Here is a 56323-nt window from a genome sequence, read left to right as displayed (position 1 = left end):
TGCAGATGCGTAGGGGCATGAAATTGTCCTGAAGCTTGGGTAAGGCACCTTGTGTGCGATTTATTTAACACAAGCCTCCGAGCTTTGAAATAGCGCCGCTTCGCAAGACCTGCTCGTGTTGCCGAAGCGCCTGAAATTCGGGAAGGAAATTGCAACCTGCCACGACGGAGCTGGCATGACACTGCGCCAGCATCGTCAATAAAATTTGACGCTCGTGGCGATGATATCGTCCATGTCGATAGTTGAAATGCTCAGGGAGCGTTTTTCCATCGAATCCGTATTGGCGATTCTGGGTCACCCCAACCCGATGACGGATCGCAGCCATGACCCCCTCCCCGCTCACTTACGCACGCAACGGCGCGCTGGCCAGCCTGGGCCTCTACACCATCGTGGTGACTATCGTTCTGGTGCTGAGCGGCAGCTTCAGCCAGGCGCGACCGGTGCTGCCGCAGGTCGGCTGGGGAGAACGCCTGGCACAGGCCGTTCCGACTCTGTTGCTGAGCGATCCTCATCCCCTGTCGCCCCCGGCAAGGCGAAGCTGAGGTGGCCATGGAACAGCAGCTCTCAAGGCGCCGCCTGCTCACACTGGCGGCACTGGCATTGATGACCAACGGCTTTACGCTGCTGAGCCATGCGCACGGCTCGGCAGGCGCGGTGGCCCAGAACCTGGAGGCACGCCAGGAGATCGCCCGACAGGGCAGTAACGAGCGAGACACCCGCCAGGGACTCGAGAGCCCGCCCCTGAAACGCACCAGCTGGTTGCCAGAGCGCTTCGAGCGCACCTCACTGCGAGGTTGTGAAGGCAAGCTCTGAAGCCCCCGGAAACGAAAAGACCGCCCGGTGGGCGGTCTCTTTTGGCTACGAACCTCAGGCGACTTGTGGTGCCTTGGCCCCCAGCAGTCGGTCCAGCACAGCGGCGACCAGAAGGACTGCCAGTACCGGCAGCAACCAGCCGAGGCTCTGATCTGCCAGCGGCAGTTGCGCGACGAAACCAGGTATCCAACTCTTGAAGCCGGCTGCACCGATGCCGTCCAGCACACCGAATACCAAGGCGACGCCCATGGTGGGGATGAAAACCCGACGGGCGTCGACCCACAGGCTCGATGCCAGGCTCAAGGCAACCAGCACAATGGCCAGGGGGTAGAGCCCTACCAGTACCGGCACCGACAGGCTGATCAGCTGTGTCAGGCCCTGGTTGGCAACGACCAGGCTGAAGACGCCGAGGATGATGACCACCGTGCGGTAAGAGAACGGCAGGAAGCCGCTGAAGAACTCGCCACAGGCCGTAAGCAGGCCAACGGCCGTGGTGAGGCACGCCAGGGTGATGACCAGGGCCAGCAGCAGGCTACCGGCGGTCCCGAAGGTGTGCTGCACATAGGCCGTGAGGATCTGCACACCGTTCTGTGCCTCGCCGGCAATGCCCTGGCTGGTGGCGCCGAGGTAGAACAGCGTGAGGTAGACCAGGGAAAGGCCGATTGCAGCAATGCTGCCGGCGATCACCGAGTAACGGGTGACCAGGCGCGGCTCGGAGATGCCACGGTCGTGGATCGCCGTGGCGATCACGATGCCGAATACCAGCGCGCCCAGGGTGTCCATGGTCAGGTAGCCCTGCAGGAAGCCCTCGACGAAGGGGGCCTTGGCGTAGGCGTCGTTGCTGGCACCGATGTCGCCCGCCGGTGCGAACAGCGCCGCACCGCCCAGGACCAGAAGTGCCGACAACAGCACCGGGGTGATGAACTTGCCAATGCTGTCCACCAGCCGCCCGGGGTTGAGCGCGAGGAACAGCGCGAAGGCGAAATAGACCAAGGAATAGAGGGCCAGCGCCGTGGGGTTGTCACCGGTGAAGGGGGCAACGCCCATTTCGAAGGAGACGACAGCGGTACGCGGCGTCGCGAACAGAGGCCCTATGGCCAGGTACACGGCAATGGCCAGCAGAAGCCCTGCCACCTTGCCCAGGGGCGAGGTCAGGCGATCCATGCCGCCACCTACCCGCGCCAGGGCAATGACGGTCAGCAAAGGCAGGCCGACGCCGGTCAGCAGAAAGCCCATCGCAGCGAACCAGACGTTCTCGCCTGCCGCCATGCCGGCGCTGGGGGGGAAGATGATGTTGCCGGCGCCCAGGAAGAGCGCAAAGGTCATGAAGCCGAGGGCCAGGAGGTCCGAGCCTTTCAAACGAGTCATAGAGAGGGATACCACGAGTCGAAATTCATTGTTCCGAGGGGGCTTCCCTTTGGGTGAGGGGAACCGTCATCCGCCCGTTTGGGGCAAACCACTACTAGTGCGCGCCCTCCCCCTTTTGGGGTTCATGCGCAGGAAGGTCGCAAGCCTAGCGAATCCGACGGTTTTGCGGCACTGATGCAGGTCAGGCTGTCGGCTTGCTGTAATCGGTTGTCGCCATGGCTACATTGCGACAGAAAAAACGAAGGCCACCCGAGGGTGGCCTTCGCCATCAGTCAATCACGCTCAGGCGTTCTTGACTTCCCAGCCGGTCAGCTCGGCCAGGGCCTTGCCGATGTCGGCCAGGGAACGCACGGTCTTCACACCAGCGTCCTGCAGGGCGGCGAACTTTTCGTCCGCAGTGCCCTTGCCGCCGGAGATGATGGCGCCGGCGTGGCCCATGCGCTTGCCGGGCGGTGCGGTGACACCGGCGATGTAGGACACCACCGGCTTGGTCACGTTGGCCTTGATGTAGGCAGCAGCTTCTTCTTCAGCGGAACCGCCGATCTCACCGATCATGACGATCGCTTCGGTTTTCGGGTCTTCCTGGAACAGCTTCAGGATGTCGATGAAGTTGGAGCCCGGGATCGGGTCGCCACCGATGCCCACGCAGGTGGACTGGCCGAAACCGGCGTCGGTGGTCTGCTTCACGGCTTCATAGGTCAGGGTGCCCGAACGGGACACGATGCCGACCTTGCCCGGCAGGTGGATGTGACCGGGCATGATGCCGATCTTGCACTCGCCGGGGGTGATGACGCCGGGGCAGTTCGGGCCGATCAGGCGTACGCCCAGTTCGTCGCACTTGACCTTGGCTTCCAGCATGTCGATGGTCGGGATGCCTTCGGTGATGCAGACGATCAGCTTGATGCCGCCGAAGGCTGCTTCAAGGATGGAGTCCTTGCAGAACGGGGCCGGAACGTAGATCACCGAAGCATCGGCGCCGGTGGCTTCCACGGCTTCCTTGACGGTGTTGAACACCGGCAGGCCGAGGTGGGTGGTGCCGCCCTTGCCGGGGGTCACGCCGCCAACCATCTTGGTGCCGTAGGCGATGGCTTGTTCGGAGTGGAAGGTACCCTGCGAGCCGGTGAAGCCCTGGCAGATTACTTTGGTGTCTTTATTGATCAGGACGCTCATTACTTACCCTCCGCGGCCTTGACGACCTGCTGGGCAGCGTCGGTCAGGCTGGTCGCCGCGATGATGTTCAGACCGCTCTCGGCCAGTACCTTGGCGCCGAGCTCGGCGTTGTTGCCTTCCAGACGGACGACCACCGGGATCTTCACGCCGACTTCCTTCACTGCACCGATGATGCCTTCGGCAATCATGTCGCAACGAACGATACCGCCGAAGATGTTCACCAGTACGGCAGCGACGTTGCTGTCGGACAGGATGATCTTGAAGGCCTCGGTGACGCGCTCTTTGGTTGCGCCGCCACCGACGTCGAGGAAGTTGGCAGGCTTGCCACCGTGCAGGTTGACGATGTCCATGGTGCCCATGGCCAGGCCAGCGCCGTTGACCATGCAGCCGATGTTGCCTTCCAGCGCGACGTAGTTCAGTTCCCACTTCTGCGCATGGGCTTCACGAGCGTCGTCCTGGGACGGGTCGTGCATGGCGCGCAGCTTGGGCTGACGGTACATGGCGTTGCTGTCGATGTTGATCTTGGCGTCCAGGCAGTGCAGGTTGCCGTCGGCCTTGATGACCAGCGGGTTCACTTCCAGCAGGGCCAGGTCGTAGTCCTGGAACAGCTTGGCCAGGTTCACGAAGATGTGGGTGAACTGCTTGATCTGGTCGCCTTGCAGGCCCAGTTGGAAGGCCAGCTCGCGACCCTGGTAGGGCTGAGCGCCAACCAGCGGATCGATGGTGGCCTTGAGGATCTTCTCGGGAGTCTCGTGGGCTACTTTCTCGATGTCCACGCCACCTTCGGTGGAGGCCATGAACACGATGCGGCGGCTGGAACGGTCTACCACGGCGCCCAGGTACAGTTCCTTGGCGATATCGGTGCAGGACTCGACCAGGATCTTGCTGACCGGCTGACCATTGGCGTCAGTCTGGTAGGTCACCAGGCGCTTGCCCAGCCAGTTGGCGGCGAAGGCCTTGGCGTCTTCCTTGCTCTTGACCAGCTTCACGCCGCCCGCTTTACCGCGGCCACCGGCGTGGACCTGGGCCTTCACGACCCATTCGCTGCCACCGATCTTGTCGCAGGCTTCAGCGGCTTCTTCCGGGGTGTCTACGGCAAAGCCCTTGGATACGGGCAGGCCGTATTCAGCGAACAGCTGCTTACCCTGATATTCGTGGAGATTCATGCTTGTCTACCGTCTTCGTTTGGGTATTGCGCATTCGGCGCTGCATTCGTGGTGCCGCGCCACCTGTGACTGCCCTGGGGCAGTCCGGCGAGCGTTCCGCGGTGAACACCCGAAGGCTTCACGACGGGCTGCCCACCGTGGTTCTGCTGCCCCGGGAAGGTCGCGCGCGCCCTCCCCGGGGATAGTGCTCAGCGCTTCTTGCGGTTGGCGATGTGGATCGCGTGACCGTTGACGGCCAGGGCCGCTTCGTGGAGCGCTTCGGACAGGGTCGGGTGCGAGAAGACCATCATGCCCAGGTCTTCGGCACTGGTGCCGAACTCCATGCCGATGGCGCCCTGCTGGACCAGCTCGGCAGCGCTCGGGCCGATCACATGGACGCCCAGGACGCGGTCGGTCTTGGCATCGGCGATGACCTTGACCAGGCCGGCCGTGTCATTGGCAGCCATGGCACGGCCACTGGCGGCGAAGGGGAAGGTACCGACGTTGATTTCGACGCCTTCGGCCTTCAGGGACTGCTCGGTCTTGCCGACCCATGCAATTTCCGGGTGGGTGTAGATCACGGACGGGATCAGGTCGTAGTTCATCTGGGCCTTGTGGCCTGCGATGCGCTCGGCAACCATGATGCCCTCTTCCGAGGCCTTGTGAGCCAGCATGGCGCCACGTACCACGTCACCGATGGCGTAGACGCCGGGGACGCTGGTCTTGCAGTGGTCGTCGACGTAGATGTAGCCACGCTCATCGAGGGTGACGCCGCTGTCAGCGGCCAGCAGGTCGGTGGTCACCGGGCGACGGCCGACCGCGACGATCAGCTTGTCGAAGACTTCCTTCTGCTCGCCGTTGGCGTCGGTGAAGCTGACAGTGACCTGCTTCTTCTTCACGTCGGTGCCGGTCACGCGGGCGCCCAGGCGAATCTTCAGGCCCTGCTTGGTCAGGATCTTCAGGGCTTCCTTGGCGATCTGCTCGTCGGCGGCCGGCAGGAACTTGTCCAGAGCTTCGATGACGGTCACTTCAGCGCCCAGGCGGGCCCAGACGGAGCCCAGCTCCAGACCGATGACGCCAGCGCCGATCACGCCCAGCTTCTTCGGTACGGACTGGAAGTCCAGCGCGCCGGTGGAGTCGACGATGACGTCCTGGTCAACCGGGGCCGGGGGAATCTCGACCGGCTTGGAGCCGGAGGCGAGGATCACGTTCTCGGCCTCGACGACCTGGACCTTGCCATCCAGACCGGTGACTTCGACCTGCTTGTTGGCCAGCAGCTTGCCGTGGCCTTCCAGCAGGGTGACGCCGTTGGCCTTGAACAGGGTGCTGACGCCGCCGGTCAGGTTCTTGACGATGGTGTCCTTGCGGCCAACCATGGTCGGCACGTCGATGGAGACGCCCTTGGCTTCGATACCGTGCACTTTGAAGGCCTCATGGGCCTCGTGGTACTTGTACGAGCTGTCCAGCAGCGCCTTCGACGGGATGCAGCCGACGTTCAGGCAGGTACCGCCCAGCGCGGTCTTGCCGTCCTTACCCTGGTACTTCTCGATGCAGGCGGTCTTCAGGCCGAGTTGGGCCGCCTTGATGGCTGCCACGTAACCGCCAGGGCCCGCACCAATCACTACCACGTCGAATTTCTGGGTCATAACTCATTCCTTCTCGTATGAAACCGGACGGCCCCTTGCGGGGCCGCCGTTTGGAGAGATCGCCGATCAGATGTCCAGCAGCAGACGAGCCGGGTCTTCCAGCAGGTTCTTGATGGTCACCAGGAAGCTGACTGCTTCCTTGCCATCGATCAGACGGTGATCGTAGGACAGAGCCAGGTACATCATCGGCCGGATCACAACCTGGCCGTTGATCGCCATGGGGCGCTGGATGATGTTGTGCATGCCGAGGATGGCAGCCTGAGGCGGGTTGACGATCGGGGTCGACATCATCGAACCGAAGGTACCGCCGTTGGTGATGGTGAAGGTGCCACCGGTCATCTCGTCGATGGACAGCTTGCCCTCACGGGCCTTCTTGCCGAAGGTGGCGATGCCGTTCTCGACTTCGGCCAGGCTCATCAGCTCGGCGTTGCGCAGGACCGGAACCACCAGGCCACGGTCGCTGGAAACGGCAACGCCGATGTCCTGGTAGCCGTGGTAGACGATGTCGTTGCCGTCGATGGAGGCGTTGACAGCCGGGAAGCGCTTCAGCGCTTCGACGGACGCCTTGACGAAGAAGGACATGAAGCCCAGGCGAACGCCGTTGTGGGTCTTCTCGAACAGGTCCTTGTACTTCGAACGCAGGGCCATGACTTCGGTCATGTCGACTTCGTTGAAGGTGGTCAGCATGGCCATGGTGGACTGGGCTTCGACCAGACGCTCGGCAACCTTGGCGCGCAGGCGGGTCATCGGGACGCGCTTCTCGACGCGGTCACCCGCAGCGAATACCGGCGCCTCGGCGGCCGGAGCAGCCGGTTTGGCAGCCGGCGCGGCCGGGGCGTTCTTCTTCGCCTCGACAGCGGCAACCACGTCTTCCTTGGTTACGCGGCCACCTTTGCCGGTGCCGGCGATGCTGTTCGGGTCGATGCCGTTTTCCTCGGCCAGCTTGCGAGCGGCCGGGGACAGGATGGCGTCGTCACCAGCAGCAGCGGGGGCAGCAGCCTGAGCGGCCGGAGCCGGGGCAGCAGCGGCCGCCGGGGCGGCAGCAGCAGCGCCGCCTTCGTTCAGTTTGCCCAGCAGTTCGCCACTGAGAACGGTGTCGCCCTCGTTCTTGACGATTTCTGCCAGTACGCCGTCGGCCTCGGCCAGCACTTCCATTACAACTTTGTCGGTCTCGATGTCGACGATCAGCTCGTCACGCTTGACGGCGTCGCCCGGCTTCTTGTGCCAGGTGGCCACGGTGCCGTCGGCGACCGATTCCGGGAAGGTTGGGGCTTTGATCTCGATAGCCATTGTGTGTTTTTCCTGTCTGATTCGGTTTTCTGCGCGAAGGCGTTAAACAGTAAAGGCGTCCTGCAGCAGTTTTTCCTGCTGCTCGGCGTGCATGGAGGCGTAGCCACAGGCCGGAGAGGCCGAGGCATCACGCCCGGCGTACTCGAGGAACAGGCCTTTCTTGTGGGCGCTGGCCACACGACGCATATGGTGCTGGCTGCAGTACCAGGCGCCCTGGTTCATGGGCTCTTCCTGGCACCAGACGATGTGCTTGAGGTTCTTGTAGGCAGCCAGAACCTCAGCCAGGTCGTCTTCCGGGAACGGATACAGCTGCTCGATACGCACGATCGCGATGTCCTCGCGGCCTTCGGTGCGACGCTTCTCCAGCAGGTCGTAGTAGACCTTGCCGCTGCAGAGCACGAGGCGCTCGACCTTCTTCGGATCGATCGGATCGATCTCGCCGATGACGGTCTGGAAGGAGCCTTCGGCCAGATCTTCCAGGGTGGAGATGGCCAGCTTGTGACGCAGCAGCGACTTGGGCGTAAGGGCAACCAGCGGCTTGCGCAGCGGGCGAATCACCTGGCGGCGCAGCATGTGGTAGACCTGAGCCGGCGTGGTCGGCACGCAAACCTGGATGTTGTGCTCGGCGCACAGCTGCAGGTAGCGCTCCAGACGCGCAGAGGAGTGCTCCGGACCCTGGCCTTCGTAGCCGTGCGGCAGCAGCATGGTCAGGCCGCACAGACGGCCCCACTTGTGCTCGCCGCTGGTGATGAACTGGTCGATCACCACCTGGGCGCCGTTGGCGAAGTCACCGAACTGGGCTTCCCAGATCACCAGCGCGTTGGGCGTGGTGGTGGAGTAGCCGTATTCGAACGCCAGTACGGCTTCCTCGGAGAGGTAGGAGTCGTAAAGCTCGAAGCTCGGCTGGCCGTCGAACAGGTTCTGCAGCGGCAGGTAGGTGCTGGCATCCTTCTGGTTGTGCAGCGCCGCGTGGCGGTGCGAGAAGGTACCGCGGCCCACGTCCTGGCCGGTGATGCGAACCGGGTGGCCTTCGAACAGCAGGGTGGCGTATGCCATGGTCTCGGCGTAGCCCCAGTTGATCGGCAGGCCGCCGGCGCCCATCTTCTGGCGGTCTTCGAGGATCTTCGAGACCTGACGCTGGACGACGAAACCTTCCGGGATCTCCAGCAGCTTGGCGGAGAGTTCCTGCAGGGTCTTCAGGTCGAAACGGGTGTCGTGACGAGCGGTCCAGGCATGGCCCAGGTACGGACGCCAGTCGACGAACAGCTCCTTGTTGGGCTCCTTCACCAGGCTCTTGACCACGTGCTGGCCGTTGTCCAGCGCAGTGCGGTACTCGTCCATCTTGGCCTGGATGCGCTCGGCATCGAGCACGCCACCCTGGATCAGGGCATCGGCATACAGCTCACGGGTGGTGCGCTGCTTGGCGATCTGCTGGTACATCAGCGGCTGGGTACCGGACGGCTCATCGGCCTCGTTGTGGCCACGGCGACGGTAGCAGACCAGGTCGATCACCACGTCGCGCTTGAACTGCATGCGGTAGTCGACGGCCAGCTGGGTCACGAACAGTACGGCTTCGGGGTCATCACCGTTCACGTGGAAGATCGGCGCCTGGATCATCTTGGCGACGTCGGTGGCGTACTCGGTGGAGCGCGCATCTTCCTGGCGGCTGGTGGTGAAACCGACCTGGTTGTTGATGACGATGTGAACCGTGCCGCCGGTGCGGTAGCCACGGGTCTGCGACATCTGGAAGGTTTCCATGACCACGCCCTGGCCTGCGAAGGCGGCGTCGCCGTGGATGGAGATCGGCAGTACCTTGTCGCCAGTCTTGTCCCTGCGGCGATCCTGACGGGCACGAACGGAACCTTCCACCACCGGGGAAACGATTTCCAGGTGGGAGGGGTTGAACGCCAGGGCCAGGTGAACTTCGCCACCAGCGGTCATGACGTTGGAGGAGAACCCCTGGTGGTACTTCACGTCACCGGAGGACAGGCCCTCGACCTTCTTGCCTTCGAACTCGTCGAAGAGGTCGCGCGGGTTCTTGCCGAAGGTGTTGACCAGTACGTTCAGGCGGCCCCGGTGGGCCATGCCGATGACGATCTCCTGGGTACCGTATGCACCGGAACGCTGGATGATCTCGTCCAGCATCGGAATGAGGCTTTCACCACCTTCCAGGCCGAAACGCTTGGTGCCCGGGTACTTGGTACCCAGGTACTTCTCCAGGCCTTCGGCCGCAGTCAGGCGCTCGAGCAGGTGGCTCTTGACCTCAGGGGAGAAGGACGGACGGCCACGCACGCTTTCCAGACGCTGCTGGAACCACTTGCGCTGCTCGGAATCGACGATGTGGGTGAACTCGGCGCCGAAGGTGCTGCAATAGGTTTGCTGCAGGGCCTGGTGGATCTCGCGCAGGGTTGCCTCTTCCTTGCCGATGTAAAGCTCACCGGTACGGAAGGTGGTGTCGAGATCGGCATCGGTCAGGCCGTAGTGATTGATCGCCAGATCGGCCGGGGCCTTGCGCTGCCAGAGGCCAAGGGGGTCGAGCTGGGCCGCCTGATGGCCGCGCATGCGGAAGGCCTGGATCAGGCGCAGGACTTCAACCTGCTTCTTCTCGTGCTCGGTGCTGACGCTGCCAGCGGAAACCGGCTGAGCGCGGCGCTGATTCTTGGCGAGCAGGACGAAATGGTCGCGAACGGTAGAATGCGATACGTCGGTGGCTGCATTGCCGTCGGACGGCAACTTCTGGAAGTAGGTGCGCCACTCTTCTGGCACAGCGTTGGGATCGTGCAGGTAAAGCTCATAGAGCTCTTCCACATATGCAGCGTTGCCACCGGATAGGTGGGCGCTGTTCCACATGCGCTGCATTTCGCTTTCTTGCATGCTTGGTCACCCTCGGTAAGGGGACACCACCGGCGTGGAATCGGCATCGCAGCCTCAACTCCGGGTACGGCGACCAGGATGAAAGCCACTCAGGATCCCGCAGATAGTCCGGGCACCAGCCCGGTTGCCCCTGCTGGTCATCTATATCATTTCAAATAAGGACTTCGGCTTTGTGAGCGTCGGTCCTGGTTGTACTGCGGCGCCCCGAAAGGCGCCGCAGGTGTTACGGGTACAGCATGTAACGCATCAGGTACCGCTTTGCAGCAACATGTTGCGTACGTGACCGATAGCCTTAGTGGGGTTCAGACCCTTGGGGCAGACGTTCACGCAGTTCATGATGCCGCGGCAGCGGAATACGCTGAACGGGTCATCCAGGGCAGCCAGACGCTCTTCGGTCTTGGTGTCGCGGCTGTCGGCCAGGAAACGGTAGGCCTGCAGCAGCGCAGCGGGACCGAGGAACTTGTCGGGGTTCCACCAGAACGACGGGCAGGAGGTCGAGCAGCAAGCACACAGGATGCACTCGTACAGACCGTCCAGCTTCTCGCGCTGTTCCGGGGACTGCAGACGCTCGATCGCCGGAGCGGGCGTGTCGTTCTGCAGGAAGGGTTTCACCTTCTCGTACTGCTTGTAGAAGATGCTCATGTCGACGACGAGGTCACGGATGACCGGCAGGCCCGGCAGCGGACGGATCACCAGCTTGCCGCCCTTCAGCCCGGCAGCGGACAGCGGGGTGATGCAGGCCAGGCCGTTCTTGCCGTTGATGTTCATGCCATCGGAGCCGCAGACGCCTTCACGGCAGGAACGACGGTAGGAGAAACCCTCGTCCTTTTCCTTGATCAGGGCCAGGACATCGAGAACCATGATGTCCTTGCCGCCGGTATCAACCTGGAAGTCCTGCATGGTCGGAGCGCTGTCGCTCTCCGGGTTGTAGCGATAGACGCTAACAGTGAGAGTGTTGGACATGTCGGCCACCCTTAATAGGTACGTACTTTGGGTTCGAAGGCCGGAACGGTCTTCGGCGCGAAGTTGACGGCGCGCTTGGATACGCGCTTCTCACCCGGGAAGTACAGGGTATGGCACAGCCAGTTCTCGTCGTCCCGATCCTCGAAGTCTTCGCGGGCATGGGCACCACGGGACTCCTTGCGGACCTCGGCGGCGATGGCAGTGGCTTCCGCGACTTCCAGCAGGTTCTGCAACTCCAGCGCTTCGATGCGCGCAGTGTTGAAAGCCTGGGACTTATCGTTGATCTTGACGCCGGCGATGCGCTCGCGCAGGTCGGCGAGTTGGGCGATGCCCTTCTGCATGTATTCGCCAGTGCGGAACACACCGAAGTAGTTCTGCATGCACTGTTGCAGTTCGCGCTTCAGCGGGGCGACTTCTTCACCACTGGAACGCTCGTTGACACCAGCCAGACGCTTGAGGGATTGCTCGATGTCGGTGTCGCTCGCGCCACGGGTCTCGATGCCTTCCTTGAGGGCCTTCTCGAGGTGCAGGCCAGCCGCACGACCGAAGACCACGAGGTCCAGCAGGGAGTTGCCGCCCAGGCGGTTGGCACCATGCACGGATACGCACGCGACTTCGCCGACCGCGAACAGGCCTTCGATGATCGTGTCGTTGCCGTTGGCATCCTGAGTAATGGCCTGGCCATGGATGTTGGTGGCAACGCCGCCCATCATGTAGTGGCAGGTCGGGATGACCGGGATCGGCGCAACAACGGGGTCGACATGCGCGAAGGTCTTAGACAGTTCGCAGATGCCGGGCAGGCGGCTGTGCAGGACTTCCTCACCGAGGTGGTCCAGCTTCAGCAGCACGTGATCCTTGTTCGGGCCGACGCCGTTGCCGGCGATCACTTCCTTGACCATGGAGCGGGCAACCACATCGCGGCCTGCCAGGTCCTTGGCGTTCGGAGCGTAACGCTCCATGAAGCGCTCGCCATGGGCGTTGATCAGGTAACCACCTTCACCACGGCAACCTTCGGTCACCAGTACGCCAGCGCCGGCAATACCGGTCGGGTGGAACTGCCACATCTCGATGTCCTGGACCGGCACGCCAGCGCGCAGGGCCATGCCGACACCGTCACCGGTGTTGATCAGGGCATTGGTGGTGGAAGCGTAGATACGGCCTGCACCACCGGTGGCCAGCACGACGGCCTTGGAGCGGATGTAGACGGTCTCGCCGGTCTCGATGCAGATGGCGATGATGCCGACGATGGCGCCGTCCTGGTTCTTCACCAGGTCAACGGCATACCACTCGTTGAGGAACGAGGTACCGTTCTTCAGGTTGGCCTGGTACAGGGTGTGCAGCAGCGCGTGACCGGTACGATCGGCTGCGGCGCAGGTACGAGCAGCCTGACCGCCCTTGCCGAAGTCCTTGGACTGGCCGCCGAACGGACGCTGGTAGATGCGGCCTTGTTCGGTACGGGAGAACGGCAGCCCCATGTGCTCGAGCTCGAACACGGCCTCCGGCCCCACGGAGCACATGTATTCGATAGCGTCCTGGTCACCGATGTAGTCGGAGCCCTTGACGGTGTCGTACATGTGCCAGCGCCAATCGTCGTTCGGGTCGGCCGAAGCGATGGCGCAGGTGATGCCACCTTGAGCGGAAACGGTATGGGAGCGGGTCGGGAAGACCTTGGTCACCACGGCAGTCTTGTGACCACCCTGAGCCAGCTGCAGAGCAGCGCGCATGCCAGCACCACCACCGCCGACGATGATGGCATCGAAGGAAAGAGTACGAATGTTAGCCATGAATCAGATACCCCACAGAATCTGAACGCCCCAGACGAAGTAGGCGAACATCGCCATACCGCAAACGGCCTGGAACAGGAAACGCACGACCACCGCCCAACGACCCAGCGCCATCGGCGTCAGGTAGTCAGTGGAAATGGTCCACATGCCGACCCAGGCATGAACACCCAGGGCGACCAGTCCGAGCAGACTGAAAATGCGCATCCAGCTCTGTGAGAACAGACCATGCCAATCGGCAAAGGTCAGTCCGGGGTGAGCAACGAGGTACCCCAGCAGGAAAAGGAAATAAGCCGCGAGAACGACTGCAGAAACGCGCTGAGCCATCCAGTCATAGAGACCCGAACGCGAGAAGTTCGTGACGTTGGTTACCATACCCATACCCCCGCGAGAATGATCAGCACAGCCGAAACTGCGATGACGATTTTCGAGCCCCGCTTGCCGCCCTCGAGCGTCTCACCGACACCCGCGTCCATTACCAGGTGGCGCACGCCGGCTACCAGGTGATAGAGCAGTGCGGACAGCAGGCCCCAAATCACAAGCTTGGCCAGCGGACTGGTCAGACACGCCTTCACGCTCTCGAAGCCAGCCTCGGATTCAAGCGACTTGCCGAGCGCATAAAGCAGCACAGCGATGCCGATGAAGAGGATGACGCCGGAGATGCGGTGAAGAATGGACGTATAAGCTGTGATCGGGAGTTTGATGGTCCTGAGATCTAGGTTTACAGGTCGTTGGCTATTCACGGCTTTTTTTCACACTGAGGCCCCTAACAATCAGGGCAAGTTGTCGGGAAGTGCACTGGTCAGGTACCCCTCACCAAGGGAGTGCCAACCTCCGGATTACAGGCCTTCAAAGCCCCCTGAGGTCGGGCCGTGAGTATAGACAGTTAGCTGACTAATGACAACGCAATCCCCCCCACCCAATAGCGGATTGCACGCCCTAAATAAAAGGCGTAAATAGGCCGCCTTTTTACTTGAAAAATGCCCGCAAACCCGCCTGCCACATGGGTTTCTCCAAATTGACATTCGGATTTATACCTCTATAGTGGTGCGGGCCCTGCGTGGGGGGCTGTCTGATGATTTCAAGCATAAATAGGAGGCCGTTATGGCTGACAAAAAAGCGCAGTTGATCATCGAGGGCGTAGCCCCCGTCGAGCTGCCCGTTCTGTCCGGAACCGTAGGTCCCGATGTAATCGATGTGCGGGGCCTGACCTCCACGGGGCGCTTCACGTTTGATCCTGGCTTTATGTCTACCGCCTCTTGCGAGTCGAAGATCACCTACATCGACGGCGACAAGGGCATTCTGCTTCACCGCGGCTACCCCATCGAGCAACTGGCCGAGAACTCCGATTACCTGGAGACCTGTTACCTCCTGCTGAACGGTGAACTCCCCAGCGCAGAGGAAAAGGCCAAGTTCGTCAGCACCGTGAAGAATCACACCATGGTGCACGAGCAGCTCAAGAGCTTCTTCAACGGCTTCCGCCGTGATGCCCACCCGATGGCCATCATGTGCGGCGTAGTCGGCGCCCTCTCCGCCTTCTACCACGACTCCCTGGACATCAACGACCCGCACCACCGCGAGATCTCCGCGATCCGCCTGGTCGCCAAGATGCCGACCATCGCCGCCATGGTCTACAAGTACTCCATGGGCCAGCCCATGATGTACCCGCGTAACGACCTGAACTACGCGGAAAACTTCCTGCACATGATGTTCAACACCCCGTGCGAGATCAAACCGATCAGCCCGGTACTGGCCAAGGCCATGGATCGCATCTTCATCCTGCATGCGGACCACGAGCAGAACGCCTCCACCTCCACTGTTCGCCTGGCCGGCTCCTCCGGCGCCAACCCGTTCGCCTGCATCGCTGCCGGCATCGCCGCCCTCTGGGGCCCGGCACACGGCGGCGCCAACGAAGCAGTACTGACCATGCTGGACGAGATCGGTGATGTCTCCAACATCGAGAAGTACGTCGCCAAGGCCAAGGACAAGAACGATCCGTTCAAGCTGATGGGCTTCGGTCACCGCGTCTACAAGAACTTCGACCCCCGCGCCAAGGTCATGAAGCAGACCTGCGATGAAGTACTGGCCGAACTGGGCATCAACGACCCGCAACTCGAACTGGCCATGAAGCTGGAAGAGATCGCGCGCAACGATCCTTACTTCAAGGAGCGCAACCTCTACCCGAACGTGGACTTCTACTCCGGCATCATCCTGAAGGCCATCGGCATTCCCACCAGCATGTTCACCGTGATCTTCGCCCTGGCGCGCACCGTCGGCTGGATCTCCCACTGGAAGGAAATGCTTTCCGGCCCGTACAAGATTGGCCGCCCGCGCCAGCTGTACACCGGCCCGGAGCAGCGCGACTACGTCGAGCTCAACGCTCGCAAGTAAGCGCGAACTCCACGAAAAAGGCTGCCAATTGGCAGCCTTTTTTCATTTCAGCGATAGATCATTTCTTCTCGGCCAGCTTGCGCAGGTGGTCCAGGGTATTGAACGGCGCATCGACCACGAAGCTGTTGGCCAGCCAGGACGGCACGCTGCCACCCGGCTCGGTGTGGACCTGGTAGGTCACCTCCACCGCATCGGCCCCTTTCGGCACGAACTTCCACTCCCCTTCAACCGACGCCACGCGAACGTAGCCCTTCTCCTCCGGCAGGTAGGTCGGCTCGCCCTTGAGGACACGGGTCAGGCTGCCATCAGCGCCTTCGCTGGTCACCGCATGAATGATCGAATCACGAGGGGTGACCGGCCAGGGCGTATTGAAGCGCGTGTAGGTCCAGCTATCCGCACCTTCTCGCTTCAGCAGCTTCTGCTGCTCGCACTCGTGGATCCACTTGCAGGAGCCGGACACATCCTCCTGCAGCTTGCGCAGGGTGGCGACGTCCGACTTGATGGTGACGACCCCGCGATAGGCCTTGTACTTGGACCCGGACACCTCGCTGAGGTAGACCTTGATGCCATCCTCGTCCTTGGCCAGCTTCCAGTCCTCGGCGTGGGCAGCCGACGCCAGCAGGACACCCAGCCCGCAGGCCACGGCGATACGTTGCAGCGAAACCATCCTTCTTCTCCTTGTTATTCGATGACCAGTCCTCGTCCCTCTTGGACGCCTACCGGACAGAGTGACTGACCGCGACAGCGGTCTCTTGTTCCAGCCAGCCCAGCAAACGTATAGCGTCCTCACGGGTTTCGCCACAGACAAAAGGATCGGCATCGAAGGCCGAACAGACCTGCGGACGCTCGGGCCTGCCAAACAAACGGCATAGATGTTCGGGGGACAGGTGCAGACAACGCTCTCCCGCGGCCTTGCCATCGGGCATGCCGGGGATGGGGGAAGAAATGGACGGTGCTATGCAGCAGGCACCGCAACCTGCTCGGCAGATCATGATCGCTGAGTAATGACAGGGCTGATGGGAGCGCGGATTCTACTCGCGGCGCAGCTCGCTGTGGAGAGGCCTGAACGCACCCGCCGCGCATCGGAGCCAGTGGAAGGTCATGGCGATAGCGCAGGCCTGGCAACCCGCAACTCAAGGCTGCCCGCTTCCACGGAAAGGGAAACGACTTCGGCGGATTCCGCATCGAATGCCCGCGTCACACCCGGTCCGCTGTAGAACGTACGGCTCGACGATTGCAGCAGCAACGACTCGGAAGGCCCCACCGTCCAGCGCCCCTTCACTTCGGGTATCGGCCCCCTCCCCTCACCCGCGCTGGCCGCACTGCCATTTCCGGCATCGGCAACGCCCTGGAATCGCTCGTCGGGCTCGCGCTGCCAACGCAGCACAACCCGGTCGAGCGCCGGATCCCCCAGGGTCACGGACAGAAGCACGCCGCGCGCGCCCTCGTCCTGCATCTCCAGGCGATAGGCGCTGATACGGCCATCCGTGCAGCGCAGGTGACCAAAGACCTGCAGCCAACGACCGGCACTCTGGAACCCCTCCAGGCTCTGTTCTTCGCAGCCCACCACAGGATCAGCCCTGCCGGCCGAGAGGAATCCCCCCTTCGTGCGCCACAACGAACGCCCCGCACCATCGAGCAGGTCCAGGTCACGCCCGCTCCAGGCCAGGCGATAGGCGCCGAAGCCGAACTCCCTGGCCAGGGCAAAGGCCGGTGGAACCACCAGGCTCGGCGCCGAGGACACAGGGGCGCGAAGCATCCAGCCCCACCACGCCAGACCAGCCACCAGAAGCGCCAGCGCCGCAGCTGCCGACCAACCCCACCCCCCTCGCATCCCGCCCCCTTCTCATCCCACCATCACGCCCATTAGGCTGGCATCCCGCCCAACGCCCGGAGCCCTGCCATGCCCATCTGGATGCAGACTGCCATCCTCCTGACCTTCTCCAACGTCTTCATGACCTTCGCCTGGTACGGCCACCTGAAGACCCTGAACACCAAGCCGTGGATCATTGCCGCACTGATCAGTTGGGGCATCGCCCTGTTCGAATACCTGCTGCAGGTGCCTGCCAACCGCATCGGCTACACCGCGCTGTCGGTCGCCCAGCTGAAGATCATGCAGGAGGTCATCACCCTCGCCGTATTCGTCCCCTTCAGCGTCTACTTCATGCAACAGCCGCTGAAGCTGGACTACCTCTGGGCAGGGCTGTGCCTGCTCGGCGCGGTGTACTTCATCTTCCGCGCCTGAAGCGTCAGCGGGTTAACCGTGTGATCAGGCTGGAGGTATCCCAACGACCGCCGCCCTGCTGCTGGATTTCCGCATAGAAGCGATCCACCAGCTCGGTCACCGGCAACGCAATGCCGTTGCGCTGCGCCTCCTCGAAGACGATCGCGTAGTCCTTGCGCATCAGATCGACCGCGAAGCCGAAGTCGAACTTGCCTTCCAGCATGCTCTGGTGACGGTGGTCGAGCTGCCAGGACTGCGCCGCCCCCTTGCCGATCACCTCCATCGCCGCCGCCGCATCCAGCCCGGCGCAGCGGGCGAAGTGCAGCCCCTCGGACAGCGCCTGCAGCAGACCGCCCACGCAGATCTGGTTCACCATCTTGGTCAATTGTCCACTTCCGGTGGGGCCCATCAGGCGGCTCATCCGCGCGTAAGCCTCGATCACCGGAGCCGCCCGCTCGTACAGCTCACGCTCGCCACCCACCATGATGGTCAGCATGCCGCTCTCGGCGCCGGACTGGCCGCCGGACACCGGCGCATCGAGGAAGCCCAGCTCCCGCTCCGCCGCCAGTACCGCCAGCTCACGGGCCACGGATGCCGATGCCGTGGTGTGATCGACCAGCAGGCTGCCCGGCGTCATGCCGGCAAAGGCACCCTGATCGCCGAGCAGTACCGCACGCAGGTCATCGTCATTGCCCACACAGGTCATGACGAACTCGGAACCCTCAGCCGCCTCGCGTGGCGTGGCGAAGCACTCGCCGGCGAACTCGTCGCACCAGAGCCGGGCCTTCTCCGGCGTACGGTTGTAGACCCGCACCTCGTGCCCTTCGCAGGCCAGGTGGCCGGCCATGTGGAACCCCATCACGCCCAACCCGATAAAGCTCACCTTCGCCATCTCACACCTCCGCATTCGACTGTCCAAAGAAGCCTATCACGCGGTTTGCGGTGCGGCGAAAGCGCCCCCATACTCGCTCGCAGCCCATTGCAGACACCCTGCAGGCGCCAAGGAGAGCCCCATGCCGCACTGGCTGGTGATAGACCTGGAAGCCACCACCGACGAAGGCGGCTGGCCCATGGAAGAAATGGAAATCATCGAGATCGGCGCCACCCTGGTCAGCACCGAAGGGCGAGAACTGGACCACTTCCAGCGCTTCGTGCGCCCGCAACGCCGCCCCTGCCTGACGACCTTCTGCCGCGAACTGACCCACATCACCCAGGCCAATGTCGACGCCGCGCAGCCCCTGCCCAGCGTCTGGACGGGCTTCGAACGCTGGCTCGACAGCCATCGCCCCCGCCTGGTGGGCTGGGGCAGCTGGGGCGACTACGACCGCCGCCAGCTGGAGCAGGAGTGGCGGCAGAACCAGCTCACCAGCCTGCTGGCCAGCCTCCCCCACCTGAACCTCAAGCAGCACTTCGCGAAAGCCCGCCAGCTCAAGCGCCCGGTCGGCCTCAATGCCGCCCTGCAACTGGCTGGGCTCAGCTTCCAGGGGCAACAGCACCGCGCCCTGGAAGACGCCCGCAATACCGCCCGGCTGCTGCCCCTCCTCCTGCCCGCAGCGCCGGGCCAAAGGGACTAGTGACGCTGTCAGACGCCTTCGGCATACTGGCGAGCCTTTTTAGACCCCTTTCCAAGGAGCCCGCCCCATGTTCAAGGTCAACGAGTACTTCGACGGCACCGTAAAATCCATCGCCTTCGGCATGAGCGAAGGCCCCGCCACCATCGGCGTCATGGCCGCTGGTGACTACGAATTCGGCACCAACCAGCTGGAAGTGATGCACGTCATCGCCGGCGCCCTGACCGTCAAGCTGCCGGGCAGCGAGCAATGGGAAACCTTCGCCGCCGGCACCCAGTTCACCGTACCGGCCAACAGCAAGTTCCAGCTCAAGGTCGCCCAGGACACCGCCTACCTCTGCGAATACCGCTGAGTGACGGCCCCCTGAAAAAACCGGCCCTGGTGGCCGGTTCTTTCATGCCTGGCGATCACCCCTCGCGCACCTGGGTCTCGATCCGCATGCCCTCCAGCTCCGCCAGGTACTCCTGGGTACTGAACAGGCCGATGCAGGGCATTGCCCCACGCGCCACAAGGCTGCCATTCGCCAACTTGCGCACCAGCGCCACGGCCGCCATGCAGGGAATGTTGGGGCCGTCGTTGTCATGGGCGAGCAACTCCCAGGTGAGCGTCAGCGGCAGCCCGCTCGGGTCCTGGCCGGACAGCTGCACGAACATGCCACTCAGCCCGTCCCCCAGCGGCTCCAGCATCACCGCCCCGCGCCGCAGCAGCGGCGCAAGCCGAACGGCGTCACGCACCAGGCCGGCACGCACCAGCCAGGACAGCGCCCAGGTACCGAACTGGGTCAGACGCAGGCCGACCCCGGCGCGGAAGCTCACTTCCCGCACCCCGGGGTAACGCGCGGGGAAAAGCTCCAGGTCCGGTACATCGCAGGCGCCGATCCAGCGGGCCCCCATGGGCGCGCGGAAGCGCTGCAGCCGCAGGTCCTGCCAACCGTATACCGAGCGCCACTGCCCATCCCGCCAGCAACGAATCGGCCGCCCGCAATAGTTGAGTACCGCCGCCAGGGTGGAGACGCCCGGCGTCTTTTCCGAAGAGCTGATGCCGTGCTCGATCCGCTCCAGGCGACCGAAACGGGGGAGCAGCTCATCCACCACCGCCGCACTCAGGCCGGGCACGGAGCTCGCCCCCGCGCAAAGCAATACGCCGCGCTGGCGGGCCACCTCGTCCAGCCGGGTGATGCCGCACACGAAGCCCCGCGCATCCGCCAGGTCGATGTAATGCGAGCCCGCCGCCAGGGCGGCCTCGGCGACGCGGTAGTCCTGCCCCTGGAACGGCCCCACGGTGGAGATCACCACCTGCACGTCGAGCCGCGAGAACGCCTCCGCCAGCCCCGGCTCATCGATGTCCAGCCGCACCGCCCGGGCACCTTGCGCCTCGGCCAGCGCCAGGGCCTTCTCCAGGTTGCGCCCCGCCACCAGCACCCGCACACCGGGCACACTGGCCAGGCGCCGGACGATCAGGCGGCCGAAATTGCCATAGCCACCCAGCACCAGCACGTTCAGTTCCGTTGACACCAACAGCTCCTCAGGCGCGGTCACCCGCCGCGTCCCCATGGGTTGAAAACTGCAGCTCGGCCAGGCGCGCATACAGCGGGCTGCTGCGCACCAGCTCGGCGTGGGTACCGATCGCCACCAGGCGGCCCTGGTCGATCACGGCGATGCGGTCCGCCCGCTGCACCGTCGCCAGGCGGTGAGCGATCACCAGGGTCGTGCGCCCCTGCATCAACGCCGGCAGCGCCTGCTGGATCTGGTATTCGCTCTCGGCGTCCAACGCGCTGGTCGCCTCGTCCAGCAGCAGGATGGGCGCATCCACCAGCAGCGCGCGGGCAATGGCCAGGCGCTGGCGCTGACCGCCGGACAGCCCGACCCCGGCATCGCCGAGGTGGGTGCGATAGCCATCGGGCATGCGCGCAATGAACTCGTGGGCGTGGGCGGCACGTGCCGCCGCCTCCACCTGCTCGGCGGTGGCAGCCGGGCAACCATAACGAATGTTCTCCTCCACGCTGCCGAAGAACAGCGCCGGCGACTGCGACACCAGGGCAAAGCAACGGCGCAGGTCGGCCGGGTCCAGCGACCGGAGCGGCACCCCATCGACCCGGACCTCACCGGAATCCGGATCGGAGAAGCGCAGCAGCAGGTCGAACAGAGTCGACTTGCCCGCACCGGATGGCCCTACCAACGCCAGCGTCTCGCCAGGTCGAATCTCCAGGTCGATGCCATCGATGGCAGGCACACCCGGGCGCGAGGGGTAGGCGAAGCGCACCGCCTCAAGGCGGAGCGCGCCGACCGGCCGGGGCGGCAGGTGCTGAAGCTGGTCAGCGGGCGGGGCCTGGATCAGGCTGTGCGTCGCCAAGAGTTCGGCGATGCGCTCGGCGGCACCGGCTGCGCTCTGCAATTCGCCGATCACCTCGCTGATGGCCCCGAAAGCCGAGCCGACGATCAGGCTGTAGAAGACGAACGCCGCCAGGTCACCGCCGGAGATACGCCCGGCGATCACGTCCATCCCGCCCACCCAGAGCATCACCCCCACCGCCCCCAACACCAGCACGATCACCACGGTGATCAGCCAGGCGCGCTGGGCGATGCGCTTGCGTGCCGTATCGAAGGCGCCTTCCACGGTGTGGCCGAAGCGGAGCCGGTCCTGGGCCTGGTGGTTGTAGGCCTGCACGGTCTTGATCTGGCCCAGGGTCTCGCCGACGTAGCTGCCCACGTCGGCGATGCGGTCCTGGCTCTGCCGCGACAGGCTGCGCACCCGCCGACCAAACAGGAGGATCGGCGCTACCACCAGCGGCAACGCCACCACCACGATGCCGGTCAGCTTGGGGTTGGTGATGAAGGGCAGCACGATGCCGCCCACCAGCATGATGCCGTTGCGCAGCGCCAGGGACAGCGAGGAGCCGATCACCGACTGCAGCAGGGTCGTGTCGGCCGTCAGCCGTGACTGGATTTCCGAGGCCCGGTTGCTCTCGAAGAAGCCGGGGTGCAGCTCGATGAGGTGGTTGAACACCCGCATGCGGATGTCCGCCACGAAGCGCTCGCCCACCCACGACACCAGGTAGAAGCGGGTGAAGGTGCCCACAGCCAGGGCCACCACCAGCGCGAAGAAGAACAGGATCGAATGGTTCAGCGCCTCTGGCGACTGGGTCGCCAGGCCACGGTCCACCAACAGGCGAATACCCTGCCCCATGGACAGGGTGATGCCGGCGGTGAACAGCAGCGCCAGCAGGGCACCGATCACCCGGCCGCGGTAGGGCGCGACGAATTGCGCCGCCATGCGCAGGGCACCGCGCCGGCGAGAGGAAAGCAGACCCATGCTAGGACTCGATCAACGGGAAGAGGCGACACTCTGCGGGTTTTCCGGGCGCTCCGCCAGCCAGCCGATGGCACAGAGGAACAACGCCGTCAGGTTGGTGGACACCGGGTTGAAGGCCTGCACCAGGAAGCCCGGCGCCACCACCGCCACGTCCACCAGCAAGCCGACCAAGGCCAGCGCACTCAGGGCCAGCGGCCAGCGACGCCTGCGCACCACCAGCAATGCCAGGGCCAGCACCACCTCGGCCACACCGGCCAGGGCCGCTAGGAGCCGCGCCTGCTCGAAACCGTGGGCGCGGATCATCTCCAGTTCACCCGGGCTCAGCCAGAGCAGCTTGGGCACGATGCCGTGGTAGAGGAACAACAGCGCAAGCCCCCAGCGGGCCAGGCTGGCGTACAGCCTGGGATCAGCGCTCGCCATGCAGGAAGCGCCGCTCATGATCGGGATGGGGCAGCATGCACACCGGATGCCGACCAAAGAGCCGGTAGCGGTTCAGGGCAACGCGGTCGTAGAGCCAGTCCCGCACGGGCGCGGGCACCACGCGGAAGAGCCTCAGCCAGTGCCAGGGCGCCGGCAATTGCCCGAGCACCCGCAACACCGCATCGGTGCGCACATGCAGGCGCTGGCCCTCGATGTAGGCCAGGGTCTCGAAGTGGTCGGTGGGCAGGCCGTACCAGGCGAGCAACGCCTGCCCCTCGGGAGACTGCACCGACGCCAGCTTGAGGCGCTCGCGACGGTCATGCCGGATCAGGAAGCGTGCCCAGCCATTGCAGAGCTTGCAGACGCCGTCGAACAGCACCACGCGGTCGTCCGGACCGATGAAGGGCGGTTGGGTCTCACTGGGCATGATCCAGCTCCGGGGAAAATGTGGGGAGATGATAGGCGCGCTTCAGTGCGCTGCGAAACGGTAATGACCCAGGATCGGCCAGCGGAACAGGATGTCCTCCTCCCGCGTCCCCTGGCCGATGTTGTGCAGCGCCAACGGCGTGCCCTCGCGGCTGCGCCGGTCAGAAATGATGCCGATGTGCTGCAGGCCACGCCCCAGGTCCCAGGTGACGATGTCGCCGGGTTGGTAGTCGGCAGCAGCCTGCCCGACCTTGAGGGACAGACCCTGGCGGTCGAACCAAGTCATCAGGTTGGGCACCCGGCGATGATCGATGTCGGGGTCGGGGCGTTTCAGCCCCCAATGCCGGGGATAGGCAGAGAAGTGCCGGCGCATGTCCTCGTGGACGCGCTGCTGGAGGTCCAGGCCCTGGGCGCGGAGCGCGCGGATGACCACGTCGGTGCAGACACCGGTCGCAAGTGGCACATCCCCGCCGGGGTAGGCAATGCGCCGGTAGGCGGGGTCATAGCCAAGGGTCACCCCCACCTGGGTACGGGCCGCCTCCACCAGGCGCCCGCCGTCGACGGCCGCCCACCCGGCCAGGCAGAACCACCACAGGCCAATGCCCAGTACGAACCTGAATGCCTTGCTGCACATGCCGGCCTCCCTTGCTGGCGCCCTGGCGAACGGGCACGAATCCAGGCGCCACCCTAGCTGGAAACATCCAGGACGTCATGGCGCTGGCGCACAGTGTGGGAAGGAGGCGAGAGAAGAGGGAGAACGAAAGGGGAGATGAAGCCGGAAAAGGAACCTGCCGCCCCGGTCCCCATGCTCGACGCCCCAACCATAAGCCCTGAGGAGATTGCGCCGGGCATGGGAGCCGGGACAGCAGGCCTGCACACCCTACCCACCGCCCGGCCACCAAGCCAGGGCGGGGAGTCGACTCAAGGCCGTCGGCCTGGCCGATCAGGCTGTAGCCATCGGCCTACTCGCCCTCTTCCGCTGCCCAACCTACGGGATACAGCAGCTCCTCGCGATAGCCCGACCAGACCCGTATCGCATCCGGGAATGCGGCATCCAGCGCCGGATCACCGCTGTCCACCAGCAAGGGCCGCCCCTCCAGGGTCGCGAGCTTGCGCTTGGTCGCCACCACCCTCAAGCGGTCGAGCCCGACGGCGCGCAGCACGCGGGGGCTGATCTGCTGGTTGCCGCGCCCGATGATGTGGCCCTGGCCGCCAATGGCGGTCACCAGGATGAACGCCGGGTGGTCCGATACCAGCGCCAGCAACTCGGCCTCCGTCACGTCGCGGGCGATCAACTGCCCGTTCTCCACCACGTCCACGCCCAGCAGCGTGCCATCCAGCCCCAGGTTGGCGGCCAGCCCGTGCAGGGTCGACCCCGGGCCGAAGACGTAGCGCACGCCGGGCTGCCATTCCTCCGCCAGCCAGTCGCCCAGCTCCAGCAGCACCAGCTCCTCCGATTCCACACCACCCTGCTTCACCTGCTGCATGAAGTGGCCCTCCACCGGTACCGTCAGCTCCCCGTACCAGCGCGAGGCCACACGCCCGTCACGCAGCGCCGCTTCGTCCAGGTCACGCACTTCGCCACTGGCCAGGCGCACCAGGCCGCCCTCCACCAGGCGCCGGGCCAGCTCCCCAGCGGCGTGGGGGCTGATGGCGTAGACGCCGGACTGGATCTTCACCCCGGCAGGGATGCCCAGCACCGGCTGGCCTTCCCGCGCCACGTCCCCCACATCCCGGGCCGTACCGTCGCCACCGGCGAAGAGGATCAGCGAGACACCCGCCTCCTGCGTCGCCTGCACCGCACGGCGGGTATCGTCGGCACCGCTCGGCCCGTCCAGCGTGCCCAGCAGGCGATGACGAAAGCCCATCTGCGCCAGTAACTCACCGCCCATGGCGCCAGGCAGGCAAAGGAACTCGATGCGCTCCGCCAGCCCCAACAGAGGCTCCAGGGCCAGGCGCGTACGTTGCAGGGCCTGGGGCACGGCGCCGCGCTCCAGTGCGAGCCCGGCCACACCATCGCTGCCCCGCAATGCCGCAGGGCCACCGACGCCGGCCAGGGGATTGATGATCAGACCCATTCGGAATATCGACATGCACACCTCGTCTGAACGTTTCCTGCCGCGCCCGGGTCAACCGCTGCGGCTGCGCTGGCACGGCACCTGCTTCGGGCTTCCGATCCCGAAGATGTGACGTTTTCCCGGCGCTATCGCCTTCATCTTGCCTTCATCTGAGGGACCTAGACTGCGCACACCACCTGATGAGGAGACCTCCCCATGAGCCTGCAGACCCGCACCGAAAACCGTCGCGTCGTTCCGCTCAAACCCGAGCAACCGGTGGGCGGCGCCATCATCGATGCCCAGGGACGCGAGATCCCCATTACCGAGGGCATGATCCAGCGCGCCTGCCGTGAGCTGGACCGGCAATCGCACTCCGGCTCCGCTCGCCAGGGCTAGGATGGCCAGACATGAAAAAGCCCCGGAAACGGGGCTTTTTCATGTCCACGTGAATCAGGCGCCGCGGGACGCGCGGGTGCCCTTCTTCTTGTTCTGCAGGATGTGCGAGAACACCGCGTGCAGATCGTCGGAAGCCGTCTCGCCATCGAGATTCAGCTTGGCGTCGACGCTGTCCATGTGGCGCATCATCAGCTCCACGGCGGTGTCCTCGTCACCCGCCTCTATCGCGTCGATCACCCGGTCATGCTCCTCGTCGGAACAATGGGTGCGACTGCTGCTTTCGTAGAGCGCGATGATCAGCGATGTCTGCGAGATCAGGCTGCGCAGGAAGCCGAGCAGCGTGTAGTTGCCAGCAGCCTCGGCCAGCTTGAGGTGGAACTCACCGGACAGGCGGATACCCATCCCGCGATCGCCCCGGGCGAAGCAGGCGCGCTCCTCCAGCACCATCTGGCGCAACCCGGCGATCTGCTCGGGGGTGGCGTTCTTGCAGGCCAGTTCGGTAATGGCCCGCTCGATCATCCGGCGCGCGTAAAAGATCTGCCGCGCTTCCTCGGCACCCGGGCTGGCCACCACGGCCCCACGGTTCGGCCGCAGCAGCACCACGCCCTCGTGGGCGAGGCGGGACAGGGCGCGACGAATGATGGTGCGGCTCACGCCGAAGATCTCGCCGAGGGCCTCCTCGCTGAGCTTGGTGGCCGGTGCCAGGCGCTGCTCGAGGATGGCTTCGAAGATGTGCGCGTAGACCACCTCGTCCTGGGTGCCACTGCGCGTGCCTTTGGTGGCGCGCGGCGGTTTCTTCAGACTTTGCTCGACGTCGTTCATGAGGACCACACAGTGAAGTTCAAAAGCGGGAATGGGCTGACACTATGCCGGCGGGATGCCGTTACGCCAGCACCCGAGCCATCAGCCGCATGAAAGTGTGGCGCATTGTACACAAACCGCTCGTAGCTCACAGAACATCACGCTTTGGAGGCACTCATCGGCGACTCCGGCAACTGCAGCGGCAGGTCGAGCCGGCGAGCCTCATTGGCCAGGTGCTGGCGCATCAGGTCAGCGGCCAGGACGCTGTCACGGCGGCGAATGGCCTGGACCAGCGCCTCGTGCTCGCGCACCCGGGCCTCAAGCTGGTCGGCGCCCTGGCGCAGCAACACATCGCTGCGGGCCAGCGCGTCACCCGCCTGGCCGACCAGGTGCTGGAAGATGGGGTTGCTGGTGAGGCTGCCCAGTAGGCGGTGAAACCCCAGGTAGGCCTCGACGAAGGCATCCAGCGCGCCGTCCTCGGCAGCATCGCGCAGGTCCAGCAGGCGCAGGCGCAGGCGATCGAGGTCGGCACTGGCGATGGACTGCGCCACCAACCCCACGATGAAGGGCTCCAGCGCATAGCGCAGCTCGAGGATATCGGCCATGCGATGCCCGGCCGCCACGCGCGGCTCCGCCACGTCGACGGCCTCCCGCGCCAGCACCTGCACCCCCTTGCCGGGCAGCGAGCGCACCATGCCGAGGGTCTCCAGCACGGTGACGGCTTCCCGCAGGCAGGGCCGGCTGACCCCGAGCTGGTCGGCCAGCTCCCGCTGCCCCGGGAGCATCTCCCCGGCAGGCCAGCGGCCCTGCTCGATAGCTTCACGCAACGACTGCACAACCGACCCCACCAGGGTGGTAGACATGGATTCGCTTCCTCCTCGATCCATTCAGGCCCGACGCCGGGCAGCATCATGCCTGCCCGGTCGGTCCGCACTCAATCGGCAGAGGCCCGCGCCTTGAAGGCCAGCCCCTGTTCGCCGGCCAGCACGCCACGGGCCCGCTGCAGGTCGATGTCCTGCTCCCAGCGGGCGATGGCGACGGTGGCCACGCAGTTGCCGATGAGGTTGGTCAGCGCCCGGCCGATGCCCATGAACCAGTCCACCGAAAGCACCAGCACCAGCCCGACCACCGGGATCGCCGGCACCGCCGCCAGGGTTGCCGCGAGGATCACCAGCGCCGATCCCGGGATGCCGTGGGCGCCCTTGGAGGTCACCAGGGAGACCAGCAGGATGGTGAGCAGGTCATTCATCGCCAGGGGCGTGCCGGTGGCATGGGCAATGAAGACGATGGCCAGGGTCAGGTAGATGGAGAAACCATCCAGGTTGAACGAGTAGCCGGTAGGGATCACCAGCCCCACGGTGGAACTGCGGATGCCCAGATGCTCCAGCTTGCGCATGACCTGGGGCAGCACCGCATCGGACGAGGCGGTACCCAGCACGATCAGCAACTCCTCCCGCAGGTAGCCGAGGAACGGCAACAGGCGCAGCCCCGACACCCGCAGCACCGTCCCCAGCACCAGCAGCACGAAGGCCGTGCAGGTCAGGTAGAACACCAGCACCAGTCCGCCGAGGTGGCGCAGGGAGTCGACGCCGTACTTGCTGGTGGTGAAGGCGATGGCACCGAACACCCCGATCGGCGCCAGGCGCACGATCATCCCCATGATCCGGAAGATCACGTGGCTCAGCTCACCGATCAGCCGGGCAATGCCGGCCGCCGACTCACCGGCCATGTTCAGTGCGCACCCGAACAGCACCGAGAACACCAGCACCTGGAGGATGTCGTTATCGGCGAAGGCACCCAGTACCGAGTTGGGGATCAACCCCATCAGGAACGCCACCGGCCCATGCAGGTCGCCGGTGCGCGAGGTGTAGGCCGCCGCATCGCCGGCCGGCAGCTCGCTGAGGTTGATGTTGGCACCCTCCCCCAGCCCGGAGCCGTAGGCCACCAGCAGGCCAATCAGCAACGCCAGGGTCGTCAGCACCTCGAAGTACACCACCGACTTGAAGCCGATGCGGCCCACCTTCTTCAGGTCGCCGGCACCGGAGATGCCACTGACCACCACGCAGAACACGATCAGCGCGATGAGCATCTTGATCAGCTTGATGAAGCCATCCCCCAGGGGCTTGAGCTGCGCCGAGAACTCGGGGAAGCCGACGCCACAGAGGATGCCGATGACCAGGCCGATGACGACCTGAAGGAAAATCGAGCGCGAACACCACTTGAGCATTGGAGTGATCTCCTGGGTTGCCTTCGCGGCGCGCAGCAGGGAGCCACGGATACCGGAGGCTTTGTTGTTGTGGTCTTACCGGTCAGTCCAGCTGTCGCAGTCTAGGGCCGTGAAAATCCGTACACAAGGCCCCGCAAACTCCAATTGACTTTTTTGTACACAAACACATAATCCGACTGCATACTTTCTGACCCAAAAGTCAGAAAAATGCGACAGCCCGCCGGGCAAACACCTCAAGGCTTCTCCCTCAGTGCAAGGGACCCAGGTAACCAGCCGGGAAGAAGCTCACAACAACGAATGAGAGGTACCTGCTGTGGAACGCACCAGACAACAAGAACAAAACCTGTACGCCGAAAGCCCTCCTGCCCAGGGCCTGCTCGACCGCCTCTTCAAGCTCACCCAGCACCGCACCACCGTGAAGACCGAACTGGCCGCCGGTCTCACCACCTTCATCACCATGGCCTACATCATCTTCGTCAACCCGAACATCATGGCGGACGCCGGCATCGACCACGGCGCCGCCTTCGTCGCCACCTGCCTGGCTGCCGCGTTCGGTTGCTTCCTCATGGGGCTCTACGCCAACTGGCCGGTCGGCCTGGCACCGGGGATGGGCCTCAACGCCTTCTTCACCTATACCGTGGTCAACACCATGGGCTACAGCTGGCAGATCGCCCTCGGTGCGGTCTTCCTCTCCGGCGTGCTGTTCATGGTGCTGACTTTCTCGCGCATCCGCGAATGGCTGCTCAACAGCATCCCCAGCAGCCTGCGCTTCGCCATGGGTGCCGGGGTGGGCCTGTTCCTCGGGCTGATCGGCCTGAAGACGGCCGGCATCGTCGTCGCCCACCCCTCGACCCTGGTGCACATCGGCGACCTGACCTCCCCCGGTCCACTGCTCGCCGCCATCTGCTTCCTGATGATCGCGGTGCTGGAATACCGCCGCGTATTCGGCGGCATCCTCATCAGCATCCTCACCGTCACCCTGGTCGGCGTCGGCCTCGGCATCGTCAAGTTCGGCGGCGTGTTCTCCATGCCCCCGAGCCTGGCGCCCACCTTCATGGCGATGGACATTGCTGGCGCGTTCAACGTGACCATGGTCAGCGTCATCCTCGCCTTCCTCTTCGTGCACATGTTCGACACCGCCGGGACGCTGATGGGCGTGGCCCAACGCGCCAACCTGGTGAAGGAGGACGGCCGCATCGAGAACCTGTCCAGGGCCATGAAGGCCGACAGCGCCTCCAGCGTGTTCGGCGGCGTGCTCGGCGTACCGCCGGTGACCAGCTACGTGGAAAGCGCAGCCGGTGTGGCTGCGGGCGGAAGGACCGGCCTGACCGCAGTCACCGTGGGCGTGCTGTTCGTCGCGGCGATGTTCTTCGCCCCACTGGCCGGGATGATCCCCGCCTACGCCACCGCTGGCGCCCTCATCTATGTCGCCATGCTGATGATGGGCGGCATGGCCCACATCGACTGGGACGAACACACCGAGACCATCCCCGCCATCGTCACCGTGATCATGATGCCGCTGACCTTCTCGGTCGCCGACGGCATCGCCCTGGGCTTCGTCAGCTACGTCGCCATGAAGGCCTTCACCGGCCGCTACCGCGAGGTGTCCCTCAGCCTCTACGTGCTCTGCGCCATCTTCATCGCCAAGTTCATCTTCCTCTGACCGCCCCGGAGCCTCGCGCGCCGACCGCGAGGCTCTCCTCCGCCTCGGCACTCAGTGACACAACGCCAGCAGGTGCGGCCGATAAGAGCCACCCGGCTCCTCACTGATCGAACACCTGAAGCTCAGCCGCGTCGGGCCGGACAACCACCCCACCTCCTCGAACACCCGTACTTCGGCGGTCACCTGCTGCACCAGGTAGCCCCGGTTGCAGCGGCGCTCCTCCCGGGTCGCAGGTTCGCGCGCGATGGAAGCGAAGCACCACACGCGTCCACCCGCCTCGACACGGTGGATGCCCAGGCACAGAACCGTCAGCTCAAATTGCACGTCGCGTCTCCTTTCGCGAAACACCGGGGCAGCCAGTCCCCGCAGTAAGAAAGCCCTCCAGCCGTCGCTGCACCGCCCTGGCCGGGGGCCACGCGACCGCCCGAGTGGGACAGGGCACCTTCCTGGCACCCCATCCAACCCAGGAGCGCGCGGGATACCAGGAGCGGGCAACCACGCGACGGTTGGAGGGCGAAACCTCCGCAACCGACGTCATCACCCTTCCTCCCAACCGCCAGCACCAGAAGGCGGATTGACCGGGAGGAGGATCACAACGCCCGCCTGCGGAAACATCCCAAAGATAGAATACGTATCGTATTCGATGACACAACCCTGTAATACACAAGGTCACTGGCGAATGGCAATACGGCGCGTAATGTCGCCCTCCATGAAAAAATGGAACCTGCTGGCCAAAGCCAGGATGAAAGAACTGGGCGTCACCCAGGAGCAGTTGGCCGAACGGATCGGCGTGACCCAGGGCGCGGTCGCGCACTGGCTGAACGGTCGCCGCGAGCCCGGGCTGACGAGAATCAACCGGATACTCGCCTGCCTGCAGATGCCGACCCTCAGCATTGGGGGACAGCTCGTGCAATCGGCCCATGACCCCGATGGCAATGAAGAGGCGCGCGAGATCCCGGACGGAATCATCCCCATGACCATCAGGGAATCCGAAGGACCCCGCTACGAGTACGAAATCGAGCTGCCACTTCTGAAGGAAGCCACATCTCTGGAGGAAAACAGCACCTCCCTGGAGGAGCTGGACTACTCGGGTATCCGCTTCAGCCGACATGCACTTCAGGCGCGCCAGATCGACCCGGCCCTCGCCGCCTGCGTCATCGTCTGTGGCGACAGCATGGCGCCCCTGTTTCCGGACGGCGCCATCCTCGGCATCGACCGTGGCCGCCGCGAAGTCATCGACGGCAAGACCTACGCCCTGCTCGATGCCGGCATGCTCCGGGTGAAGATTCTCCACCGCCTGCCCGCCGGCCAGGTGCGCCTGCGCAGCTACCAGCGGGACGAGTACCCGGATGAAGAGCGGGCGCTGGCCGAGCTGGAGATCGTCGGCCAGGTCTTCTGGTCCTCGGTGCTCTGGTAGCGCCCCGCAACCGCCAGCCGATCCGGGCTGCTCGCGCCTGAGCGGCCCGTCCCACCAAATTCCAGGCAAAAAAAAGCCCGCAGTGTGAACGGGCTGGGAAAAGGGACTCGTTGAAGAGTCACGAGGATGGTGTCGGTTCTCTAGCTGCCCCGGTAGGTGGAGTAGCTGTAGGGGGAAATCAGCAGCGGGACGTGGTAGTGGTCCTGCTTCGCATCGATACCGAAGCGCAGCACCACCACATCGAGAAAGGCCTGGTCGGCCAGTTGCACGCCGCGCTTGCGGTAGTAGTCGCCGGCATGGAAATGCAGCTGGTAGACCCCGGTCGCATAGTCCTCGCCCTGCAGCAGGGGCGCATCGCAACGTCCATCGTCATTGGTGGCGGTGCGGGTGATCAGCTCCAGCCCGCTGTCTTCGACACGGTAGAGCTCGATGCGGATGTCATGGCCCGGGCAGCCGTGGGCTGCATCCAGTACGTGAGTAGTCAGTCGTCCCATTGCGTCTCCAGCCCCCGACGCCTGTCCGGCGCCCTGCAAGGGCCTTGCCTCCTCTGATGCGTTCCAATGATGCGGAGCGCCACCGGACGCCCCGTCACGGGGCAGCGCATGGCGCGAAACGAGTCCGAATATACCTCAGCAAAAATAAAACTGTATACAAAATAATGTGCAAGCTGATCGCTCGGCCGATGCGCAACTCGCCGACCGTGCCAGAACGCTGCAAACATCACCTGACAGGGGCTTGCCGATCAATAACTGACCGACTGGGCAGATTTCTTGCAAGCACCACGGGCAGCCCCTGAGCAAATAATCGATTTACAAGTGCGAGGCTTGTTTGTATACAATCACGCATCACGTTCACCTGCCCCTGTGAACGCACCAGAAGAAGGAACACAGCAGTGAGCTCCGACTACCCACGCGACCTGATCGGCTATGGCGCCAACCCACCCCACCCGCACTGGCCGGGTGAGGCCCGTATCGCCCTGTCCTTCGTCCTCAACTACGAGGAAGGCGGCGAGCGCAACATCCTCCATGGGGACAAGGAGTCGGAAGCCTTCCTCTCGGAGATGGTCGCCGCGCAGCCTCTGCAGGGCGCCCGTAACATGAGCATGGAATCCCTCTACGAGTACGGCAGCCGTGCAGGTGTCTGGCGCCTGCTGCGCCTCTTCGAACAGCAGGGCATCCCGCTCACCATCTTCGCCGTGGCCATGGCCGCCCAGCGCCATCCGGACGTGATCCGCGCCATGGTCGAGGCCGGTCACGAGATCTGCAGCCACGGTTACCGCTGGATCGACTACCAGTACATGAGCGAGGAGCAGGAACGCGAGCACCTGCTGGAGGCCATCCGCATCCTTACCGAGCTGACCGGCCAGCGTCCGCTGGGCTGGTACACCGGCCGCACCGGTCCCAACACCCGCCGCCTGGTGCGCGAAGAAGGCGGCTTCCTCTACGACTCGGACACCTACGACGACGACCTGCCCTACTGGGACCCGGCCAGCACGCCGGAGAAGCCCCATCTGGTCATCCCCTACACCCTGGACACCAACGACATGCGCTTCACCCAGGTGCAGGGCTTCAACAAGGGCGACGACTTCTTCGAATACCTCAAGGACGCCTTCGACGTGCTCTATGCCGAAGGCAGCGCCGGCGCGCCGAAGATGCTCTCCATCGGCATGCACTGCCGCCTGCTGGGTCGCCCGGCACGCCTGGCCTCGCTGGCACGCTTCATCGACTACGTGAAGCAGCACGACAAGGTCTGGTTCGCCCGCCGCGTCGACATCGCCCGCCACTGGCACACCCACCACCCGTTCAAAGGAAACGCCTGATGAGCCGCTTCCAGCACATCACCCCCTCGGGCCTGTCCCGGGACGCCTTCGTCAGCGCCTTCGCCGACATCTACGAACACTCACCCTGGGTGGCCGAACGCGCCTACGACCTGGGCGTGGATTCCAGCCTCGACGAGATCGAAACGCTGCACCAGCGCATGGCCGACATCCTCCTCAGCGCCAGCCATGACCAGCAACTGGCCTTGATCAATGCCCACCCGGACCTGGCCGGCAAGGCCGCCGTGCGCGGCGAGCTGACCGAAGCCAGCACCAACGAACAGGCCGGGGCCGGCATCCATGAGTGCACGCCCGACGAGTTCGCCCGCTTCACCGAACTGAACGATGCCTACAAGGCCAAGTTCGGCTTCCCGTTCATCATGGCGGTGAAGGGCAGCAACCGGCACCAGATCCTCGCGGCCTTCGAAGAGCGCATCCACAACAGCGCCGAGGCGGAGTTCCAGCGGGCCCTGGCGGAAATCAACAAGATCGCCCTGTTCCGCCTGCAAGTGATGTAGCCGACCACCCGACCTTGCGTAACCACAGAAGAACAACAATGCATCCACGCACCCTCCCCAGCCAGCACGCCGCCTCGTCGCGACTGCACCCCCCGACCCGCCCGGGTCTGGCGTGCAGCCCTGCGGCCTGCGCGGTTGCAGCGTGGGGCGGGTGCCGCAGCGACTCAGGGCACCATCCGGCCCTGAGCCACCTGCCACACCCTGGGCGCCACTCCGCCCCAGGCCCTGCCTCCCCCTCGCACGCCCACCGCCGGGCAGCCACGCGCTCCGCGCAGGTGCTGTCACGGCCACTGGGCAAGGGGCGCCTGCACCCGGGCACCCCACTCCTCCCGCGCCTACCGGCGCGGGCACCTGAAACGAATCAGTAGAGCAGCCATGCGAATCCTCAAGATCGAGCCCCTGACCAAGGAAGCCTTCGCCCCGTTCGGTGACGTGATCGAAACCGAAGGCAGCGATTACTTCATGATCAACAACGGCTCCACCCGCCGTTATCACAAGCTGGCCACGGTCGAGACCGCCCAGCCGGAGGACCGGGCGATCATCAGCATCTTCAGCGCCCAGGCCCTGGAAATGCCCCTGAGAATCCGCATGCTGGAGCGCCATCCGCTGGGCAGCCAGGCTTTCATCCCGCTGCTCGGCAACCCCTTTCTGGTCGTGGTCGCGCCACTTGGCGATGCACCTGTACCGGGCTTGGTCCGTGCCTTCCTCACCAATGGCAGGCAGGGCGTTAATTACCATCGCGGCGTCTGGCACCACCCGGTGCTGACGATCGAAAAGCGGGATGACTTCCTGGTGGTTGATCGCAGTGGTTCAGGCAACAACTGCGACGAGCATTACTTCACCGAGGACGAGCACCTGGTCCTCGACCCCCACCACTAATAAGAGAAGCCCGGTGTTCGGCGTGTCGATCCCGGGGAAGAGGTACGTACTGTGGAAGCACATCTGACCGAATGGCTGAACCTGAGCATTCGCTGGGTACACATGATCACCGGCATCGCCTGGATCGGCGCATCCTTCTATTTCGTCTGGCTGGAGAACAACCTGAACCGGAAGAACCCGCGCGACGGGCTCTCGGGTGACCTTTGGGCCATCCACGGCGGCGGGATCTACCACCTGGAGAAATACAAGTTGGCACCGCCGAAAATGCCGGACAACCTGCACTGGTTCAAATGGGAGGCCTACTTCACCTGGATGTCGGGCGTCGCCCTGCTGACGGTGGTCTTCTACCTCAACCCCACGCTCTACCTGATCGCACCCGGCGTCGACCTCTCGCCCGCAGCGGCCATCGGTATCGGCATCGGCTCGCTGGTCGCCGGCTGGTTCATCTACGACCTGCTCTGCGACTCGCCCCTGGGCAAGCAACCCGCCCTGCTCGGCCTGATCCTCTTCGTGCTGGTGATCGGCGCAGCCTGGGGCTTCACCCAGGTATTCAGCGGCCGTGGCGCCTACATCCACGTCGGCGCCCTGATCGGCACCATCATGGTCGGCAACGTGTTCCGCATCATCATGCCGGCACAGCGTGCACTGGTTAAGGCGATCGAAGAGAACCGCACCCCGGACCCGGCCCTGCCGGCCAAGGGCCTGCTGCGCTCGCGCCACAACAACTACTTCACCCTGCCGGTGCTGTTCATCATGATCAGCAACCATTTCCCGAGCACCTACGGCAGCCAGTACAACTGGCTGATCCTGGCCGGTATCGCGGTGATCGCCGTCCTCGTGCGCCACTACTTCAACACCCGCCACGAGAGCAACCGCTTTGCCTGGACCCTGCCGGCCGGCGCCCTCGGCATGATCTGCCTGGCCTTCGTCACCTCGCCGAACTACAAGGCAGCGACCCCGGCCCCGGTCGTCAGCGCGCCCCAGGCTCCGGCCAGCGCACCCGCGCAGGCTGCCGAACAGCCCGCCGGCCAGGCGCCCCAAGCCAGCGTCAGCAACGGCTCGCCGCAGTTCGACAAGGTGCACAGCGTGATCCAGGAACGCTGCACCGTCTGCCACTCCGCCAAGCCCACCAGCCCGCTGTTCACGGCGGCACCGGCTGGCGTGATGTTCGACACGCCCCAGCAGATCCAGGCCCTGGCGCCCAAGATCCAGGCCCAGGCCGTGGCCAGCCAGATCATGCCCCTGGGCAACATCACCCAGATGACCCCCGAGGAGCGGGAGCTGATCGGCTCCTGGATCGCCCAGGGGGCACGCACCGAGTGATCCCACGGCGGGCCGCATTCCCCCAAGCTCTGCGGCCCGCGATTCGCCTACCTCCGGGTAGGCTTTTTTATCGCGTCGCGGCGGGGCGGGCTCGTCTCCCTCCCCCGCCTTTATCCCTCCTGCCCGGCACGCCTGTGCCGGCTGCTGCATCGATACCCCGGCCCATCGACCTGAGGCGATGGGCCCGACGGCTCAACAAGAACAAAAGCGCCCGAGGTGTTGCATGACCCAACTGACAGCCCCCGCTGTGGCTCCGGCCGACCAGCGTCTACCCCTGATGCAACTGCTGCTGGTCGGCCTCCAGCATGTGTTGCTGATGTACGGCGGCGCCGTGGCCGTTCCCCTCATCGTCGGCCAGGCCGCCGGCCTCTCCCGGGAAGAGATCGCCTTCCTGATCAACGCCGACCTGCTGGTGGCGGGCATCGCCACCCTCGTGCAATCCATCGGCATCGGCCCGGTGGGCATCCGCATGCCGGTGATGATGGGCGCCAGCTTCGCCGCCGTGGGCAGCATGGTGGTGATGGCCGGCATGCCCGGCGTGGGGCTCCAGGGCATCTTCGGCGCCACCATCGCCGCCGGGCTGTTCGGCCTGGTCCTGGCGCCGTTCATGAGCCGCATCGTCCGCTTCTTCCCTCCGCTGGTCACCGGCACGGTCATCACCTCCATCGGGCTGAGCCTGTTCCCGGTGGCGGTGAACTGGGCCGGGGGCGGCAGCAAGGTCACCGAGTTCGGCGGCCTCCAGTACCTCGCCGTGGCTGCACTGGTGCTGGCCATCATCCTGGTGGTGAACCGCTTCCTGCGGGGCTTCTGGGTCAACGTCTCGGTGTTGATCGGCATGGGCATCGGCTATGTGCTGGCCGGTTGCCTGGGCATGGTCGACCTCAATGGCCTGGGACAGGCGCCCTGGCTGCAGGTGGTGACGCCGCTGCATTTCGGCATGCCCACCTTCGAGCTGGCACCGGTGCTGTCCATGTGCCTGGTGACGGTGATCATCTTCGTCGAGTCCACCGGCATGTTCCTCGCCCTGGGCAAGATCACCGGGCGCGAGATCTGCCCCAATGCCCTGCGCCGCGGCCTGCTCTGCGACGCGGGCGCCTCCTTCGTTGCCGGCTTCTTCAACACCTTCACCCATTCGTCCTTCGCCCAGAACATCGGCCTGGTGCAGATGACCGGCGTGCGCAGCCGCTACGTGACGGTGGCCGCCGGCCTGTTCCTGCTGGCCCTGAGCCTGGTGCCGAAGGCCGCCTTTCTGGTGGCCTCCATCCCGCCGGCCGTACTCGGCGGCGCGGGCATCGCCATGTTCGGCATGGTGGCTGCCACCGGCATCAAGATCCTCCATGAAGCCGACATCACCGACCGCCGCAACCAGTTGCTGGTGGCCGTCAGCATCGGCCTGGGCATGGCGCCGGTGGTCAGGCCGGACCTCTTCGCCCACCTGCCCCACTGGATGGAGCCGATCACCCACAGCGGCATCGCCATGACCACCCTCAGCGCCCTGCTGCTGAACATCCTGTTCAACGTGCTGGGCGAGAAAGACCGAGCCCACCATTGCCACGCGGCCCACTGAATCATCCATTGCTCCCACCCGGCAGCACCTATCCGGTGCCGCCGGGGCTGTCCGACCCGCCCATCCGGCGAGTCTTTTTTTGTTTGACGATGACTCCAGCCCGGCACTTCGCTGGACTGCGCCTAAGCCCGCTACAGCAGGTTTATCAAGGACTTAGGCGCGTCCATCATATGCCGGTGCTTTCCGAAACTTGACCCGGCTTCCGGTCGCGTGGCTCCCATGTGGCTCTTGGAAACCGGGGTTTCCGAGGAGTCATCATGGCAAAGATCAAGCTCACCAAGTCCGCCGTCGATGCGGCGAAGCCCCAGGCGCAGGCCGTCGAACTGCGGGACACCGTGGTACCCGGCTTCCTGTGCAAGATCACCCCGGCCGGCCGCAAGGTGTTCATGCTCCAGTACCGTACGAACGCCGGCGAGCGCCGCAAGCCGGCCTTGGGCCTGTATGGCGAACTGACCGTGGAACAGGCCCGCGTCATGGCGCAGGAGTGGCTGGCCGAGGTGCGCCGGGGCGGCGACCCCAGTGCGGCCAAGGCCGCCGCCCGCAAGGCGCCGACCATGAAGGAGTATTGCACCACCTTCATGGAGGACTACTCCAAGCAGCGCAACAAGCCCAGCACCCAGCGCGGCTATCAGGGTGTCATCGACCGCTGCATCATCCCGATCATGGGGCGGATGAAGGTGCAGGACGTGAAGCGCCCGGACGTGGCCGCGCTGATGAAGAAGCTGGCCCACAAGCCGGCCGAGGCGAACCGCACCTTCGGCGTGCTGCGCAAGATGTTCAACCTGGCCGAAGTGTGGGGACTGCGCCCCGACGGGACGAATCCGTGCCGCCATGTCCCGATGTTCCCGCCCGGCAAGGAAACCCGGCTCATCGTGGACGATGAGCTGGTGCGGATCTTCCGCCAGTTGGGGACGCTGGAGGCGGAAGGACTGGAGAACTATGTCATCCCGCTGGCGATCCGCCTGCAATTCGAGTTCGCCGCCCGCCGCTCCGAAATCTGCCCGCTCGAATGGGAGTGGATCGACCTGGAGAAGCGCCGCGTGGTCTGGCCCGACAGCAAGACCGGCGGCATTTCCAAGCCCATGAGCGAGGAAGCCTATCGGCTGCTGTCCACGGCGCCGCGCCGGGAAGGCTGCCCCTACGTCCTGCCGTCGCCCAACGACCCGAACCGGCATCTGACCCACGGCGAGTACTATGGCGGCTGGAAGCGCGTGCTCAAGGCCGCTGGCGTGCCGCACGTCGGCACGCACGGCATCCGCCACCGCTCGACCACCGACATCGCCAATTCGGGCGTGCCCACCAAGGTCGGCATGGCGCTGACGGGCCACAAGACCGTGGCAATGTTCATGCACTACGTCCACACCGAGGACAAGCCGGTGCGCGATGCGGCCGAACTGGTGGCCAGCCGGCGGCTGGCGATCACCGGGGCAACGCGCCCCGTGGAGGCGACGGCATGAGCAGGAAGACACCCTCAGCGGCGGGGGGAACCCCCGCCGCCTTGCCGGCTGGCTACGCCGGCATCCACAGCGGCATTGTGGAAGTGCTCGATGCGGCCCGCCGCGCGACGGCGCGCAGCGTCAATGCGCTGATGACGGCGAGCTATTGGGAAATCGGCCGCCGCATCGTGCAAGCCGAGCAGCAAGGCAAGCGCCGCGCGGGTTACGGCGAGCAGTTGATCGAGCGGCTGTCCGCCGACCTGACCGCGCAGTTCGGGCGCGGGTTCAGCCGCCCGAACTTGCAGCAGATGCGGTCGTTCTTCCTGACCTGGCCAATTCGCCAGACAGTGTCTAGCGAATCTTCCCCGGCGCCGGTGGCGCGTCCCTGGCGCCTCGATGAACTGGCCCAAGCCTTCACGCTGCCGTGGTCGGCCTACGTTCGGCTGCTGTCGGTCAAGGACGGCCATGCCCGCCAGTTCTACGAGGCCGAAGCCCTGCGCGGTGGATGGAGCGTGCGCCAGCTCGATCGCCAGATCAACAGCCAGTTCTACGAGCGCACGGCGCTGTCGAAGAACAAGGCGGCGATGCTGGTCAAGGGCGCCGTGCCGAAGCCCGAGGATGCCGTCACCCCTGACGACGCGATCAAAGACCCGTATGTGCTGGAGTTCCTCGACCTCAAGGACGAGTATTCGGAGTCCGACCTTGAGCAAGCCCTGATCCGGCGGCTGGAGGATTTCCTGCTCGAACTGGGCGATGGTTTCGCCTTCGTCGGGCGGCAACGTCGGTTGCGCATCGACCAGACCTGGTATCGGGTCGATCTGCTGTTCTTCCATCGTCGGTTGCGCTGCTTGGTCATCATCGACTTGAAGCTCGGTGCGCTGACCCATGCCGACGTAGGTCAGATGCACCTGTACTGCAATTATGCGAAGGAGCACTGGACGTTTGCCGACGAGAACCCGCCCGTGGGCCTGATCTTGTGTGCGGACAAGGGGCACGCCCTGGCGCGATATGCGCTGGAGGGCTTGCCGTCCAAGGTGATGGCAGCGAACTACCGGATGGTGCTGCCAGATGCCGAAGTGCTGCAAAAGGAACTGGAGAACACGCGGCGGCTGATCGAGTCGCGCGGAACGATCGTCCCCAAGAAACGCAAGCGATAACCGGGCGTCCCGGCGTTCCGCCGTCGGGTTCGCGGGCTGCGCCCCGCACTTCGTGCCGAATCGCGGCCATTCGACTTTGACCCCTGACGCCTTCCGGCCTTCACGGACTCGCATGTGCTACCTGCCCAAATAAGCAAAAGTAATGTACGATTGACGTACATCGTCAACTTCTCGCGCCGACGCTGACGAATCAGTGGGAGCGAGGGGCGATAGCATGTCCATTTCGAGGTCAATATGACTGCGGCAGTCCATCAACCGGGTGAAGTCCTCGCACAAAAGCTGGAAGCCGTTGGCGTGTCACCGACTGAATTGGCGCGCCAGCTTTGCGTTCCCGCCAATAGGATTACTCAGATCATCAATGGCAAGCGAGGGATCACTGGCGATTCAGCGTTGCGGCTTGCCCACTGGTTCGGGGACACCCCGCAATTCTGGATGAGCTTGCAAGTGCAGTCCGACTTGGATCTGGCGGAAGCTGTGTCTGGGCGAGCCATCAGAGCGCTCCCTACTGGTCCAGCCGTTCGCGACCATACGGCCCACAAGCAGCTAAAGACTGCGTAGGAAAGGACTTATGACAGGGGAGCACAAAACCTTTTCTCAAGGTGGTAAGCGTGTTTGTAAGGAGAGTAGCGCGTGACCGGTGCCTCTACAGACATCACGTTCCACTATCCACCGGAGCTGTTCAATCTCTTGGTGGATGTTGTCCCATTGCTCAACCGATCGAAACAGGATGTGCTTGTCTTCTTTCGTGGCGCAGGTGTGTCTGACACCATGACTGCGGACATGGCCGCTCACTTGAGGAGTACCCCTAAGGACGTCAATAAGTACCAAATGGTGCGCACTGTGCTTGAGCGCCTCAACGCGAAGGGGGAAGCCGCTCTTCGCGAGCGGCGTGAAGTGCTGCGGCGCGTTGTGGATTTTGCGAGCTTTGATTCGTGCTGGCCCGATGACCAGCTCAAGGCCAAGGGCCTTGTCGCCAGCATCCGCGAAGTCGTCAACCAAAAAGATGCTTTCACGCGCATGAACAATGCCCGTGAGGAGGAGCGGCAAGCGCGCCTGGCAGAGACACAGCGGATCGCAACGGAGAAGCGCGAGCGCACCTCCAGGATCGATAGCGCCAAGCAGGCTTTGTATGCACTGTTTGGTACTTCGGCGACGGCACAGGAACGCGGCAAGATGTTGGAGACAGCCCTCAACAATCTCTTCCAGGCCTACGGCGTTCTCATTCACAAAGCCTTCCACTTGGTCGGTGATGCCAGGGAGGGGATCGTTGAGCAGATCGACGGAGTGATTGAGCTTGGCGGGATGCTGTACTTCGTCGAGATGAAGTGGTACCGCAATCCAGTCGGCAAACCAGAAATTTCAGAGCATCTCGTACGCCTCATGTCGCGCGCCGAAGTTCGAGGCATCTTCATCTCCGCCAGCGATTACACGGAACCCGCAGTCCACACGGTGCGCGAGTTCCTACAGCACAAGGTCTTGGTTCTTTCGACGCTCCAAGAAATCGTGCGTTTGCTTGAGCAACAGGACGACCTCGCAGAGTTCTTCACGAAGAAGGTCCAGGCGGCGCAGATACACAAGAACCCGTACTTCCGTCCTCATGACGGTCAAGGACAAGGTGCGTCATGACGGCGAGTTGGAAGGACATCAACAAACCGTCGAGCCCCACGACCGCAGTTACCGCGGCGCAGGTGGCGAACGGTCCCGTCATTCCGCCACAGCAAAGACTGTTGACCTACTCGCCAGACGAGTGGGAAGGCTTCGTTGAAGAGTGGGCCTACTATTGTCTCCCGGCGAAGTACAAGCATGTCCAGCGCTTCTCGGGCGCTGGTGACATGGGGATAGACATTGCCGGATTTTCAGACGACAGGCGCCTCAAGGGTGTATGGGATAACTACCAGTGCAAGCACTACGATCATGCCCTCAGGCCCGGCGATGTCTGGGTTGAGTTCGGCAAGGTCATCTGGTACTCGTACAGCGGTGAGTACGTCACACCCCGTCATTACTACTTTGTTTCCCCCCGAGGTGCGGGCACATCGCTCAGCCGCTTGTTGGCGAACGCTGCGAAGCTGCGCGAAGAGTTGATTGCCAACTGGGACAAGAACGTAAAGGACGAGATCACCAGCACACAAGTGGTGCCGCTCGATCCAGCACTCCGCGCCTATGTGGATTCCTTCGACTTCTCGATCTTCGACGCCAAAACCGCGCTTCAGCTTGTTGACGACCACCGCAGCACGCCGGTTCACGCCGCGCGCTTCGGCGGGGGACTCCGAACACGGCCTGCTTCTGAAAAGCCTCCCCAAGAAGTCGCTGCCACCGAAAGTCGCTACGTGACACAGTTGCTCGGGGCATACGGCGAGCACACGGGGGTGGTCGTGACTGATCCCTCGGCGCTGTCCGTGCCGAAGCTCAAGGACCATTTTCGCCGTCAGCGCGAAGCGTTCTATGAGGCAGAGTCACTGCGCGTCTTTGCGCGCGATAGTGTGCCGCCTGGCACCTTTGAATCCTTGCTCGATGACATCCACGGCGGCGTTATCGATACACATGACGCGAACCATGCCGATGGCTACGAAAAGGCCTGTGCCGTCACCAAGGCGGCCCGCGACATGCAAATCACGGCGAACGCCCTCATCACCTGCACGAACCCCAAAGATAGAGATGGAATCTGCCATCAACTCGTGAATGAGGATCGCCTACGGTGGACACGATCATGAGCCTGGAGTCCAAGCCGATCACGTTCAATGGCCCACTGGAGGCTGGTATCCGCGCGGTGTCGATTCTGGGCGCGGCGTATCCGCAAACCTACGACCTGCAGAGGCTCGTCGCCCTTGACTACCTTCTTGTCCATACAGGCGATATCAATGGTCCTGACAACTTGCATCCGCCGACGCCGACGCCCTCGGCTGAACTGCTTGTGCGCCGAAAACTGATCGAGCAATCGCTTCTTTTGATGATGACCCGCGACCTCGTGGAGCGTGAAGTCACGGCTGACGGCATCAAGTACGGCGCGGGCGAGAACGCCGTGACCTTTCTATCGTCCGTATCCTCCAACTACTTGGTGGCTCTCAAGGAGCGCGCCACTTGGCTTGTCGAAACCCTCGGCGATCTCACGGACGAACAGTTCAAGGGTGTCATGCGTCGCTTCTTTGACAAGTGGGTTGAGGAATTTCAGCAGGTCGAGCGGAGCCTGGGAGGCGAAGTATGACGGCAGAGATTCCCGGTTTCCGCTTGCGCTTCCTTGGCTTTTTTGGCCCGCAGAAGCAACCATCAACCGTCACCTTCGGTCCCGGCCTGAACGTCATCTACGGCGCTTCGAACACTGGGAAGTCATTTATTGTCGAAGCCATCGACTTCATGCTTGGTGGTAAACCGCCCTTGCGCGATATCCCAGAACGCGTTGGCTACGACCTTATTCTTCTGGGTATTGAGACGCTTGACGGTAAGTCTTTCACGCTCTGGCGCAGCATGGACGGTGGCGGGTTTCGACTTTACGAAGACCTGCATGAGACACCGCCAGCGATTGACATTTCCTACAAGCAGCTTGACGAGAAGCACAGCGAGAGGAACGACGCGAACCTATCTTCTTTCTTGCTTGGCCTGTGCGGTCTTGGGGGCAAGCGTGTCCGCAGGAATTCGCGGAACGAGACCAATAGCCTGAGCTTTCGCAACATTGCGCGTCTGATGATCGTCAACGAGACGGAGATCACGCAGCAAAGCTCTCCTCTCTTTGACGGCAATCCCACAGCCAACACTCCGAACCTCGCAACGTTCAAGTTGCTTTTGACCGGAACGGACGACTCAGCACTGGTCGCCAGCAATAAGAGCGAACCAGAAGCGTTGTCGCGTGAAGCGCAACTGCAGCTTCTTGATCAGCTTCTTGACGACTACCGTGACCGACTCAAGGAGTTGACCAAGAGCCCGAAGGAACTGGAAGAGCAACTGGAGAAGATCGACACTTCGCTCCGCCAGCAGGCGGCCCAAGTGAACACCACCGAAGCCGACTTTCAAGAGGCCGCCGGGAAGCGACGCGAACTGCGCAAGAGACTTGAGGAAAGCCGCGAGCGACGCGCTGAAGTCGGAGCGATGCTTGCGCGGTTCAGCCTGCTCGACAAGCACTACGCATCCGATATCGAACGGCTACGCGCTATCGAGGAAGGCGGAACGTTGTTCAACGTCCTGGGCTCCGGGCATTGTCCTCTCTGCGGGGCGGCTCCCGCCCATCACAGCACCGATGCTGAATGCAACGGGGACATTGATTCGGTGGTTCAGGCGGCGCGAAAGGAGATTGCCAAGATCGAGGTCTTGCGTGCTGAACTCGCGGCAACTGTCCGAAGCCTTGAGCGTGAGGGTACCAATTTTGACCGTAGGATGCCCTCCGTTGTACGGGAACTGGAGTCAATCTCCGAGGCGGTCGAAGAACTGATTGCGCCCAGGCTATCGACCCTTCGGAAATCCTATTCTGACTTCGCCGACAAGCGCGCCGAAGTGCGCGAGGCGTTGGCGCTCTACGCCACCGTGCAAGACATGGAACGCCGCCGCGCCGATCTTGAGAAGGGTGCCGATGACGACAAAACCGGGGCGCTTGCCAACGCAGACATCCCCACTACCGTCACGCACAGCTTTGCCAAGACTGTTGAAGGCATCCTGACAGGTTGGCATTTCCCAGAATCAGGAGATGTGTACTTCGATTCCAAAACTCGCGACCTTGTCATTGCCGGAAAGTCGCGCAGTGCGTTTGGCAAGGGTCTTCGCGCCATCACACACGCGGCTTTCACCCTCGGGCTGCTAGCTTTCTGCCGAGCGCGGCAGACGCCGCACACCGGATTCGTTGTTCTCGATTCTCCCTTGCTTGCGTATCGAGAACCAGATGGAACGGAAGATGACTTGACTGGCACCGACCTTCAGGAACAGTTCTACGCTTACCTTGAAGTAGTACCCGTTGACACACAAGTCATCGTGGTCGAGAACACCGATCCGCCTGATGCAATCAGGAAACGCGAGCAGTCGCTGATGTTCGGAAAGAACCCTCATCACGGACGATACGGGTTGTTCCCTTATCTGGCGAACACTGACTCAGCTTAAGGCCCGCCCTTTTGACCTGCTCGCTAAGAAGTGAAACTCAACAGATGCGGATCACCGATTAGGCACCCTGAATGCTTTTGATCCCAGCTTTGGTCAGAAGCTGATAAAGAGTCGCAATCTTTGTTCGCGCGCCGCGCTGCGCGCAGTATGTGAAAACGACACGCTGTTTTGCACGCGTGAACGCGACAAAGAATCCAGCAGTAGCCTCGATCTGATCGTTGGAGAAACTCCACCATGCGCCATCATCTAATCCGACAAATATGACGCTGTGGTATTCGAGTCCCTTGCTTTTATGGATCGTCATCAGAGGGGTCGCGTGAGTGCCTTCGTAGGTGTCAAGGGCTGAAGACCACTCGATGTCACCGATCGACGACGTCAATAGATGCTCTGCTGCTGAGTCCAGCACTTTTTCGAGCCAGCCGCCCTGTCCGTAAGCTGGATGAACAGCGATCACTCTCTCACGACCGACAAACCTCAGGATGTCGTCCACGATCGACCGTGACACCGCCTTCGATTTCGGAGGGTTGGGATGGGCGGCGCTGAGTTTGAATACGTATGCGTCCAATTCTTGTGCCAGCCTGGCCTGCGAAACCTCATCGTCCGGAGCGACTCCCCTTAGGGTGATGAGCGTCTCCTGGCACACCGTCCAATGCCGGCCCGCCGGCGCAGTCATGGCGAGACGCAGAACTGCTACGATCAGTTCGGATGCCGCCTCCACCAGCAAATCCTGAAGCAGGATGGTCCCGGCCATTTCAGCTTCGTTGCGTAGAGGAATCCCGGCATCTACAAAGGCCGGTTCGAGAACCGACGCGTATTCGTTAGCCTTCTGCCGGACTAGCAAGACAAAATCGCGCGGGCCGAGTGAGTGGGTCCTCATCTCGGTCGAGACAAAAGCGGCCAAGCGCTTCGCCTCGATCTCTGGCGTCGAAAAATCCCAAATGGCGCAACTATCACCATCAACTGTACCGACGGTCTTCGACACCGGCGCCACGGCTCGGGCGTCCAAAGCCTGCGCCAAGACGTGCTGGATACGCACTAACTCTGGCGACGATCGATAATTGTTGTAGAGCGACGTTCGCGTCGCGCCAAAGTCCTCCTCAAAGGCGGTGAAAGGATCGTCCATCGCCATTGCCCAGCGCATAATCTGTTGTTTGTTATCTCCAACGGCCGTAATCACGGTGTCGGTGCCGAGGAAGATGGTGCGTACCAAGTCATATTGGATCTGTGTCGTGTCCTGGAACTCGTCCATGAACAGATGCGAGTACGTCAGTCGAAGCGCATCCCGCGCCATCGGATTAACTCGCAACAGAAGTTCGGCGAGTCGTCCAATCATGGGAAATGACAAGACGCTCTTTCTGCCTTCATGAAGCGACGTTTGCCAGAAACGATCCGCAGCCCACTGGGAAGGTGTCGGATTACGCCAACCGCCCACTGGGAGCGGCGATCCCACCAGATAGCGGCGCTCGAAGATTTTTACCGAAATCGCTTGGAGGTCGGCATAGGTGCCGACTGAGGCTGGAGGGACTCCGACCTGTTGATACAGGAAGTCACGGTAGTCCCGATCACCGGGCAACATGATGTCGTAGTCGGGCCGAGGCCGCCAGCGCTCGGGCAGCGCCTGACCGAAGCGGTCGACCAACCCTTTCGCAAAAGCATCGAAGGTCATCGAGTCGAAGCGTTGGGCATGGCTGCGATGACAGCGCTGGCGAACGCGTGCAGCGAGGTTTGTTGCAGCGTCGCGCTTGAAACTGATCGCGAGGATGCGCCTTGGTGCGGGTGAAGCACTTGTTTGAAGAAGATAAGCGGCGCGTTGCGCGAGCAGTTCTGTCTTGCCCGCGCCGGGACCAGCAATGACGGACCGATGATCTGTCGCACAGACGACCTTGAGCGCATTGGCTTCAAGTGCAGCCACACCCACTGGCTTCCAATCCTCCGGGCGCACCCGTCGCGACAGCACGGCCATGCTAGTCCCTCCGCAAAGACTTAGCGGTATGTTTGAGAATCTCTGCCAGCACTGCTGGCATTCCTTCTTTCAAGTCCTTTTTCTTGACGTGTGTTAGGGCGGCTAGGTGCGTTGCTGGCTTGCTGTTGGTGAGAAAGTGATAGCGGTAGGCGGGAAGAAGTTCGGGGTAGCCTTTGAACGGCCCACTGTAGGGTTTGAGCCCTGGCCCAGCGGTCCCTAGCACCACTTCCGCCGCTTTATCGACAGCCATTCTCGGGCCGCCCCCATTGGGAATGATGGCGTGGTACGCATCGGGGAACGCTTTCAGCATCGCTAGATCAAGATCCAATGGCGCTGAGAAATAGACGCCATAAGGTTTTAGGCTATCGACCCACGCCTTGAGATTCTTCTGATCTTCTGCATCTTCCCATGTGTGCATCTTTGCAAAATCCGCATCGGACAGAATGCCCTTATCGATCTTTAAAAGCTTTTCCTTGGGCACATTGACGTCGATAAGCTTTTCGATCGCAGTCTTTACCCGGCCAAAACCACCACCTTCGCGCCCCAGGTCAAGATCCAGGAGGGTCGCATGCGGGATGCCAAGGTGGGCCAACAAGCGCCAAAAATGCTGCACATGCCGTCCACCCAAGGGGACAATAGCAACGAAGGCAGGGTCGATCAAAAGATCGAGCGCTTCAGCCAAGGGAGGCAGAACGATCCGCTCCGAATCGCCTTCCACGAGAAGGACGAACCGGGCGAAGTAGAGTTCGGGATAGGCGAGCATGGCGCCACGGACAAACTTCGCAGCCTCGCCAGTCCCTGCCGGAATCTTGATCTTTTTGACTGATGAGACACGTGTTTTCGGATCGCAGCGGCAGTAGCGGACCTCACGCGGATTGACGCGGCTCAGCACCGCGGGTGAATGGCTGGTGACGATGGCTTGTGCGCTCCCTGCATCAGTCAGCGAGCGAACCTGGCGAATGATGCGGGCGAGGAAGTAAGGCGAGAGATGATTTTCCGGCTCTTCCAGACCGAACAGCGTGAGCGCGGGGATACGTAGGGTGTCGTCACGAAATCCTTCAACTGTGCCGTCCACTACCTTACGTTCCAGGTCGAAAACGGCCGCAGCCAGAGCGAAATAGAAAAGCGATTGCTGTCCGTCGCTCAAAGCGTCGAGGCCGCGTTCCTGACCGTCCGGACCCTGCTCGAATATGACGGCAATCTTGTTGACGATCTCCTCGAACCGACGACTGACTAGGCTGAGTCTGGGTTTCGTATCGACCACGTCGTCGTGAAGACCCGACCAACGCGCTTGAAGGGCTTTACCGATTGCGGCAATCGCCGATTCGCCCTCGAACGCGGTGGCGAGGTTTTCAGCGGTTTCCTGAACGGCTTCCTCGGTTTCGGATGACCATTCGATCGCGCGGAGCAGGCGAGCGGCGAGTGCGCCGGCCGTTGCCCGAACCTGAGCTGCCGCGTCTCGGCTGGCGGGTGTGTAGTAGAACTGGATCAGGCCTCGATCCGACGCAGAGACTGGATGGCATTGGTTTTCAACCGGATCATCGTCGAGTGTGTCCACCCAGAAAAGGTCCTGCGCAACTTCGCCCTCCACCGTCCCGTCGTCTTCCCATCGAGCTTCGAGACGCAAGCGACAGACTGGCGATTCCCCCTCCCGTTCGATCTGCATGTGTCGAAACGAGGGGGCGATCGTCTCCGGCGTTGCGGTGCCGTCGGCCAGTTCGGGTAACCCGATCAGCACGTCAATGAAAAGATCCTTGGCTTCTCGGTCGTCGGGGTCGTCCTCCGCCCCCAGGTGGAAATCCGAACGCATCACGGTGCGCTGCTCGCGCGACACGCCGAACATTTTGGACAGTGCGTGTAGGAGTGCCGTCTTGCCCGCCGCATTCGGACCGACGACAGCCGTTATCTCCGACGAGATTGGCACTGTTGTCGGGTCAGGGCCAAAACACCGGAAGCTCGACAGCGTTATAGATTCGATACGCACTAGCTAGTCCCCCGCACTCAGTAATGTGTTTATTCGATACGAGTGCTTCTATCGTAACGCAGCAGTTACGGTAAAGACTTGTCGAAAGGCTTCTGAGGCTGTTTCAGCCGCACGTAGCTTGGTTCGCCGCGATGCCGTCAAACTAGGTAGCCTCGGCTCGATTAATCAGAAAGCGGGCCGTAGGTCACTAGGTTGCTGTAGCTGGTTCATTCCTTTTCTTGAGGTCTGGTGGGCGTCCCCGGCCAAGGGGGCATGGCCGGTCGCGCTGTCGTGCTTCGCATCGAGCCGCCTACGGCGTCTCGCCCCGTTCGGGCTTCCATCGTTCCCTCGCTCCGCTCGGCTGACGCCTTCGGCCCGGCTTCCAGCTTCGGGCCTGCGCGCTTCGCTTGCGTGCGGTCGGCACTCAAGGACGGCCGTTGCCTTGTCCAGCCGTCAGCGACATGGCGGGCTTCCCCGAGGTGTTCGTGAACATGACGCCCATCGTGGTCATGTTCCTGGCCTGGGCGGTGGTGATCCTGTGCTTCTTCGTGCTGGCGATCCAGCTCTTCATCACCTTGATCGAGTTCAAGCTGACCACGCTCGCGGGCTTCGTGCTGGTGCCGTTCGCGCTTTGGAACAAGACCAGCTTCCTCGCCGAAAAGGTGCTGGGAAACGTGGTGTCCTCGGGCATCAAGGTGCTGGTGCTGGCGGTCATCGTCGGCATCGGCTCGGGCCTGTTTGCTGAGTTCCAGGTGCATCCGGCCGAGCCGTCCATCGACCATGCGGTGGTCATCATGCTGGCCTCGCTCACGCTGCTGGCGTTGGGGATCTTCGGCCCTGGCATCGCCACCGGGCTGGTCTCCGGCGCACCGCAGTTGGGTGCCGGGGCAATGGCTGGTGCTGCGATTGGTGCCGCAGGCGCGGCGGTTGCCGTAGGTGCCGCAGCCACCGGCGTGGGCGGAGCCGTGATGGCCGGAGCGCGCATGGCACCGGCTGCCGCCAAGCTCGCCGGGTCTGGTGCGCGGGCTGCGACCTCGGCGGCTGGCAGCGCGAAGTCGACTTTCCAGGCCGGTTCTGCCGCTGCGGGCGGCGGAGCCAAGGGCGCGATGGCTGGACTGGGCAGTGTCGCCAAGGGCGGCGCACAGGCCGCTGGCCAGCGCGCTGGTGCCGGCATCAAAGCGGCGGCAGCCAAGGCGGCCGCGCCATTCAAAGCAGGCTGGCAAGGCTCCGGCACCGATGGTGGTTCAGGCGGTGGAGCTGCCGGTTCCGGGCAAGCCGCTGCTGGCGATGCCAACGCACAGACGCAGGAACAACCCGGCTGGGCCAAGCGCCTGCAACGCCGCCAACAACTCACCCAGGCCACCACCACCGCCGCGCACACGCTGCGCGGTGGCGACGGCGGCGGTTCGGGCCAAGGCCCGAGCCTGCGGGATTCCGATAGCTGACTTTCAAGGAGAACTACATGCGATTCAAACGACCGCAGGTGCGCTATGCCGATACGCCGCAGCCTGCCACTCCGTATCAAGCCGCCGCCCAGGTCTGGGACGAGCGCATCGGCTCGTCCCGCGTGCAGGCCAAGAACTGGCGGTTGATGGCCTTCGGCTGCCTGGTGCTCGCGCTGCTGATGGCCGGCGGCCTGGTGTGGCGATCGGCCCAGTCCATCGTCACGCCCTACGTCATCGAGGTCGATCAGTCCGGCCAGGTGCGCACCGTGGGCGAAGCGGCCACGCCGTACCGGCCCACCGATGCGCAGACGGCGCACCACATCGCGCGCTTCGTGACGCTGGTGCGCTCGCTGTCCATCGACCCCATCGTCGTGCGCCAGAACTGGCTCGATGCCTACGACTACACCACCGATCGGGGCGCGGCGGTGCTCAACGACTATGCGCGGGTGAATGACCCGTTCGCCCGCATCGGCAAGGAGTCAGTGACGGTGCAGATCACCAGTGTGGTTCGCGCCAGCGATGCGTCGTTCAACGTGCGCTGGACGGAACGCCGTTACGTCAATGGTGCGGCTGCCGGGCTGGAGCGATGGACGGCGGTGGTGTCCATCGTGCAGCAGACCCCGCGCACCGAAGAACGCCTGCGCCGCAACCCGCTGGGCATCTACGTCAATGGCCTGTCGTGGAGCCGTGAACTGGATTCTTCTGAAGGAGCCAAACCATGAATGCACGTTTCCGTAAAAACGCATTGCCAGTGATCCTGCTGGCATCGACTGTCCTGTATGCGGGCTGCGCCACGCAGGGCAAACCGCCGCCAGTGATCTCGCTCGATGAGCTGGTGCAGGCCCAGCCATTGCCCGAGCCGCCCAAGCCCATCGAAATCGTGGCGGTGCCCGAGCCGTTGGCATTGCCCGCGCAGTTGAAGTCGCTGCCGGACGTTGATTCGGCCCCGGTGGCACCGGAGCCTGCCGACGAGAAGATGCGCGTATCCCTCGCCAATGCCGAAGCGCGGATCGCGCCGACCCGCGAGGGCTACGTCAATGCGATCCAGGTCTGGCCTTTTACCGATGGTGCGCTGTACCAGGTCTATGCGTCCGTGGGCCGCGTGACGGTGATCGCGCTCCAGCCCGGCGAGGAACTGGTGACGGTCGCTGCGGGCGACACGGCGCGCTGGATCGTGGGCGACACCTCTAGCGGCAGCGGGGCCGATCTGCGGGTCAATGTGCTGGTCAAACCAATCCGTTCCAGCTTGAAGACCAATCTGGTCATCACCACCAGTCGCAGGACGTACCTGCTGGAACTGACTTCGACCGACAAGGCATGGATGGCTTCGGTGTCCTGGAACTACCCGAAAGACCGGATGCTGGCCTTGCAGCGCCAGGCACAGGCTGCCAACGCTGCCGCGCCGGTCGATGCGGGCCTGTCGCTGGAGAACATCCGCTTTCGCTATGCAATCAGCGGCAGCAATCCACCCTGGAAGCCGCTGCGTGCCTTCGATGATGGCGAGAAGGTTTATATCCAGTTCCCGGCAGGCATCGCCCAGGGCGAGCTGCCGCCGCTGTTTGTCATCGGTGCGCAGGGCGATGGGCAACTGGTGAATTACCGCTTCCGCTCGCCGTACTACATCGTGGATCGGCTGTTCGGCGCGGCCGAACTGCGCCTGGAGGCCGACAAGGGCGATGTGGTGCGCATCGAGCGCACGGATGGCATCGCCGGGGGGAACTGAGCATGAGCCAGGACGATACCCCCGACCTTGCCACGCCTCAGGTGGACAAGGTAGCACCCGAGGCGGTGGCGCTGCGCGCTCAGCCGAGCCCGGTCACGCGACTGAACCGGCGCACGCTGGCCATCCTCGCCAGCGGCCTGTCGGTTGGCGTGATGGGCGCGCTGATCTGGTCACTGCAACCGCAGCAACGCGGTGCAGGCGAATCCACGGAACTGTACAACGTGGATCGCGTCTCGCGCTCGGAAGGGCTGGATGCGCTGCCGACGGACTATTCCATGCTGCCAGCGCTGCCGCCTGACGTGCCGGAGCTGGGGCCTCCTTTGCCCGGCGACCTGGGGCCAGCCATCGTCAATTCGCAGCAGCCGGTCGCCGCCACCTATGTCGCGCCCGGCTACGACCCCAACGATGCGCTACGCAAGGAAGAAGAAGCAGCGGCAGCTTCATCGGTGTTCTTCCGCACGGGTTCCCCGCAAGCAGCGCCCGTGGCGCAGTCGCAGGTCGCTGCCGCACCAGGCTTCGCCGCCAATGCCGCTTTCGATCCACTGGCCGCTGGCCCGGCCTCGACGGCGGCCCAGCCTGCTGATCCGACTGCCGTGCAAAACCGGCAAGACCAGAAAGAGGCGTTCCTGACAGACGGCTCTACGGAAACCCGGAATTCCGGCAACCTGCAAATGCCCACCTCGCCGTATCAGGTGATGGCCGGAACGGTCATTGCCGGGGCACTGGTTACGGGCATCCAGTCCGACCTGCCGGGCGACGTGATCGCCACGGTGACGGAGCCGATCTATGACACGGCCACTGGCAAGTTCCTACTGATCCCGCAGGGTTCGCGCATCCTGGGCAAGTACAACAGCCAGGTCAGCTACGGGCAGAGCCGCGTGCAGGTGGTGTGGAACCGTATCATCCTGCCGGACACGTCTTCGCTTACGCTCGACAACCTGATCGGCACCGACCCGGCGGGCTATGCCGGTCTGGAAGACGACGTTGACTGGCATTGGGATCGGATCTTTGCTGGTGCCGTGCTGACCACACTGCTGGGCGTCGGTGCCGAACTGGCCGCACCCGAGAACCGCCAGGACGGTGATCGCGTCATCATCGCCGGGCGCGACAGCCTGCAGGACACCGTGAACCAAGTCGGCCAGGAAGTGACCCGGCGCAACCTCAACATCCAACCCACGCTGACCAGCCGCCCCGGCTTGCCGGTGCGCATCATCGTCAACCGCGATCTGGTGCTGCGGCCCTACCAGCCGCTGTTCTTCAACAAGGGGACTTCGCGATGAGCACGACCAGGAAACTGCGGCTGGGGCCGCTGCCCAAGACCGAGAGCGTCAAACTGACCTTAGCCTGCCCGGCCAGCTTGAAAGCCGACCTCGACCGCTACGCCGCGCTGCATGCGCAAGCCTATGGCGAGGCGGTCGATGCTGTGACGCTGATCCCGCACATGCTGGAGGCGTTCATGGCGGGGGATCGGGGGTTCAGGAAAAAACTGATCGCCTCAATCAATCAGCACGTTCTTGAGCTTTGAGCACATCGTCCAGTGCTGCTTCCTCATTGTCCTCATCGTCTTCGTAACCATAGATATCACCAAGCGAGGGGAGTTCGTCTGCATCGTCCTCGACTTCATCCTCGTCAAGGTCTTCATCAGCAGCGCCCGTCGTTTCTAGTGCTTGCGCTGGAGCAGAAGCAGAGGCCGTTTCCAAAATGGTTGCGACTGCGGCGTTGGCCAGTGCATCCGCCGTGCTACGTTCGGCTGGAATGTCCAACTTGGAGTTCACAGCAGCAGTGTTGATTCGATGCCATGCCTCAACCTCCCCAGAGGTCGCAGGTACGTTGTGGCGGGCGAGGTTTTTCTGCGTAAGCGCATTGGCAACTTCAGGCGAGTAATCCTCGCGCAGCTGGTCGTACGCAGTGAATTGGCGGAGGATGTTGGCGGTTCCAGTCGGGTCGGACATATTTTTCTCCTAGGCAAAAGCAAGAACAATGTGTGAATAGCGGCGACGGTTACTGCAAAACGTCGAAGGTTTGCCGGTGCTCGATCAAGCCTTGTGCTTGGAGGCCCTGAGCGATAAGACGAACTTCGGCAAGCTCTTGCTTGAGACTGTGGATTTCTGCCCGGAATCTCATCTCCTTCAGCCAAAGGCTGATGGTCGGTTCAGACACGTTGAGAACCTTCGCAATGTTCACTTGCTTGGCATTGAATTCATTCCACAGCACATACGCCAGCATCTTGGCTTTTTCACGCAGGTCCATTTTTAAACCTTTTAAAGATTTCGAAGAAAGAAGCGTATCGGAAACGTGTGATCTCGGCAATGGGAGGTTGTGACTCTCTATGCTGTCGGCGAACAATATTTTGGATCGGGGTCGATCGAGTGAGCTACGATGGCCTGCAAGCCTTGGCAATCTCCATCGCTACCACACGCCTCGGCTTGCTTTCTCTAGGCTCCCATGTGGCTCCCAGCCCACAACGTCGCCGCTTCGCAAAGCGGCCCGAAGTAGAGCTAACCCCGCGCCTCATTTAGACTTTCGGCCATCAGGCTACCTCCACTAAACACTTGACGCCGGCCATTTTTTGTCGGCTCGCTCCGCAGCGATCACCTCACGCACGCACGTTCGGGCCCACACGACCACTCGCCATTTTTGTACACAAAACCATCGATTCCTGTTACCAAAAGCAGGTGTCACTGCTATAGTTCGAAACCTGACCCCGCGTTCAACTTATCGAACCGCATCCCGGTCGCACCCACCCGATAGACGCCCAGACCGACAACAACAACAGGCAGGCCTCTCGATCATGCAGACGACACTCTTCTCGCTCCACGCCCGCGCTCCAGCGCCCAGGCTCCACCCGGACGGAAACAGCCCGTCCGGCGTCCTCCCCGACTCGGCCTGACCGGGTCAAGCACCTTCCCCCTCCTAGCCACCTCGTGCCCCACGAGGTGCAGCGACGCGTGCGGGGATTTCCAACCGAAGCCCTGAAAAACAAGGAAAACACGATGCGCACCAAGCTCCTGCCTGCCAGCCTGGCACTCGCGACCGGCCTGCTGGCCTGCAACCAGGCCCTGGCCGACGGCCCCCTGCTGTGGCAGAACAACAGCGTCACCTACCTCTACGGGCAAGACTTCAAGGTCAACCCCGAGATCCAGCAGACCTTCACCTTCGAGCACGCCAGCGGCTGGACCTGGGGCGACCTGTTCCTCTTCGTCGACCAGATCAACTACAACGGCAAGGCCGACGCCAACGCCGGCAACAACACCTACTACGGCGAGATTTCCCCGCGCCTGTCCTTCGGCAAGCTGTTCGACCAGAAGATCGCCTTCGGCCCCGTGACCGACGTGCTGCTGGCCGCCACCTACGAGCGTGGCGAGAACCGCAACCAGAACTACCTGCTCGGCCCGGGCTTCGACCTGGCCCTGCCCGGCTTCGACTACTTCCAGCTGAACTTCTACTACCGCAAACCCGACGGCATCACCAAGAACCCGTCCGGCCAGTGGCAGGTCAC

57 protein-coding genes and 1 pseudogene (1 of these 58 cut by a window edge) are annotated in these 56323 nt (G+C 63.4%); 27 read left to right on the top strand and 31 right to left on the bottom strand.

The features are described from left to right. Together BM198_RS08890 and BM198_RS29565 are read right to left on the bottom strand one after the other, a co-directional pair. On the bottom strand, window positions 1-19 hold the start of the coding sequence (locus BM198_RS08890; RefSeq protein ID WP_044400225.1) for an amidotransferase. 704 nt of this gene lie to the left of the window's left edge; the window shows 19 of its 723 coding nt (coding positions 1-19); the start codon lies at window positions 17-19; the stop codon falls past the left edge of the window. A 45-nt stretch (window positions 20-64) separates the two neighbouring features. Continuing rightward, window positions 65-325, bottom strand: coding sequence for a hypothetical protein (locus BM198_RS29565; protein ID WP_139233592.1), 261 nt, complete (start codon window positions 323-325; stop codon window positions 65-67). On the opposite strand from BM198_RS29565, the gene BM198_RS08885 reads away from it, so the two are divergent. Together BM198_RS08885 and BM198_RS08880 are read left to right on the top strand one after the other, a co-directional pair. After that, the gene (locus tag BM198_RS08885; protein ID WP_074969325.1) at window positions 324-542 is read left to right on the top strand and encodes a hypothetical protein; all 219 of its coding nucleotides are present in this window, start codon (window positions 324-326) and stop codon (window positions 540-542) included. The genes BM198_RS29565 and BM198_RS08885 overlap by 2 nt on opposite strands. A 7-nt stretch (window positions 543-549) precedes the next feature. Continuing rightward, the gene (locus BM198_RS08880; RefSeq protein WP_074969626.1) at window positions 550-813 is read left to right on the top strand and encodes a hypothetical protein; all 264 of its coding nucleotides are present in this window, start codon (window positions 550-552) and stop codon (window positions 811-813) included. Window positions 814-867: 54 nt separating this feature from the next. Here the strand turns inward: BM198_RS08880 and brnQ are convergent, their stop codons facing one another. The 10 genes from brnQ to sdhC all read right to left on the bottom strand — a co-directional run bounded on the left by brnQ (window position 868) and on the right by sdhC (window position 13793). Further along, window positions 868-2181, bottom strand: a complete 1314-nt coding sequence (brnQ, locus tag BM198_RS08875) for a branched-chain amino acid transport system II carrier protein (protein WP_074969323.1) — start codon at window positions 2179-2181, stop codon at window positions 868-870. A 282-nt stretch (window positions 2182-2463) separates the two neighbouring features. Continuing rightward, a complete protein-coding gene (sucD, locus tag BM198_RS08870) occupies window positions 2464-3351 on the bottom strand; it encodes a succinate--CoA ligase subunit alpha (RefSeq protein WP_044400216.1) in 888 nt (295 codons plus the stop codon). Then, window positions 3351-4517, bottom strand: a complete 1167-nt coding sequence (gene sucC, locus BM198_RS08865) for an ADP-forming succinate--CoA ligase subunit beta (protein WP_044400213.1) — start codon at window positions 4515-4517, stop codon at window positions 3351-3353. The genes sucD and sucC overlap by 1 nt, the downstream gene beginning before the upstream one ends. 188 nt (window positions 4518-4705) lie before the next feature. Further along, window positions 4706-6142, bottom strand: a complete 1437-nt coding sequence (lpdA, locus tag BM198_RS08860) for a dihydrolipoyl dehydrogenase (RefSeq protein WP_044400210.1) — start codon at window positions 6140-6142, stop codon at window positions 4706-4708. 66 nt (window positions 6143-6208) lie between these two features. Continuing rightward, entirely contained in the window at window positions 6209-7432 is a 1224-nt protein-coding gene (gene odhB, locus BM198_RS08855; protein ID WP_074969321.1) for a 2-oxoglutarate dehydrogenase complex dihydrolipoyllysine-residue succinyltransferase, read from the bottom strand. 42 nt (window positions 7433-7474) lie between these two features. Continuing rightward, entirely contained in the window at window positions 7475-10306 is a 2832-nt protein-coding gene (locus BM198_RS08850) for a 2-oxoglutarate dehydrogenase E1 component (RefSeq protein ID WP_074969319.1), read from the bottom strand. A gap of 246 nt (window positions 10307-10552) precedes the next feature. Next, window positions 10553-11269, bottom strand: coding sequence for a succinate dehydrogenase iron-sulfur subunit (locus BM198_RS08845; protein WP_044400201.1), 717 nt, complete (start codon window positions 11267-11269; stop codon window positions 10553-10555). An 11-nt stretch (window positions 11270-11280) separates the two neighbouring features. Beyond that, window positions 11281-13053, bottom strand: a complete 1773-nt coding sequence (sdhA, locus tag BM198_RS08840) for a succinate dehydrogenase flavoprotein subunit (RefSeq protein WP_044400198.1) — start codon at window positions 13051-13053, stop codon at window positions 11281-11283. 3 nt (window positions 13054-13056) lie between these two features. After that, complete coding sequence (gene sdhD, locus BM198_RS08835; protein ID WP_044400195.1) at window positions 13057-13425, bottom strand: succinate dehydrogenase, hydrophobic membrane anchor protein; 369 nt, start codon at window positions 13423-13425, stop codon at window positions 13057-13059. Then, window positions 13419-13793 (bottom strand): succinate dehydrogenase, cytochrome b556 subunit, encoded by a 375-nt coding sequence (gene sdhC, locus BM198_RS08830; protein WP_044400192.1) that lies wholly within the window; start codon window positions 13791-13793, stop codon window positions 13419-13421. Before sdhC ends, sdhD begins: the two co-directional genes overlap by 7 nt. A 361-nt stretch (window positions 13794-14154) precedes the next feature. Between sdhC and gltA the strand changes: the two genes are divergently transcribed. Then, window positions 14155-15441, top strand: coding sequence for a citrate synthase (gltA, locus tag BM198_RS08825; protein ID WP_044400187.1), 1287 nt, complete (start codon window positions 14155-14157; stop codon window positions 15439-15441). Window positions 15442-15499: 58 nt separating this feature from the next. On the opposite strand, the gene BM198_RS08820 is transcribed toward gltA, so the two are convergent. The 3 genes from BM198_RS08820 to BM198_RS08810 all read right to left on the bottom strand — a co-directional run bounded on the left by BM198_RS08820 (window position 15500) and on the right by BM198_RS08810 (window position 17200). Further along, window positions 15500-16108, bottom strand: coding sequence for an START domain-containing protein (locus BM198_RS08820; RefSeq protein ID WP_044400184.1), 609 nt, complete (start codon window positions 16106-16108; stop codon window positions 15500-15502). 49 nt (window positions 16109-16157) lie between these two features. Then, window positions 16158-16433, bottom strand: a complete 276-nt coding sequence (locus BM198_RS08815) for a YkgJ family cysteine cluster protein (protein WP_074969317.1) — start codon at window positions 16431-16433, stop codon at window positions 16158-16160. 107 nt (window positions 16434-16540) lie between these two features. Then, window positions 16541-17200 (bottom strand): hypothetical protein, encoded by a 660-nt coding sequence (locus BM198_RS08810; protein ID WP_167368458.1) that lies wholly within the window; start codon window positions 17198-17200, stop codon window positions 16541-16543. Between the two features lie 144 nt (window positions 17201-17344). On the opposite strand from BM198_RS08810, the gene BM198_RS08805 reads away from it, so the two are divergent. Next, window positions 17345-17686, top strand: coding sequence for a DMT family protein (locus tag BM198_RS08805; RefSeq protein ID WP_044400183.1), 342 nt, complete (start codon window positions 17345-17347; stop codon window positions 17684-17686). 4 nt (window positions 17687-17690) lie between these two features. Here the strand turns inward: BM198_RS08805 and BM198_RS08800 are convergent, their stop codons facing one another. Then, a complete protein-coding gene (locus BM198_RS08800) occupies window positions 17691-18572 on the bottom strand; it encodes an NAD(P)-dependent oxidoreductase (RefSeq protein WP_279626025.1) in 882 nt (293 codons plus the stop codon). A 106-nt stretch (window positions 18573-18678) separates the two neighbouring features. Here BM198_RS08800 and BM198_RS08795 point away from each other — a divergent pair, with 106 nt between their 5' ends. Then, a complete protein-coding gene (locus BM198_RS08795) occupies window positions 18679-19239 on the top strand; it encodes a 3'-5' exonuclease (protein WP_044400178.1) in 561 nt (186 codons plus the stop codon). Window positions 19240-19306: 67 nt separating this feature from the next. Further along, the gene (gene ppnP, locus BM198_RS08790) at window positions 19307-19588 is read left to right on the top strand and encodes a pyrimidine/purine nucleoside phosphorylase (protein ID WP_044400175.1); all 282 of its coding nucleotides are present in this window, start codon (window positions 19307-19309) and stop codon (window positions 19586-19588) included. A 55-nt stretch (window positions 19589-19643) separates the two neighbouring features. Here ppnP and BM198_RS08785 read toward each other — a convergent pair whose 3' ends face one another. The 6 genes from BM198_RS08785 to BM198_RS08760 form a co-directional block, all read right to left on the bottom strand. Continuing rightward, on the bottom strand, window positions 19644-20750 hold the full coding sequence (locus tag BM198_RS08785; protein ID WP_244165686.1) for a saccharopine dehydrogenase family protein: 1107 nt from the start codon (window positions 20748-20750) through the stop codon (window positions 19644-19646). Window positions 20751-20760: 10 nt separating this feature from the next. Next, window positions 20761-22548: an ABC transporter transmembrane domain-containing protein gene (locus tag BM198_RS08780; RefSeq protein ID WP_167368457.1), complete on the bottom strand. Its 1788-nt coding sequence runs from the start codon at window positions 22546-22548 to the stop codon at window positions 20761-20763. A 12-nt stretch (window positions 22549-22560) separates the two neighbouring features. Next, complete coding sequence (locus BM198_RS08775) at window positions 22561-22968, bottom strand: DoxX-like family protein (RefSeq protein ID WP_074969311.1); 408 nt, start codon at window positions 22966-22968, stop codon at window positions 22561-22563. Next, window positions 22955-23398: a thiol-disulfide oxidoreductase DCC family protein gene (locus BM198_RS08770; RefSeq protein ID WP_172435114.1), complete on the bottom strand. Its 444-nt coding sequence runs from the start codon at window positions 23396-23398 to the stop codon at window positions 22955-22957. The genes BM198_RS08775 and BM198_RS08770 overlap by 14 nt, the downstream gene beginning before the upstream one ends. A 39-nt stretch (window positions 23399-23437) precedes the next feature. Continuing rightward, window positions 23438-24028, bottom strand: coding sequence for a DUF1287 domain-containing protein (locus tag BM198_RS08765; protein ID WP_074969309.1), 591 nt, complete (start codon window positions 24026-24028; stop codon window positions 23438-23440). Between the two features lie 328 nt (window positions 24029-24356). Next, window positions 24357-25487: an ATP-NAD kinase family protein gene (locus BM198_RS08760; protein ID WP_074969307.1), complete on the bottom strand. Its 1131-nt coding sequence runs from the start codon at window positions 25485-25487 to the stop codon at window positions 24357-24359. A 180-nt stretch (window positions 25488-25667) separates the two neighbouring features. On the opposite strand from BM198_RS08760, the gene BM198_RS08755 reads away from it, so the two are divergent. Beyond that, complete coding sequence (locus BM198_RS08755; RefSeq protein WP_044404343.1) at window positions 25668-25847, top strand: PA1571 family protein; 180 nt, start codon at window positions 25668-25670, stop codon at window positions 25845-25847. A 54-nt stretch (window positions 25848-25901) separates the two neighbouring features. Here the strand turns inward: BM198_RS08755 and BM198_RS08750 are convergent, their stop codons facing one another. The 3 genes from BM198_RS08750 to BM198_RS08740 form a co-directional block, all read right to left on the bottom strand. Then, a complete protein-coding gene (locus BM198_RS08750; RefSeq protein ID WP_044404340.1) occupies window positions 25902-26669 on the bottom strand; it encodes a GntR family transcriptional regulator in 768 nt (255 codons plus the stop codon). A 137-nt stretch (window positions 26670-26806) separates the two neighbouring features. Further along, complete coding sequence (locus BM198_RS08745) at window positions 26807-27511, bottom strand: FadR/GntR family transcriptional regulator (protein ID WP_044404337.1); 705 nt, start codon at window positions 27509-27511, stop codon at window positions 26807-26809. A 71-nt stretch (window positions 27512-27582) separates the two neighbouring features. Continuing rightward, window positions 27583-28875, bottom strand: coding sequence for a C4-dicarboxylate transporter DctA (locus BM198_RS08740; protein ID WP_044404334.1), 1293 nt, complete (start codon window positions 28873-28875; stop codon window positions 27583-27585). A gap of 313 nt (window positions 28876-29188) precedes the next feature. Here BM198_RS08740 and BM198_RS08735 point away from each other — a divergent pair, with 313 nt between their 5' ends. Further along, window positions 29189-30538, top strand: a complete 1350-nt coding sequence (locus BM198_RS08735) for an NCS2 family permease (RefSeq protein WP_044404331.1) — start codon at window positions 29189-29191, stop codon at window positions 30536-30538. 51 nt (window positions 30539-30589) lie between these two features. Here the strand turns inward: BM198_RS08735 and BM198_RS30130 are convergent, their stop codons facing one another. Next, window positions 30590-30862, bottom strand: coding sequence for a hypothetical protein (locus tag BM198_RS30130; RefSeq protein ID WP_044404328.1), 273 nt, complete (start codon window positions 30860-30862; stop codon window positions 30590-30592). 385 nt (window positions 30863-31247) lie between these two features. On the opposite strand from BM198_RS30130, the gene BM198_RS08725 reads away from it, so the two are divergent. Further along, on the top strand, window positions 31248-31955 hold the full coding sequence (locus tag BM198_RS08725) for a LexA family transcriptional regulator (RefSeq protein WP_208610356.1): 708 nt from the start codon (window positions 31248-31250) through the stop codon (window positions 31953-31955). 140 nt (window positions 31956-32095) lie between these two features. Here BM198_RS08725 and uraH read toward each other — a convergent pair whose 3' ends face one another. Next, the gene (gene uraH, locus BM198_RS08720) at window positions 32096-32449 is read right to left on the bottom strand and encodes a hydroxyisourate hydrolase (protein WP_074969303.1); all 354 of its coding nucleotides are present in this window, start codon (window positions 32447-32449) and stop codon (window positions 32096-32098) included. Window positions 32450-32847: 398 nt separating this feature from the next. Between uraH and puuE the strand changes: the two genes are divergently transcribed. From puuE to BM198_RS08655, 12 genes are all read left to right on the top strand, one after another. After that, window positions 32848-33774 (top strand): allantoinase PuuE, encoded by a 927-nt coding sequence (gene puuE / locus BM198_RS08715; protein ID WP_044404319.1) that lies wholly within the window; start codon window positions 32848-32850, stop codon window positions 33772-33774. Beyond that, window positions 33774-34289 carry a 2-oxo-4-hydroxy-4-carboxy-5-ureidoimidazoline decarboxylase gene (gene uraD, locus BM198_RS08710; RefSeq protein WP_074969301.1) on the top strand — a complete coding sequence of 172 codons (516 nt, stop codon included), beginning with the start codon at window positions 33774-33776 and terminating at the stop codon, window positions 34287-34289. Before puuE ends, uraD begins: the two co-directional genes overlap by 1 nt. 375 nt (window positions 34290-34664) lie before the next feature. Further along, a complete protein-coding gene (locus tag BM198_RS08705; protein WP_044404313.1) occupies window positions 34665-35168 on the top strand; it encodes an ureidoglycolate lyase in 504 nt (167 codons plus the stop codon). Window positions 35169-35219: 51 nt separating this feature from the next. Then, entirely contained in the window at window positions 35220-36491 is a 1272-nt protein-coding gene (locus BM198_RS08700) for a urate hydroxylase PuuD (protein WP_074969299.1), read from the top strand. A gap of 223 nt (window positions 36492-36714) precedes the next feature. Further along, window positions 36715-38058 carry a nucleobase:cation symporter-2 family protein gene (locus BM198_RS08695; RefSeq protein WP_074969297.1) on the top strand — a complete coding sequence of 448 codons (1344 nt, stop codon included), beginning with the start codon at window positions 36715-36717 and terminating at the stop codon, window positions 38056-38058. Between the two features lie 257 nt (window positions 38059-38315). Then, entirely contained in the window at window positions 38316-39515 is a 1200-nt protein-coding gene (locus BM198_RS08685) for a tyrosine-type recombinase/integrase (RefSeq protein WP_074969293.1), read from the top strand. Beyond that, window positions 39512-40651, top strand: coding sequence for a PDDEXK nuclease domain-containing protein (locus tag BM198_RS08680; protein WP_074969291.1), 1140 nt, complete (start codon window positions 39512-39514; stop codon window positions 40649-40651). The genes BM198_RS08685 and BM198_RS08680 overlap by 4 nt, the downstream gene beginning before the upstream one ends. 234 nt (window positions 40652-40885) lie before the next feature. After that, window positions 40886-41209 carry a HigA family addiction module antitoxin gene (locus BM198_RS30760; protein WP_074969288.1) on the top strand — a complete coding sequence of 108 codons (324 nt, stop codon included), beginning with the start codon at window positions 40886-40888 and terminating at the stop codon, window positions 41207-41209. Window positions 41210-41281: 72 nt separating this feature from the next. Further along, window positions 41282-42277, top strand: a complete 996-nt coding sequence (locus BM198_RS08670) for a restriction endonuclease (protein WP_074969286.1) — start codon at window positions 41282-41284, stop codon at window positions 42275-42277. Beyond that, window positions 42274-43362 (top strand): ABC-three component system protein, encoded by a 1089-nt coding sequence (locus BM198_RS08665; RefSeq protein WP_074969284.1) that lies wholly within the window; start codon window positions 42274-42276, stop codon window positions 43360-43362. Before BM198_RS08670 ends, BM198_RS08665 begins: the two co-directional genes overlap by 4 nt. Beyond that, complete coding sequence (locus BM198_RS08660; protein ID WP_074969620.1) at window positions 43359-43853, top strand: ABC-three component system middle component 2; 495 nt, start codon at window positions 43359-43361, stop codon at window positions 43851-43853. Before BM198_RS08665 ends, BM198_RS08660 begins: the two co-directional genes overlap by 4 nt. After that, a complete protein-coding gene (locus BM198_RS08655) occupies window positions 43850-45730 on the top strand; it encodes an ATP-binding protein (protein ID WP_074969282.1) in 1881 nt (626 codons plus the stop codon). The genes BM198_RS08660 and BM198_RS08655 overlap by 4 nt, the downstream gene beginning before the upstream one ends. 58 nt (window positions 45731-45788) lie before the next feature. On the opposite strand, the gene BM198_RS08650 is transcribed toward BM198_RS08655, so the two are convergent. Continuing rightward, a complete protein-coding gene (locus BM198_RS08650) occupies window positions 45789-47693 on the bottom strand; it encodes a UvrD-helicase domain-containing protein (protein ID WP_074969280.1) in 1905 nt (634 codons plus the stop codon). A 1-nt stretch (window position 47694) separates the two neighbouring features. Continuing rightward, entirely contained in the window at window positions 47695-49677 is a 1983-nt protein-coding gene (locus BM198_RS08645) for an ATP-dependent nuclease (RefSeq protein WP_074969278.1), read from the bottom strand. A gap of 431 nt (window positions 49678-50108) precedes the next feature. Here BM198_RS08645 and BM198_RS08640 point away from each other — a divergent pair. The 5 genes and pseudogenes from BM198_RS08640 to BM198_RS08620 form a co-directional block, all read left to right on the top strand. Continuing rightward, window positions 50109-51101, top strand: a pseudogene (locus BM198_RS08640) (type IV secretion system protein); the annotation flags it as partial. A gap of 17 nt (window positions 51102-51118) precedes the next feature. Then, window positions 51119-51823, top strand: coding sequence for a conjugal transfer protein TrbF (trbF, locus tag BM198_RS08635; protein WP_074969276.1), 705 nt, complete (start codon window positions 51119-51121; stop codon window positions 51821-51823). After that, window positions 51820-52824, top strand: a complete 1005-nt coding sequence (gene trbG / locus BM198_RS08630; protein ID WP_074969274.1) for a P-type conjugative transfer protein TrbG — start codon at window positions 51820-51822, stop codon at window positions 52822-52824. Before trbF ends, trbG begins: the two co-directional genes overlap by 4 nt. A 2-nt stretch (window positions 52825-52826) precedes the next feature. Then, complete coding sequence (locus tag BM198_RS08625) at window positions 52827-54104, top strand: TraB/TrbI/VirB10 family type IV secretion system protein (protein ID WP_074969272.1); 1278 nt, start codon at window positions 52827-52829, stop codon at window positions 54102-54104. After that, window positions 54101-54349: a DUF2274 domain-containing protein gene (locus BM198_RS08620; RefSeq protein ID WP_074969269.1), complete on the top strand. Its 249-nt coding sequence runs from the start codon at window positions 54101-54103 to the stop codon at window positions 54347-54349. Before BM198_RS08625 ends, BM198_RS08620 begins: the two co-directional genes overlap by 4 nt. Here the strand turns inward: BM198_RS08620 and BM198_RS29560 are convergent. Both BM198_RS29560 and BM198_RS08615 read right to left on the bottom strand, forming a co-directional pair. Continuing rightward, the gene (locus tag BM198_RS29560; protein ID WP_139233590.1) at window positions 54324-54776 is read right to left on the bottom strand and encodes a hypothetical protein; all 453 of its coding nucleotides are present in this window, start codon (window positions 54774-54776) and stop codon (window positions 54324-54326) included. The two genes, BM198_RS08620 and BM198_RS29560, sit on opposite strands and share 26 nt — an antisense overlap. Window positions 54777-54825: 49 nt before the next feature. Continuing rightward, window positions 54826-55074 (bottom strand): hypothetical protein, encoded by a 249-nt coding sequence (locus BM198_RS08615; RefSeq protein WP_074969267.1) that lies wholly within the window; start codon window positions 55072-55074, stop codon window positions 54826-54828. A 743-nt stretch (window positions 55075-55817) separates the two neighbouring features. Here BM198_RS08615 and BM198_RS08610 point away from each other — a divergent pair. Further along, on the top strand, window positions 55818-56323 hold a 506-nt coding region (locus BM198_RS08610; protein ID WP_279626024.1), incomplete at its 3' end, for an outer membrane protein OmpK.

The organism is Metapseudomonas otitidis (assembly GCF_900111835.1).
Classification (GTDB): Bacteria; Pseudomonadota; Gammaproteobacteria; order Pseudomonadales; family Pseudomonadaceae; genus Metapseudomonas; species Metapseudomonas otitidis.
This window is presented reverse-complemented; position numbering and strand designations above follow the sequence as displayed.

Coding starts and splice junctions, on each gene's coding strand:
- BM198_RS08685 (WP_074969293.1), top strand. CDS start 38,316: ATGGCAAAGATCAAGCTCACCAAGTCCGCCGTCGATGCGGCGAAGCCC.
- BM198_RS08775 (WP_074969311.1), bottom strand. CDS start 22,968: ATGGCGAGCGCTGATCCCAGGCTGTACGCCAGCCTGGCCCGCTGGGGG.
- BM198_RS08810 (WP_167368458.1), bottom strand. CDS start 17,200: ATGCTTCGCGCCCCTGTGTCCTCGGCGCCGAGCCTGGTGGTTCCACCG.
- BM198_RS08765 (WP_074969309.1), bottom strand. CDS start 24,028: ATGTGCAGCAAGGCATTCAGGTTCGTACTGGGCATTGGCCTGTGGTGG.
- BM198_RS08665 (WP_074969284.1), top strand. CDS start 42,274: ATGACGGCGAGTTGGAAGGACATCAACAAACCGTCGAGCCCCACGACC.
- trbF (WP_074969276.1), top strand. CDS start 51,119: ATGCGATTCAAACGACCGCAGGTGCGCTATGCCGATACGCCGCAGCCT.
- BM198_RS08885 (WP_074969325.1), top strand. CDS start 324: ATGACCCCCTCCCCGCTCACTTACGCACGCAACGGCGCGCTGGCCAGC.
- BM198_RS08650 (WP_074969280.1), bottom strand. CDS start 47,693: ATGGCCGTGCTGTCGCGACGGGTGCGCCCGGAGGATTGGAAGCCAGTG.
- trbG (WP_074969274.1), top strand. CDS start 51,820: ATGAATGCACGTTTCCGTAAAAACGCATTGCCAGTGATCCTGCTGGCA.
- BM198_RS08815 (WP_074969317.1), bottom strand. CDS start 16,433: ATGATCTGCCGAGCAGGTTGCGGTGCCTGCTGCATAGCACCGTCCATT.
- sdhD (WP_044400195.1), bottom strand. CDS start 13,425: ATGGTAACCAACGTCACGAACTTCTCGCGTTCGGGTCTCTATGACTGG.
- BM198_RS08850 (WP_074969319.1), bottom strand. CDS start 10,306: ATGCAAGAAAGCGAAATGCAGCGCATGTGGAACAGCGCCCACCTATCC.
- sucD (WP_044400216.1), bottom strand. CDS start 3,351: ATGAGCGTCCTGATCAATAAAGACACCAAAGTAATCTGCCAGGGCTTC.
- uraD (WP_074969301.1), top strand. CDS start 33,774: ATGAGCCGCTTCCAGCACATCACCCCCTCGGGCCTGTCCCGGGACGCC.
- uraH (WP_074969303.1), bottom strand. CDS start 32,449: ATGGGACGACTGACTACTCACGTACTGGATGCAGCCCACGGCTGCCCG.
- BM198_RS29565 (WP_139233592.1), bottom strand. CDS start 325: ATGGCTGCGATCCGTCATCGGGTTGGGGTGACCCAGAATCGCCAATAC.
- BM198_RS08725 (WP_208610356.1), top strand. CDS start 31,248: ATGAAAAAATGGAACCTGCTGGCCAAAGCCAGGATGAAAGAACTGGGC.
- BM198_RS08760 (WP_074969307.1), bottom strand. CDS start 25,487: ATGTCGATATTCCGAATGGGTCTGATCATCAATCCCCTGGCCGGCGTC.
- BM198_RS08655 (WP_074969282.1), top strand. CDS start 43,850: ATGACGGCAGAGATTCCCGGTTTCCGCTTGCGCTTCCTTGGCTTTTTT.
- odhB (WP_074969321.1), bottom strand. CDS start 7,432: ATGGCTATCGAGATCAAAGCCCCAACCTTCCCGGAATCGGTCGCCGAC.
- BM198_RS08820 (WP_044400184.1), bottom strand. CDS start 16,108: ATGGTTTCGCTGCAACGTATCGCCGTGGCCTGCGGGCTGGGTGTCCTG.
- BM198_RS08795 (WP_044400178.1), top strand. CDS start 18,679: ATGCCGCACTGGCTGGTGATAGACCTGGAAGCCACCACCGACGAAGGC.
- BM198_RS08845 (WP_044400201.1), bottom strand. CDS start 11,269: ATGTCCAACACTCTCACTGTTAGCGTCTATCGCTACAACCCGGAGAGC.
- BM198_RS08755 (WP_044404343.1), top strand. CDS start 25,668: ATGAGCCTGCAGACCCGCACCGAAAACCGTCGCGTCGTTCCGCTCAAA.
- sdhA (WP_044400198.1), bottom strand. CDS start 13,053: ATGGCTAACATTCGTACTCTTTCCTTCGATGCCATCATCGTCGGCGGT.
- BM198_RS08800 (WP_279626025.1), bottom strand. CDS start 18,572: ATGCGGAGGTGTGAGATGGCGAAGGTGAGCTTTATCGGGTTGGGCGTG.
- BM198_RS08750 (WP_044404340.1), bottom strand. CDS start 26,669: ATGAACGACGTCGAGCAAAGTCTGAAGAAACCGCCGCGCGCCACCAAA.
- BM198_RS30760 (WP_074969288.1), top strand. CDS start 40,886: ATGACTGCGGCAGTCCATCAACCGGGTGAAGTCCTCGCACAAAAGCTG.
- lpdA (WP_044400210.1), bottom strand. CDS start 6,142: ATGACCCAGAAATTCGACGTGGTAGTGATTGGTGCGGGCCCTGGCGGT.
- sucC (WP_044400213.1), bottom strand. CDS start 4,517: ATGAATCTCCACGAATATCAGGGTAAGCAGCTGTTCGCTGAATACGGC.
- BM198_RS08805 (WP_044400183.1), top strand. CDS start 17,345: ATGCCCATCTGGATGCAGACTGCCATCCTCCTGACCTTCTCCAACGTC.
- BM198_RS08695 (WP_074969297.1), top strand. CDS start 36,715: ATGACCCAACTGACAGCCCCCGCTGTGGCTCCGGCCGACCAGCGTCTA.
- ppnP (WP_044400175.1), top strand. CDS start 19,307: ATGTTCAAGGTCAACGAGTACTTCGACGGCACCGTAAAATCCATCGCC.
- BM198_RS08880 (WP_074969626.1), top strand. CDS start 550: ATGGAACAGCAGCTCTCAAGGCGCCGCCTGCTCACACTGGCGGCACTG.
- BM198_RS08745 (WP_044404337.1), bottom strand. CDS start 27,511: ATGTCTACCACCCTGGTGGGGTCGGTTGTGCAGTCGTTGCGTGAAGCT.
- BM198_RS08625 (WP_074969272.1), top strand. CDS start 52,827: ATGAGCCAGGACGATACCCCCGACCTTGCCACGCCTCAGGTGGACAAG.
- BM198_RS08740 (WP_044404334.1), bottom strand. CDS start 28,875: ATGCTCAAGTGGTGTTCGCGCTCGATTTTCCTTCAGGTCGTCATCGGC.
- BM198_RS08705 (WP_044404313.1), top strand. CDS start 34,665: ATGCGAATCCTCAAGATCGAGCCCCTGACCAAGGAAGCCTTCGCCCCG.
- brnQ (WP_074969323.1), bottom strand. CDS start 2,181: ATGACTCGTTTGAAAGGCTCGGACCTCCTGGCCCTCGGCTTCATGACC.
- BM198_RS08680 (WP_074969291.1), top strand. CDS start 39,512: ATGAGCAGGAAGACACCCTCAGCGGCGGGGGGAACCCCCGCCGCCTTG.
- BM198_RS08660 (WP_074969620.1), top strand. CDS start 43,359: ATGAGCCTGGAGTCCAAGCCGATCACGTTCAATGGCCCACTGGAGGCT.
- BM198_RS08620 (WP_074969269.1), top strand. CDS start 54,101: ATGAGCACGACCAGGAAACTGCGGCTGGGGCCGCTGCCCAAGACCGAG.
- gltA (WP_044400187.1), top strand. CDS start 14,155: ATGGCTGACAAAAAAGCGCAGTTGATCATCGAGGGCGTAGCCCCCGTC.
- BM198_RS08615 (WP_074969267.1), bottom strand. CDS start 55,074: ATGGACCTGCGTGAAAAAGCCAAGATGCTGGCGTATGTGCTGTGGAAT.
- BM198_RS29560 (WP_139233590.1), bottom strand. CDS start 54,776: ATGTCCGACCCGACTGGAACCGCCAACATCCTCCGCCAATTCACTGCG.
- BM198_RS08780 (WP_167368457.1), bottom strand. CDS start 22,548: ATGGGTCTGCTTTCCTCTCGCCGGCGCGGTGCCCTGCGCATGGCGGCG.